Annotated in this window: 41 protein-coding genes (2 of these 41 only partly in view); 12 read left to right on the forward strand and 29 right to left on the reverse strand. The window is 35.9% G+C overall.

What is annotated here, in order from left to right; genetic code table 11:
• The 7 genes from BUE84_RS14690 to BUE84_RS24430 all read right to left on the reverse strand — a co-directional run.
• A protein-coding gene (locus BUE84_RS14690) for an SGNH/GDSL hydrolase family protein (protein WP_079242280.1) crosses the window boundary here: on the reverse strand, positions 1–1277 show its 5' portion. 1006 nt of this gene lie to the left of the window's left edge; only the first 1277 of its 2283 coding nucleotides appear in the window; it begins with the start codon at positions 1275–1277; its stop codon lies off the left edge, out of view.
• Positions 1278–1354: 77 nt separating this feature from the next.
• Entirely contained in the window at positions 1355–2212 is an 858-nt protein-coding gene (locus BUE84_RS14695; protein ID WP_079242281.1) for a hypothetical protein, read from the reverse strand.
• Positions 2213–2563: 351 nt separating this feature from the next.
• Entirely contained in the window at positions 2564–2971 is a 408-nt protein-coding gene (locus BUE84_RS14700; protein WP_079242282.1) for a 5-fold beta-flower protein, read from the reverse strand.
• A 408-nt stretch (positions 2972–3379) separates the two neighbouring features.
• Entirely contained in the window at positions 3380–3847 is a 468-nt protein-coding gene (locus tag BUE84_RS14705) for a hypothetical protein (protein ID WP_079242283.1), read from the reverse strand.
• A 45-nt stretch (positions 3848–3892) separates the two neighbouring features.
• A complete protein-coding gene (locus tag BUE84_RS14710) occupies positions 3893–8185 on the reverse strand; it encodes a hypothetical protein (RefSeq protein ID WP_079242285.1) in 4293 nt (1430 codons plus the stop codon).
• A gap of 307 nt (positions 8186–8492) precedes the next feature.
• Positions 8493–8864 (reverse strand): hypothetical protein, encoded by a 372-nt coding sequence (locus tag BUE84_RS14715; RefSeq protein WP_145953260.1) that lies wholly within the window; start codon positions 8862–8864, stop codon positions 8493–8495.
• A gap of 67 nt (positions 8865–8931) precedes the next feature.
• The gene (locus BUE84_RS24430) at positions 8932–9099 is read right to left on the reverse strand and encodes a hypothetical protein (protein ID WP_156106585.1); all 168 of its coding nucleotides are present in this window, start codon (positions 9097–9099) and stop codon (positions 8932–8934) included.
• 1310 nt (positions 9100–10409) lie between these two features.
• On the opposite strand from BUE84_RS24430, the gene BUE84_RS14720 reads away from it, so the two are divergent.
• Positions 10410–11072, forward strand: a complete 663-nt coding sequence (locus tag BUE84_RS14720) for a S24 family peptidase (protein ID WP_079242288.1) — start codon at positions 10410–10412, stop codon at positions 11070–11072.
• A 76-nt stretch (positions 11073–11148) separates the two neighbouring features.
• On the opposite strand, the gene BUE84_RS14725 is transcribed toward BUE84_RS14720, so the two are convergent.
• The 17 genes from BUE84_RS14725 to BUE84_RS14800 all read right to left on the reverse strand — a co-directional run bounded on the left by BUE84_RS14725 (position 11149) and on the right by BUE84_RS14800 (position 35478).
• Positions 11149–12054: a hypothetical protein gene (locus tag BUE84_RS14725; RefSeq protein WP_145953261.1), complete on the reverse strand. Its 906-nt coding sequence runs from the start codon at positions 12052–12054 to the stop codon at positions 11149–11151.
• A gap of 114 nt (positions 12055–12168) precedes the next feature.
• Positions 12169–15696 (reverse strand): hypothetical protein, encoded by a 3528-nt coding sequence (locus tag BUE84_RS14730; RefSeq protein WP_079242291.1) that lies wholly within the window; start codon positions 15694–15696, stop codon positions 12169–12171.
• Between the two features lie 85 nt (positions 15697–15781).
• On the reverse strand, positions 15782–18784 hold the full coding sequence (locus BUE84_RS14735) for a PKD domain-containing protein (RefSeq protein ID WP_079242299.1): 3003 nt from the start codon (positions 18782–18784) through the stop codon (positions 15782–15784).
• Complete coding sequence (locus BUE84_RS14740) at positions 18774–21638, reverse strand: hypothetical protein (RefSeq protein ID WP_079242300.1); 2865 nt, start codon at positions 21636–21638, stop codon at positions 18774–18776. Before BUE84_RS14740 ends, BUE84_RS14735 begins: the two co-directional genes overlap by 11 nt.
• Positions 21639–21662: 24 nt before the next feature.
• On the reverse strand, positions 21663–24713 hold the full coding sequence (locus tag BUE84_RS14745) for a baseplate J/gp47 family protein (RefSeq protein ID WP_079242302.1): 3051 nt from the start codon (positions 24711–24713) through the stop codon (positions 21663–21665).
• 89 nt (positions 24714–24802) lie between these two features.
• Complete coding sequence (locus BUE84_RS14750) at positions 24803–25213, reverse strand: GPW/gp25 family protein (protein ID WP_034699502.1); 411 nt, start codon at positions 25211–25213, stop codon at positions 24803–24805.
• Between the two features lie 155 nt (positions 25214–25368).
• Positions 25369–25659, reverse strand: coding sequence for a PAAR domain-containing protein (locus BUE84_RS14755; protein WP_034699500.1), 291 nt, complete (start codon positions 25657–25659; stop codon positions 25369–25371).
• A 5-nt stretch (positions 25660–25664) separates the two neighbouring features.
• Positions 25665–27410, reverse strand: a complete 1746-nt coding sequence (gene vgrG, locus BUE84_RS14760) for a type VI secretion system tip protein VgrG (RefSeq protein WP_079242304.1) — start codon at positions 27408–27410, stop codon at positions 25665–25667.
• Between the two features lies 1 nt (position 27411).
• Positions 27412–28146 (reverse strand): CIS tube protein, encoded by a 735-nt coding sequence (locus BUE84_RS14765; RefSeq protein ID WP_079242306.1) that lies wholly within the window; start codon positions 28144–28146, stop codon positions 27412–27414.
• Positions 28146–28307: a DUF5908 family protein gene (locus BUE84_RS24575; protein ID WP_167595394.1), complete on the reverse strand. Its 162-nt coding sequence runs from the start codon at positions 28305–28307 to the stop codon at positions 28146–28148. Before BUE84_RS24575 ends, BUE84_RS14765 begins: the two co-directional genes overlap by 1 nt.
• Positions 28308–28508: 201 nt before the next feature.
• On the reverse strand, positions 28509–28976 hold the full coding sequence (locus tag BUE84_RS14770) for a phage tail protein (protein WP_047388278.1): 468 nt from the start codon (positions 28974–28976) through the stop codon (positions 28509–28511).
• Positions 28977–28978: 2 nt separating this feature from the next.
• The gene (locus BUE84_RS14775; RefSeq protein WP_034699490.1) at positions 28979–29410 is read right to left on the reverse strand and encodes a phage tail protein; all 432 of its coding nucleotides are present in this window, start codon (positions 29408–29410) and stop codon (positions 28979–28981) included.
• A 35-nt stretch (positions 29411–29445) separates the two neighbouring features.
• Positions 29446–30819, reverse strand: coding sequence for a phage tail sheath family protein (locus BUE84_RS14780; protein ID WP_079242307.1), 1374 nt, complete (start codon positions 30817–30819; stop codon positions 29446–29448).
• Positions 30820–30842: 23 nt separating this feature from the next.
• The gene (locus tag BUE84_RS14785; protein ID WP_034699490.1) at positions 30843–31274 is read right to left on the reverse strand and encodes a phage tail protein; all 432 of its coding nucleotides are present in this window, start codon (positions 31272–31274) and stop codon (positions 30843–30845) included.
• A 36-nt stretch (positions 31275–31310) separates the two neighbouring features.
• On the reverse strand, positions 31311–33032 hold the full coding sequence (locus BUE84_RS24860) for a phage tail sheath family protein (protein ID WP_079242309.1): 1722 nt from the start codon (positions 33030–33032) through the stop codon (positions 31311–31313).
• Positions 33033–33118: 86 nt separating this feature from the next.
• Positions 33119–34837, reverse strand: coding sequence for a phage tail sheath family protein (locus BUE84_RS14795; protein ID WP_079242311.1), 1719 nt, complete (start codon positions 34835–34837; stop codon positions 33119–33121).
• A gap of 56 nt (positions 34838–34893) precedes the next feature.
• The gene (locus BUE84_RS14800) at positions 34894–35478 is read right to left on the reverse strand and encodes a DUF4255 domain-containing protein (RefSeq protein WP_079242312.1); all 585 of its coding nucleotides are present in this window, start codon (positions 35476–35478) and stop codon (positions 34894–34896) included.
• Positions 35479–36049: 571 nt separating this feature from the next.
• Between BUE84_RS14800 and BUE84_RS14805 the strand changes: the two genes are divergently transcribed.
• The 8 genes from BUE84_RS14805 to BUE84_RS14840 all read left to right on the forward strand — a co-directional run bounded on the left by BUE84_RS14805 (position 36050) and on the right by BUE84_RS14840 (position 47025).
• Positions 36050–36370 (forward strand): hypothetical protein, encoded by a 321-nt coding sequence (locus BUE84_RS14805; protein WP_079242314.1) that lies wholly within the window; start codon positions 36050–36052, stop codon positions 36368–36370.
• A gap of 46 nt (positions 36371–36416) precedes the next feature.
• Positions 36417–37859 carry a contractile injection system tape measure protein gene (locus BUE84_RS14810; RefSeq protein ID WP_145953262.1) on the forward strand — a complete coding sequence of 481 codons (1443 nt, stop codon included), beginning with the start codon at positions 36417–36419 and terminating at the stop codon, positions 37857–37859.
• Between the two features lie 107 nt (positions 37860–37966).
• Positions 37967–39421, forward strand: a complete 1455-nt coding sequence (locus BUE84_RS14815) for an ATP-binding protein (RefSeq protein ID WP_079242317.1) — start codon at positions 37967–37969, stop codon at positions 39419–39421.
• A gap of 24 nt (positions 39422–39445) precedes the next feature.
• Positions 39446–43171, forward strand: coding sequence for a glycohydrolase toxin TNT-related protein (locus BUE84_RS14820; protein ID WP_079242318.1), 3726 nt, complete (start codon positions 39446–39448; stop codon positions 43169–43171).
• A gap of 11 nt (positions 43172–43182) precedes the next feature.
• Positions 43183–43698 (forward strand): hypothetical protein, encoded by a 516-nt coding sequence (locus tag BUE84_RS14825; protein WP_062671639.1) that lies wholly within the window; start codon positions 43183–43185, stop codon positions 43696–43698.
• 67 nt (positions 43699–43765) lie between these two features.
• Entirely contained in the window at positions 43766–44104 is a 339-nt protein-coding gene (locus BUE84_RS14830; RefSeq protein ID WP_079242320.1) for a hypothetical protein, read from the forward strand.
• 319 nt (positions 44105–44423) lie between these two features.
• A complete protein-coding gene (locus BUE84_RS14835; protein ID WP_079242321.1) occupies positions 44424–45245 on the forward strand; it encodes an alpha/beta fold hydrolase in 822 nt (273 codons plus the stop codon).
• A 268-nt stretch (positions 45246–45513) separates the two neighbouring features.
• A complete protein-coding gene (locus BUE84_RS14840) occupies positions 45514–47025 on the forward strand; it encodes a serine hydrolase domain-containing protein (protein ID WP_079242322.1) in 1512 nt (503 codons plus the stop codon).
• Positions 47026–47128: 103 nt separating this feature from the next.
• Here BUE84_RS14840 and BUE84_RS14845 read toward each other — a convergent pair whose 3' ends face one another.
• The 3 genes from BUE84_RS14845 to BUE84_RS14855 form a co-directional block, all read right to left on the reverse strand.
• Positions 47129–47647, reverse strand: coding sequence for a DUF2911 domain-containing protein (locus BUE84_RS14845; RefSeq protein WP_079242323.1), 519 nt, complete (start codon positions 47645–47647; stop codon positions 47129–47131).
• A gap of 34 nt (positions 47648–47681) precedes the next feature.
• Complete coding sequence (locus BUE84_RS14850; RefSeq protein WP_079242325.1) at positions 47682–49373, reverse strand: sodium:solute symporter; 1692 nt, start codon at positions 49371–49373, stop codon at positions 47682–47684.
• 100 nt (positions 49374–49473) lie between these two features.
• Positions 49474–51978 carry a PIG-L family deacetylase gene (locus tag BUE84_RS14855; RefSeq protein ID WP_079242327.1) on the reverse strand — a complete coding sequence of 835 codons (2505 nt, stop codon included), beginning with the start codon at positions 51976–51978 and terminating at the stop codon, positions 49474–49476.
• Positions 51979–52404: 426 nt separating this feature from the next.
• On the opposite strand from BUE84_RS14855, the gene BUE84_RS14860 reads away from it, so the two are divergent.
• Positions 52405–53622, forward strand: a complete 1218-nt coding sequence (locus BUE84_RS14860) for a hypothetical protein (RefSeq protein WP_079242328.1) — start codon at positions 52405–52407, stop codon at positions 53620–53622.
• A 62-nt stretch (positions 53623–53684) separates the two neighbouring features.
• On the opposite strand, the gene BUE84_RS14865 is transcribed toward BUE84_RS14860, so the two are convergent.
• The gene (locus BUE84_RS14865; protein WP_079242330.1) at positions 53685–54224 is read right to left on the reverse strand and encodes a hypothetical protein; all 540 of its coding nucleotides are present in this window, start codon (positions 54222–54224) and stop codon (positions 53685–53687) included.
• Positions 54225–54312: 88 nt separating this feature from the next.
• Between BUE84_RS14865 and BUE84_RS14870 the strand changes: the two genes are divergently transcribed.
• Together BUE84_RS14870 and BUE84_RS14875 are read left to right on the forward strand one after the other, a co-directional pair.
• Positions 54313–54621: a helix-turn-helix domain-containing protein gene (locus BUE84_RS14870; protein ID WP_079242332.1), complete on the forward strand. Its 309-nt coding sequence runs from the start codon at positions 54313–54315 to the stop codon at positions 54619–54621.
• 298 nt (positions 54622–54919) lie between these two features.
• Positions 54920–56434: an NACHT domain-containing protein gene (locus BUE84_RS14875; protein ID WP_079242334.1), complete on the forward strand. Its 1515-nt coding sequence runs from the start codon at positions 54920–54922 to the stop codon at positions 56432–56434.
• 107 nt (positions 56435–56541) lie between these two features.
• On the opposite strand, the gene BUE84_RS14880 is transcribed toward BUE84_RS14875, so the two are convergent.
• A protein-coding gene (locus tag BUE84_RS14880; protein ID WP_079242335.1) for an SIR2 family protein crosses the window boundary here: on the reverse strand, positions 56542–57671 show its 3' portion. The gene runs 367 nt beyond the window's last position; only the last 1130 of its 1497 coding nucleotides appear in the window; its start codon lies beyond the right edge, outside the window; the stop codon is at positions 56542–56544.

A 57671-nucleotide genomic window follows, 5' to 3' on the forward strand; every position in this document is an offset into this window, starting at 1 on the left:
ACTATTTGATAAGCCCCTGCAGTAACTGTTCTGATTTCAATTTTTTCTAATATATGGGAATTTTCAAGCTCTAATTTATTAATTGCGTATCCTTCTATACCATCAGAATCTACCGAAACACCAGATTCTCCTTTTCCAACCTCAACACCTGTATAGCCATTCTGAGAATAATCTTCTACAATTTTACTAACTGATTTGGAAAGATTGAAAACAGATTCACTTTGCAGAGTAGTTTCATTAATATCCGAAAGCTCAAACCACAGAGCATAATAACTTCCGACACCTGCCTGTACTCCTCCTGAAGTGGTACTATATTGAACAAATCTATTTCCGACAGCACCCGGATCTCCATAAAATATTTGAGCTGATGTAGTTGGTAAACAAAAAACAGCAGCCATTTCTCCGGTATTGATTTTTATTTTCTGGTTCGTAAAATCAAAATTGTTCCAACCGGCAACTCCCGATTTTTCTTCACTTTCCCAACGCATAATAAATTTTGTACCATCATAGCGGCCGATACAAAACTTTAAATTACCTGCTACTGCAAGTCTTATATTTGCTTTTGTTAAAAATTTATTTGAATCTGAAACTGCTGTTGTATTTGATTTAATATTGTATAAGCCAGCTTGTATTCCATCAGGAGAAGTCCCTGCCAATTCAACTCCAATCTTTTTATAAAAGCCGCCTACCTCTTCTACTGATTTTCTTACCTCATCAGATTCTCCTCCTTTTACTTTATTGACCAGCCAACTATTGATTTGTTTACCTCCCTGAGCGTCAATATTATTATCAGAGTCAAATTCTAATGCTACATTTACTCCCGGAACAGCCACAAAGTCTTTTTTCGTAACTCCATTACTAACATTCAGAAATACTAATTGTTCATCCAAGTCTGCAGTTGTAACTTCAATAGGTACACCGGAAATATTTTTAAAATTGATATAAGTACCTACTGTCCTGGCTTCCCATTTTTCGTAAAGATCCGGATCACCCGTTATCCACGCTGTTGGTAAACTGTTTGGAAATGCTTCTCCTTTGACAATTGATTTTGTACTGGCTACTGCATCATTTACGGCTTCTAAAAGAATTTGTTCAACTTCTTTATCCAATTTATTATCTAAAGAAGCTTGTAAGCCTTTTATAGCTTCCAAATCCATCACTTCATCTTTATGCCAGAATGAATCTATCAAATCAGAAAATTGATTTTGGGTGGGATATTCACCGGTTTTAAAATAGGTTTTTAATTCTTCTCTTGGGGTCAGTTTATTTTCTTCCATTATATTTTATTGTTCTTTGGTTTTCATTTCTACGTATGCTCAGTCTGGAGTTCGAAACTCATCTTTTTTAGCTTTCACTATTTTACATTTTCAGAATAGCTGCATTCGATTCTTACATTTCTGATTCCATTAACCTGTCCGCCATTCAACGAAACCTGGTTTTGGCCTGCGGGTAAATAACCGGTTGCCAAAAGGGTATCATTTTCGGCATTATAGACTTCACATTTAATGGATTGACTGGCTTTCGTAAGGTCTGCTCTATAATAGAAACTCAAAGAATCTTCCAGGTCATAATGATCCGTAACTGTATCTTCAGCTCTATATCGATCATTCCATCCGGTGCTTTCTATTCTATACTGGATAGGCACTTCAGTTTTATTAACGAATTTAACACTGGTGTTTAAAATGTTTATTTTTCTTCCAAAACCTCCTTTTGAAAGTTGTATAGGTAGCCCAATACCTTCCAGCTCTCCAAAGTCAAATCCAACAGGGATTGTGTTCAGATTATTCCCGAACAATCTATAAATAGTGTAGGTCTGATCTAATTGATAAGCCAAACTATAATATTCCGTTTCTTTCAAATCACCTTCAAAGATTTCTTTTACTTTTATTGTATAAGGGGCACTCCCTACAAAATAACGTTTATCTAAAAAGCTTTTGAAATCAGCAGATGAGATTACCTGATCCGGTTCATCATTTGTGCTTACCACGATTGAAAATTTTAGATTTCCGACATTATTTGTTGAAAAATTAACGAATAGGTTGTCAATAGCTGCCAAACTATTGGCAAAAATGGCCAGTTCTTTTTTGGTAAGAACATCTTCTCTAAGTCTTAAAGAATCTATCAGATCTGCAAACTGGCTTTGTGTGGGATATTTTCCTGTTTCAAAATAGTTTTTTAACTGGTCTCTGGTTGTTAGTTTATTTTCCGCCATAATACTTCTTTATAATTTATGCTTCCGGGCATTATTACACTTTGGTTTCAATGATAATTTATGTTATGTTTTAAAGTTCTGAACTCATCCTTTTTTTATCCCTGGAAAAGGGTTTTAGTCTCGTTATGCTGTAGTTGCAGCACCGTTTAGTTGTAAGAAGCAGGATGATGACGTCTTACGTTTCATTGCCCAAAATTCATACTTTTTTTGTTCCTGTGAAAGTTTTTTGGCCCCGCTATTCTGTAGTTGCAGTACCCTCTACTTTGCAGGAATAAAAAAGGCCCGGATCTTATAATCCGAGCCTTTTTAGCTTCTATGCTTAACGTTAATTTCTTTTCGCAGAGTTGATGGTTAATCCAGCTTAAAGAAGAAATATACTACCGCCGCCCACTCTTTTCTGATTCCTTTTGCATACCCGATAGTGCTGTGGCTGCTGTTTTCAACCGTTCCATCATCTTTGATGTAACCAATAGTGGAACGACTGCTGTTTTCTACAGTCCCGTCTTTTTTTACATACCCTACCGTAGAACGGCTCTTATTTTCAATAGTTCCGTCACTTTTGATGTAGCCAATAGTGCTTCGGCTTTTATTTTCGATAGTCCCATCATTTTTAATATATCCCACAGTGGAATGACTGCTGTTTTCTATAGTTCCGTCATCTTTAATATATCCTGTGGTACTATGGCTTCCGGATTCTATAGTTTGAGCAACTAAAGAAAGACTGAAGAGAAGGGAACAAAAGAATAGTATTTTTTTCATATTCAATATTTTAATGAGTTATTGACTTTGGTTATTTGATGTATTCAAAAGTATTGATTATTCTTTTATAAAGATAAAAACTTGTAGATAAATGATTGAAAATAAAACCGCACGAAAGGATTCGTGAGGTAGTAGAGAGAATTAAATCTAATAAAGATTAAAAGCTGAATTTCTTTTAGGTACTATGATAACCCTAAACAATGAAATTAGGCCTTAACATTTAATATACAATTATAATTTTTGGCCTAAAGTATATCATTCTTTTGTATGAATTTTATTAAATTAAAAAGACTCTGTAAGAATCATTTAGCTTTGCAGAGTCTTTAATCTTAACACTTTTAATTGGCCAGTTTTAATTTCTACTTAAGATAATTTTTTTATCACGATTTTCTTACTTCAATAATTATGTTATTTTAAATCATCATAACTCAAAGGGTATGAAAAATAAGCATCTCCATCTTCATCAAGAATAAAAAATGTAACTATATTATTTTGAAAATAAACCATACATGGCATATTTGAATGCAAATAATTGTTTTCTCCTTCTGGATGTACAAACTCATTATTTTCATATTTAAAATTCACATACATAGCTGAAGAATAGTCTAATTTAAGAGGTAACATCTTATTTTGTTGCAACTTAATAAAGGTATCTTCGGAAATAACAGTGTAATCACATCTAGTTAATTCTGTGTAAGGAAATTCCTCTTCCGCAAAAAATGGAAGTTCATCATCTATTAGTTCTTTTATTAATGCGCTAATTGTTTCTAAAGAATGATCTCCCAACAGATATTGGTCAATCATTTTTTGTGTATCAAGATAATAATATCCTGATTTAGATTTATGTAAATCTACTTGTGTTATACCTATTGCCATATTATTTTATTATTTAAAATTATTAACCCAAATATATTATTATTCTTATAAAACATCTTTGAGCTTACCGTTAAACTCACCGTTACCTAGAGCAATTACAATATCCCTCGTAGTAGTCTGGCCAGCTGGTTTTATTTGATATACTGTCATTATTCCATCAGTAGCATTAAAAACTACGACAGGACTCTTAGTCTTATAACTTGTATGACTAGGTACATCTTCTCCTAATACATAAGTAGTTTGTTCATAATGCACTTGTACTTTATTTGCTTGTGTAATTTTATGTATTTCCATCATTTTTCTTTTACTTTTTTCTACTTTAGTACTTGCATCATCTTTATTAAATCCTAAAGTTTCTTGCATTGTTACAAATTTGAACAGAATATTCGGATAAGTATTTATTAATTCTCCAGTAGCTTTCATCAATGAAATAACTGAAGTACCTGAAAATAATGGCTCTACAATAGTAAATGTAATAGTTTGATCTTCCTTTCCTTTCATAGCTTCTTTTACATAAATTACTAAATCTTCAGGTTGCTGAATATTATGATCCTTACCGGTCACTTTATCTCTTGGCATTTTTCTTATCTTTTCGTTTTTGATAGAAGTATGTTTAGTTACGGCATCTCCTAAAAACGAACCTCCTGTTTCGGTAGTTATAATATATTCTTGCCCTTTTAACTCTTCGCGCATATTTTGTAATGCTCCATGATATTCTCCTAAAAACGGAGAATATATGGCACCTTGTGCAATATCCCAATTACGAATTGATTTTGAACCTGTAGATACCATTTTTTTTCTTAAGTCAGTATTTCCACCATTTCTTAACTCTGGTATATGTTTAATAAACTCTAGCATTTGTTCTCTTATTCTTTCAGGATATTTGCCTTCTTCTAAGTTTACCTCTCTGTTTTTTGCGAACTCTTTGTTTTCGATAAAAGCCACTTTTTGTATGCTATAATTCAGCGCATTGCCCTCTCCAAATATATTAAATAATTGCTGTAGCGTATTAGAAAGTTGTTCTTCTTTATTCTCTACATTATTATCTAATTTTTCTGCTCTTTTAATTTCATCGCTTGATGCGCCTTGTATTCTTGCTTTATCCAATGCTTTATCGGTTTCTTTTGCATCTTTATCGGTTTCACGATATTGACTTTTAGCTTCAGACAATAAAGTTTTAGCTTTTACTTGTTCTTCTTTTGGTAAATTATGAAGCTCATTCTCCCACTTTCTTAGTCTGTCACCTACATTCATAGGCGTACTTGCTACCATTACTTCAACATTATTACCTTTTTTAGCAATCCAGAGTTTGTGATTCTCTCCTTCAGCAGAAAAATAAATGGTTTCTCCAACTTCATTATCTTCAAGCTTTTTATCATTTCTGGTCATTCCTTTTTTATCCTTTCCATCATCTTTTCCTTTCTTACTAATGCCTAGTTTGTTTAGTAGTTTACCACCTTTTATTTTCACAAAAGTCCAGAACTTAGTAATCGCCTTCACAATACGTTCCCGTATTTTACGTATTACTCCTACCACCTTATCTGCCAATCCACCAATTCCCAGTAATGAAGCTAAGAAACCAATCAGTACCGGAACTGCTTTACCTAATGCATTTTCTATTGATTTGGCCACAGCTCCTACATTTCCGCTGGCAATTGCTTTTATACTATCGGTAAAGGCTTTTACCAGTTCCATAATTTGTGCAGCCCGCTGGATAAAGAATTTCACAACATCTATAATCGCCATTGCCGCTTTTATAAATGCTCCTACCGGAGTCAATAATCCCATTACCCATTTAATACCTGCCTGGATGACCTGTGTCTGGATAATGTCCATAATAGCATCCATTACCGTAGCTTTAAGGTCGGCAAACTGATCTTTCAAATGCTCCCAAAGTCCGGCAACACCTTCTTTTCGAACAATTTGCACCATTTCAAAGCTTGTTTCAAGAACTTTCATTACAGGTTCACCTATCACTTTAGAACCGATGGCTCTGATTCCGCTCCATGTTAAACCAAGCACCTGTGTTGTGATGGAGAAAATTCCTTTTAATGAGAATACATCTTCCGGCATCGTTAAAGAGATTCCTTTCATTGCTCCCGTCAGCCATCCGAAGAAACCGGTTTTAAGGTGAGTCCAGATGTTATTCCCGAAATTGGTAAATCCTTGCGAAACTCCGGCAATAAGATTTTTAAAGAATCCTATCGGATCCATGATAATCGCCTGAATGGCACTGATAACACCGGACAATAAATTGGTAAGGGTATTTTTAATTTCAATAATAATGGCAAACACACTGGTTCTAAGAACATCAAGAGCCTGATTCACCCAGCCGCTATTTTGTGTTTTTAAGTCTGAAATTCTGGCATCAATGCTTGTTATATTATCTGCGTATTTTTTAGCCAACACATCAATTAATGCATCCTTTTTACTGTTTACACTGTCTTCCAATGCATTGAATTTGCTTTGGATCTCTGCAATAGCATCTTTTCCAATTTTTCTTAAACTTGGTGATAAACTGTTGACATAAGTCTGTACCTCTTTTTTGCCTTTAGCAATTCTGGTTTTGGCTGCATTAAGCTGCGTGGTAACATGGGTGGCGATTTGGTCAATAAATTTATCCATGACTTTAATGTACAGGTCCTTACCGCTGTCAAAAAATTTGTTGACCTCTTTAGGTAAGCCTGTAGCTTTGTCCCATAACCATTTTCCTGCTGCCACTAAGGCTCCGTATTTTGCATAGGCATCCCCATAACGTTTCTTTTTATAAGCCTTCATTTCTTTATCGACATGGGCTTCAAATGCTTTTTTAGCTTCTTTGCTGCCATTATCAAATTTTTCGGCCACCGATTTGTCCAGATTATTTAAAATACCATCCACATCAGTTTTGGAGGTAAGGTAAATACCATTAATATGATCGGCAATTTCTTTTCGTTTCTGGCTGTCTTTGCCTGAGGTCTGCTTTTGTTCACCATGTACATTACCTAGTCCGCCTTTTCTCGCACCATGCATGCCGCTAATGTGATGGGCCGCCTGTGTTTGTGCTTCATTACGGGTTTTAGACAGCTCCTTATTTTCGTTGGTTCTGAACTGTTGAGTTGCTGCAGCGCTTTGGGTTTTGGCTTTATTCTTTTGTGCCAAAGCATCTGTAAACGTAGGCTCATTAGATTTTGCCAGCATTGTATCGGTGACTCCATTGGCTTTCATTTCACTGTCGATGCTTGCTGTTTGTTCCTTAATAGGTTGTTCTACGCTTTCTGCATTTCTTTTCACTGGCATCGCTTTCACTACATTAGGTGTTCCCGGAGCAATACCTACATTTTGTGTTGGCATTTTTGCAACGGCACGAACAGGCTGTGCAGCGGTATCAGGTTGTGCAGCTGTTGCAGAAGCAATATCATTAGATGCCAGATTCTTTTCTTTTTTAACATCGCCTACTGCCTTTTGATTAACTTCCTGTATGTTGTTGTGTTTCTCGAACTCATCTGCCTGCTCTTCATTTTTCGGAAGCTTGATGTTATGTATTTTTTCACTCAGCAAAGCTTTAAAATCTTCTTTCTTGAACAGCCCTGGTTTTTGTTCATCCATGGTATTCACCTGACTTGCTTGCGCCATACTCTGGCGTTCATTGGCTGGTGATGGTGCTGCAGCTTGTGCATCTTCAGATGATTTTTTTGCAGGTTCGTGGCGTTTCTGCACTTGAGCTGTAGCGCTGATCCGTCCGCTCAATTCTATAAATCCAGGATTGTCTGTGGCGTTTGCAGAGGTTTTTGTTTCCGCATCAGCCTCTATCGTTTTATCTGCAGTTACGGACTGAAGTTTTTCTACAGCAACAACTTCCGGTTTCCTGGAAACGGCTTTTCCTGACGTCTTTGTATCCGCTTTTGCTTCCTGATTGCTCTTGCTTTCCTGATAAACGACAGCTTGTTCCTGTACTGTTTTGGGCAGGTAGGTTCCCGATTTGAGTTTATGATAATCTTGTATTTGATTGTCATTCAAAGTAGACATATAGCCTTTTTCAATTTTCCTGGTGTCAGGATGGTTGATGTCTCCGGTTTTCGCCAGACTCTCCTGGAGTTTTCCATATTTTTTTTCTGATCCCTGGCCATAAATATCTCGTGAATCATGAACCCTCGCAATGGTACCATTGAGGTGGAGCAGACTGTCATTAGGGCTTCCTGATCCGGCAGCAATGCCTCTATTTCCGGATTTTTGTGTTTGTATACTGACCACATCAACCTCGGGCAGAGGTACAACTACCGGATTTTTCGGCTTTTGCTTTTTGCTCTGGTTTTTATGGGCCTTATTGTCTTTTTCTACAGGTTTTGCTGTTTTCATTGACTTAGTTTTTTAATTTCATATTATTTTAAAAGACCTATAGGCACAACTAAGATATTGTGCCTTATAGGATGCCTGCCGGGTTGGAAAAATCATACCGGTGAGGTAGATTCTTTAAGAACATAAGTAAATAGAAATGGTATTTGACTTTGAGAAACAGGCAACACTGAACCATTTCCTGGTTTCTTCTCTTGCTTTTGAATTTTCAGGTTTTTTTAAGTTTTAAATCCACTCTTTTCCGGGAGAATATCTCCTTTAGAGTGATTGATTCTGTCATTACGGTAAAGACTATTTCAGAATCTTTTTATTATTTCATATCATCTTTCTTTTCTTCTTCCTCATCAAACTGTCTGTCTGTCTTCACTCCATATCGGTTTTCAATAAAAAGATTCACTGCTTTATCAATCCAGTTTGGGAGGTTTGTAGTGATCATTTTCAGGAATTTATCATAACCGTAGCCAAGCACAAATAATATCCCTGTTGAATACCATTTATCATGCAACTCAGCTCTGTTCATTAAATAGCTCATTGTAAAGCCTACGATGACTACGATTACCAATGTGATAAAATGCTCCCATGGTTGTTTTTTCTCTTTATTTTGTATGGAGACCAGTACCCTAAGTAATCCTCCTGAAAAAGCTATTGCAGTTCCGATTAACAGGGCTTTTATACTATCCAAATTCATTCTTTTTCTTCTCTATTATTTATTAAAAATTTTAATTTTCAAACCACTTTCAGATGTTTAATTATTCCTGAGACAGGATATACATATCATCTAAAAACTTTCTGATTTTCATGATATTTTCACTCTCATCCGCATACGCTAACTCGTCAATAATATCACTGATATCTCTACCTGGCTTCTTCAGTTTTTCCTTATCTTTTTTCTTTTTTTTCTTTTCTTTTTTTTTCATGGTTACTAGAATTTTATTAAATGAACAATTGCTTTTTTAGTTTTTTTTAAAATTGATTTCTCTTCCAATACACTAAGGCCAAACGGTTTCCTTTTACAATTCATGTTTTATTTAAAACAACAGAACTACAAAGCAAAAACCGTTTTTTACCTTAATATTTTACCTATAATTTAAATTTGAGAAAGATATTAGAGCAGCCTTTTAATCTGTATGAGGCTGTTGAGGATTTAGCAATAGCTTTGAATCCCTTTTTATCTTTTTAGAATGAATAATTTCAAGAAATGAATTATGAATACACACTATCTACAAACATTATCTTATTGATATTCAAGTTACAACATTATATTAAATGGTAAGGATTGAGCTTTCTTCCGTGACCGTATACTATGGTTGAAGAATGATGTTATATATTGTTCTTTCAGACAAAAACAACATTTCCATCAACTCGTTGACAATCACTTTCATCTGTTTATCCTGATTACGTTTTACATAATCAATGACAAAATCTTTTCTTTTTTCGACTAATTCTTTACTACGTTTCATATTCTATGGTTAAAAGTTTTTGTGGTTAAAAAGTTTTTTTGAATCAGACAGGCTTCCTTCTCTTGCCTGTTGACCGTTTCATTAAGTCATAAGAATCCCTAAAGACGAATATTCCGCCTTCTAAAAAGATGTCTAATTCAATTAATTTTGTTTTTTTAGAAGCCGGTACCAGGTATTTATCAATAAAAATCTTACCCTGACTTCTTTATTTTAAATTTCATTTGCCCTCTCAGGATGTATTAGCAACTTTACTGACAACTATAATTAATCGATATTTTATATGTTGAGCAGTAATGTTATTCTACATGTTGGACTTGTTTTTTTATTTTCAGGAAAAAACAAAGAGCAAAATGATTGCTTTATTTAGATATCTATCAAAAATAAACGCATTTTTATCATTAGAGGAACAATTTAAAAACGAACAAAACACAAATAAAACAATACAATAAAACGCACTTTTTACACCTTAAAGAGTATTTGAAATTTTCCCTATCCCTACTAGCTCCGGATAAAATAAAAAAAGAAAATATCTATATTTTAAATACACTACATATAAAATAAATTTCCAACTCATTTAATTACATACAATTACAAACCAAAAGCAATATTTTAAAATATTAAAAAAATATTAAATTTTAAATATAATTTTGTACATTTGTACTGTTCCATCTTAACGACGAAACAAATATACGAACATTGTTCGTTTTTCAAAACAAAAACGAACAAATTATTCATTTTTTTTTACAAATAACTATAAACATATCAAAATGAACTATTTAGAATTCAAAGAAATTAGAAAGAAACTAAACATGAAGCAGGCTGATATAGCAAAATCTATAGGAGTGGGCACCAGAGCCGTGCAATATTGGGAAAAAGGCGAACGAAAAATACCGGAAACAACCGCTTACTTTGTCACCAATCTACTATTAAAACAACAGGAACTCAATGATGACAGTGCGTCTCCAGTTGTTTTTTCAGATTTAAAGATCATGCATGTTCCATTGGCGAATCAATACGCACAAGCCGGTTATCTGAGTAATTTTGCTGATGAAGAATATATAGATAGTTTACCCACTATTCCTTTTACAGATGATGTAGAGCACAGAGGTGAATACATGTGTTTTGAAGTGAAAGGAGACAGTATGGATAACGGATCATACGAAAGCTATCTGGAAGGTGATATAATCTTATGCAGAAACATCAGACAGGATTACTGGATGAGTAAACTCCATTATGATAAGTGGGATTTTGTAATTGTTCACAAAGAGAAAGGGATTTTGGTAAAGCGAATCATCAACCATGATGTGGAAAGAGGGATCATCACCCTTCATTCTCTGAATGAATATTATGAAGATTTCGAGATCCATTTGAAGGATGTTGCGAAACTTTTCAATATTATAAGTACAAGACGTAAAAACAACAGAAGATAATTGCCTAGGGAAATAAAATCCTCAATTTCTTGAGGATTTTATTGGGGCATTTCAGATCATTATAATGTAAGATATTCTAATAACATTTATCTTCTTCAATTTCCCGTATTTCAGCTGAGTCCGGATCTACCCGATAAATTAAACTTGGGTTAAATTCTGAATCAGACCTTAGGAATCTTATCCATCGTATTCCACTTTTTTTGAAATTCTCAGGTGCATTTTGCTCAAACTCTCTTATATTATCCGGTATTGCAAGCATACCATTAGTCAGGTGAATCAAGCTTCCTATATCTGGTCTAAAGGGGCTTAAAGTTACTTTCACTTTCCATGCAGGAGATGTTCCGAAACAAAGAGAGTCCCGGTTACGATCATCTACACCGGACAAGCAGTAAGCTTCTACTCCCCATATTCCTGAGTCAAATTTCACGAAATCCGACCATTCCGAAATCCCATTGGGCCTGCAATATTTTCTTATTCTTATGTATAAAGGAGTTTTATCTGGAATATTTCCATTTCTCATGTCAATATTTTCAAATTGGGTATAATTTACATCACTAAAACCCACCTTTGAATAAATAATATCTTCCTCTTTAAAAGCAGGATCCTTCGCTATCTGGTATTCCAATGCGGCAAGATTGCTGGTATTAAAAACCACGTAGTTCATTACCAGCTGCCCATCCTCCAGTACTTTTACATCAAGAACCTTCGGAGTTTCACAGAAAGAGCTGCACCCTCCAACGTTCAATGTAGCATTGCTTGTAGCAAGAACACCATTGACCCCCAGTTTAACGTCCAGATTGTAAGTACCCACTTCCTGAATACCAGGTAGTTTTATCGAATTACTATCCTGAAGCACTGCATTCCTTATATCAACGGTTTCTACATTTGCGGATCCTGGTGGATAATTGTATTCCACAGAAGCCTCTGTTATTGTCTCGGAAGATTGATATTGTATTTTAAATGAAACATCACATTTTTCCATTATATTATGTTTATTGTTGTTATTTATTTTTTCTAGTATGTAAGGGATGTTGTAATTATTCCAAAAAATAAAAAACACCCCTTTATATCAGATATAGCACAAAGAATATGTTCTTTAATCCACTCTTATTTCTGCTACATCAACTTCAAATGCATCACTATTAGCATCCTTGACCAAAAGCTGGAATCTATATTTTCCAACTTGTAAATCTTTGATGATCAGAGTTGGTTCGTTAACATTCTCAAGGATTACATCCGGACCTTCTAATTTGCTCCAGAAATACAGAAGCACATCTGCTCCTCTACCCCATCCTTTTAATCCCAATTCCCTAAAACGTAAATTAGACAGAAGAATGTTCTGATTTCCACCGGCACCAGCTAAAATAGTGGGCAGCTCAACAGTACAGCAATTTTTATTAGGAAAGCTAATGCTATTAATCACAACCGTTGGACGATATTCATTTTTATAGGAAAGAATGTTTGAAGTCACAGTATTATTTTCTCCATCTACTACAACTGCTTTATATAGATTTGTACCAACTCCGTTTATAGAATCTGTAAATGTAGTCACCGTAAGATTGCCAATAAACACATTCCATGTAGCACCGTTATTGGTACTTTTATGAATCTGAACGTTGGCAATATCACCATCAGGATCGCTTGCATACACACCAACTGTGTAACTACAAGCAGACTGTGTACATACCCTATCTTCAATTCCGGCTGTATCGTTCCATTTGATTGATACAACAGGTGGATGATTTTCTTTTTTATAAGACAGAATATTTGAAGTTGTTGTATTGTTTTTTCTATCTATAACAATTGCTTTATACAACTGTGTACCAGCTCTGTTTATGATATCGGTAAATGAAGTTCCAGTAAGATTACCAATAAACAAACTCCATGTAGCTCCATTATCAGTACTTTTAAAAATCTGAATAGTTGCAATATCTTCATCCTGATCCGTTGCATAAACGTCAATGGTAAAACTACAAACCGATTGTCTGCATAGCCTGTCCTCAATTCCTGAATTATCCTTCCATCTGATCAACGCAGTAGGTGGATGATTATTCTGATCTTTTTCAATTCCAATATCATCAAATCCCGGAAGATCCACAGTATTTGCTGCTTCTCTACATGAACCCACCAATCCGAATCGAATGTCGTATTTACCTAAAGGCAATTTGATTGATCTTCGCGGACTATATGATCCGGATTCATAATGCCAGCCATTTCCAGGGTCATTTGAATCATAAATATTCAAGCCTGTTATTCCCGTGAGGTCTTTAGGTAAATCCCAATCAAATGTGAATGTCTGGGTACCATCACCATTATCAACAACTGAATATTTAATATTTGAAATCACCGGACACTCTTTGGTCAGTGGCAAATTTACAGCTACAGTCTGAGTACAGCCATTACCAATCACCTTCACTCTTACAGTTGGAATCCTTGATGGATCCAGATTGTAATACTTATAACTTACAAAGCCATTTTCATCAGGATTGAAAGGAGCCCAAACGTCAGTCCCAAGGAAATCCCAGCTATACGCATAATCGGCAAAGTTTGCTCCGGAAACTTTAAAGTTGACTATTGTTGCTGTTGAATCTCCTCCAGGATAAATAACAGGTTCAACGACTTCTACTTTTATATCCGGTTCCGAAATCACTTTAATGCTGCAATCAGTTGGTTTCCCATTGACAGTAAAGGTAATTTCCTGACCATAGAACTGTTCTTCCACAGCCTTCGGATCAAAGACATATTGTCCATTGATAAATTTCACGCCATTACCAATATTTGCTTTCACAACTCCATTCATAGGAGATACTGTAAAAGGTATAGGATTAGATTCAGCACAGATAACAGAAGTTGGCAAACTTAATTTGATGATTGCTTTTGGAGTACAACAGATGTATGGAAGGGAAAAATCTGCAATAACTTTTGGATTTTTTATGGAATCATAAACCAGGATAAAAGTACCTCCACGTTTTACTCCCCGCTTATGCTCCAATCCCGAATTTTTTTCTACATATTCATTGAAATATGCTTTTGACAGGTCTTTATTTCCTTTTAATTCTTCTAAAGACAAGAGCATAATATCAAATCCCAGCTGCTGCTTATCCTTAATTTCTTTTATCTGCTCAAAAGCAATCTGATAATCCATTCCCTGATGACCTTCTATATTATAAAACGAATAGTCATCTATATTGAGGTTTAAAGGGCTTTCTTTTTCAAATTTTCCTATTAACACCCAATCCGTATCAAATGTCAGGTTGCTGTTAGAAGACCTGTTGCTTGTTTTATCAAAATTCCACGCTTTTAAGAAATCTTCTGTAACCGTGTAATAAAAAGGAATTGCTTTATTACTCAGAGGATTTAATTTTTGTGACGGAGTAATTTTAACCCTTTCCTTATTTTTAACAATATTATCAGGATTAAAATATCCCGCTTGCTGATTAAAACGACTAATCAGGGTTTTAACTTTTTGGGTTGCTTTATCATCATCCAGAGCAGGCGAGTTATAAAATTGATGTCTTGAGAAATCCAATTGGAGATCTGATAGTAATTTTCCAAGCATGATGTGCTTAGGAAAAGAAACAAAATCCGGAAGACATTTGGTGAATGCTTTAGGAAGCAATTCTATAATTTCAGAGTAGGTATCCATTAAATCCTTTACAACATCGTAAGCATACTGAAAACCTGACTCCTGATTAAAAATTCTGGTAAAGGATGCTTTAAATGTATCATGGTTGGCTGTTGAAATCCCTACTATTTTACCGATTGCTTCCATTCTTTCAAAAACAACCTTCCCAAAATCAGTTTTATCCAGAGCTTTGATATATATATTCTTTAAATCAGAGGCACTCAACTTTTTTTCTGAAACAAACTGTTCTAAAATAACCCTGTTTTGTTTCACAGGCTCCATGATATCTTCGATAAACAAAGGATGAGGCTGAAGACGATCTTTTCTTTTAAGTTGAACCTCACCTGTTATGGGGTCAGGCAGAGTAAAACCATCTTCTCCAAGAATATGATTGATCCCACTTGCTGTAGTAACTAATACTTTAAGATTTCTGATTTGTTGTATTCCATGATTATCACAGTCAACTCCTCTACAAGGTTTAATTTCTTTTTCATAATCTTCCAAATACAGTAACAGGTATTTATCCTCTAAATTTGTAAGATTATTAATAGGTTGAAAATCTGATATTGCTTCCTGAGCCGTTGCCAATTCCCATAGTTCAATCTGCTCGTTTCCCTCGTAAAACGACGGGTATTTTATTTTAAAATTATCATATGCTTTAAAATGGGTGAAGTCTTTATTTTCAAGATCAACTGTCTTCAGATCACTCATGTACAGATCTTCACTCTTCTTACTCGTATTGTTCAGGGTTAATAAATCGCCATCGGTGGTAAGTGCTACTCCCTGAGAAAGCTGTATGCTGCTGAGCAGCCTGTTTTTATAAATAAGTTTTGGTTTGAGACCGCATACAATACCCACTCCCTGCAGCAATACTCTGGACAAACGGTCCTGGTCTTCGAAAAAATCCAGGAACTCATTGAACTGATCAGGATCTTCTATATACTGCCCTTTACTGAATTTACGGTATTGGACTGCTATATTACTTAATTGATTCTTCATTATTGTTCATTTTTTAATGATTTATTCAAGTCTTTTAATAAACTTCATAGACAATTTATACTGCCTATGAAGTTATTATTGACTATTATTTTGTGACTCCTGTACAAGGGTTTATTCTTAGGAAATTACCATTTGGATAACCAAAATAAATAGGAACTGTAGCATTTGCCAGGAATATTTCGGTATAGGCAACATCCTGGTGGCAACCAGTTGGCGGTCTGTTATTAACCGGTAAAGCACATTCAAGTGAAAACTCTACGAAACCATCTGACGATAATGATGCCATTTGTTTAGCTTCTGCCTGAGTGATAACAATTTCATTATATCTGCTCAGTGCAGGAGTACCTGGTTTATGGTTACCTCTATCCTGGCTGCCTCCTGTATTACTTAAATGGATATTTCCAATAAAGCCAGGGTAAGGATTGTTTCCACCTATCACAATACCATTTCCTTTTAAGTTGAAGGTAGCATCATTACAAACGTGACCTTGGTCTACATCATCTCTATACTGAATAACCACTCTCATACCACTTAAACATGCAATAGTGGATTGTCCTTTTAATTTTAGCGGAGCTAATTTGTAGACCGTACTACAGCCGTTAGCATTGGTTACTGTAAGTGTTGGATTGAAAGTTTTTTCTTGTCCTGCAACCAGCTTATACACATGAACTTTTTTATTAGTTGGAGCCTCATTATGCACGATTGGAGTACCATCATCAAAATTCCAGGTAAATGTAACCCCTGTAAAGTCTCCGGTGACATTAAATTCAACCGTAGCATCCGGATTGTTTGCATTTTCGTCCATCGTAGGAGCATCATAACTCACAGTACCTGTAGTAACAGATACATTTGGTTGTGCATACACTACCATCTGTGCTTCTACTGGATCATCGTTAACAGTAAACGTAATCGTTTGTCCAAAATAAGCTGCGTTAACCAGACCAGGATCGAAGAAACTTTGACCTCCGGATTGTGTAACTGCAGGAATCGGAGCACCATTCACAAATGCTTTTACTTGTCCGTCTAACGGAACAATGGTCATCAATACCGGAGCATCTTTCTGGCATAGTTTGTTTGCCGGTAAAGACAGGAATGCAGGATCCTTTTTAGAACAACACAGATAAGGCAGTGAAAAATCTGCAAGAACCTGATTTTCATCTTCTGAGTAATAAATCAATGCGAAAGTTCCGCCCGGCTCTACTCCTGCCTTATGTTCCAGGCCTGATTTCCTTTCTAAAAACTCGCTTAAAAGCTCACTTACAACATCGTCTTTTTTAGGATCCTGTTTTACTACTGTAACGCCATCTGAAGATCCTTCTTTTGAGAATTCAGCCTGGTTCAGCAATCTCAGCTGTTCATCCAGTTTAGAAATGTTCAGTAAGGTATTCTGTGAATTGAGTGTTCTGTTGCTGACATCGCTTGAAATAGATATCAGCTGCTTTCTGAGCTCATCAATAGATACTGTTTTTTCCCGGATTGGAGGCTCGCTACCAGGCTTTCCTCCTTTTTCCAAAACCAATGCAATGACATCAAAAGCTAATCCGTATTGTGTCTTAAGATCATTGATGTTTTGTAATGCTGTTTTATAAGGCATTCCCAGGTGACCTTCAATTCTATAAAAATCATTATTGTCAATGTTATAATTCAGTGGATTCTGAATAAAATCTTCTCCTGCTAAATTGGCTGTATGATAGCTTAAATTGTAAGCTGCCCTATCGGTTTTTGTTTTTTCAAAGTTCCATTGGGCTAATAAGGATTTGTCTACATTATAGTAATACGGTATGGCCTTATTACCCAATCTTACATTCATATTTGAAGGTGTAATTTTAATTCGTCCGATATAGGTTTGAAAACCATTGACCTTCTGCACAAAACGATTGGCAAGCATTACAACTCTTTCATAATTCTCGTCATCATTGGTAGTAATGGGTGAATTATAAAAACTATGACGTAAAGGGATATATTTCCCTAATTCCTGCTTTGCTCCAACTGGTCCTAACATGAGGTGCTTAGGGAATGAAGCAATATCCGGACAGCATTCAGCATTCAGATGCAGGATCAGCCCTTTTATTTCATTATAGGTATCAATCAAATCCTTTAATAAATCATATCGGTATTGATAATCTTCTAAGCCTGGAGAAGTGCTTGTCAGCAAAGGGTTCAGTTTATCAAAAAGCGTCTGCCCACCCAGATTCATATTTACATTAAAAGCTCCTGCAATAGAGGTAAAACCATCACTTAATTCTGCGACAGTACTGATAGCACCGTGAAATTTTGTTTTTAACTGCGGTGCTGTCTTTACAAGAGCATCCAGAATAACTCTTTTCGCCTCTATATTAGGTAAACTGTCAAAAAGCTTTTCATAGGTATTGTGCTGTTTATAGATAGCGTCTTTTGCGTCACCTTTCGTGATAAGCTCTGAAACAGATGCTGAATCTGCCAGAAGCACTTTAAGATTAGCAACCTGCTCTGCTCCGTTATTGTCACAATCTGCATCCTGACATGGGGTTTCATCATTAGAATAACTTTCCAGATACAGAATTACAATTTTATCATTTAATGAATTATAAATCTCTCTTACCTGTTTAAAATCTGCAGCATTAGCTCCTTCATTCACTAACTGTGTATACTCTTGTGTGGTAAACAATTCTAAAAGAGGGATTTGCTGTCCTCCGATACGAAAATGCTCATACCCCAGAACATCAACATAATTTCTATAGTATCTGTAATTTTTAGCATCGAAGTCTATAACAGCCACTGATTTTTTGCCTTCTATCTGACGCAGTGTTATCAAGTCTCCATCAGTAGTAACCCCGGCTCCCTGTGTAATCATAATAGTATCAAGAGGAATCTCAATATCTATATCTCCGGGTCTGGACATTTTTTCTGTCAGAGAAGGTGAGATTTCAAGCTCTACGTATTCCGATTTAAAACCACATACTACCCCTACGCCGCTCAGGCGGGTTCTTGATAATCTGTCCTGATCTTCGAAATAGTCTATAAATTCGTTTAATTGCCCTTCTGTTAACGCCTGATTGTCGTTGAACTTTCTATATTGGGTTGTTACATTGTCTAATTTAGTGTTCATTATTTTTCATTTTTTTTGATAAGTTCGATTGTCCTAATATGATTTTTCCGTCCAGAGTGTCATTATCATTAGCATCGCAGTCTAAAAGCCTTCCTGGTCGATAGATATTATTTAAATGGCTGAGAGCAGTCAGTAAATCTGTAATGCTGTTTCCAAGATTCAAAATATTATTCCTCGCTTTATCTGAGAGGTATTTTTTAAATGCTACTTCAAATTCGGCCAAATCGTTCTGAGCGGTTTGTTTTTCGCTCAAACGGTCTCCCACCCAGCAAATTTTTGCTAAAACATGAGCAGGAATTTCCTGTCTGATCACGGTTTCCGCATAACGTCTGAAATCCGGATCCTGGAAACGGTAAGCAAACCCCGGAAGGACAACACTTACCCTGTAAGAATAAGGATCAAATACTTCCACATCTGTTTCACAACCTTCTTCACACGAAGACATAAAAGCTTCCGAATATTCTATTGGATCTGTTGTAGGATTTTCATCCTCCAGGTCATACATGATTCTGAAAGTACCTCCGATAGACATACAGCCAATACCTCCCATGAGCTTATAATCCTTAGTGGTTGGCTTTAATAATAAATGCTCAACAAGGAAAATACCCTCTTCTGTAAATTCATACTTGAAATACTTCACCGTTGCCTTAATTCCGTCTTTCAGTTCTTTCAAACCTGAATAAGGATTGGTTTTTTTGTGAACAGCAATTACATTTTGTTCATCAGTATCATCTACAATTTCAAAATAGTAGTTACCTCCCGATGAAACACGGATTTTTATATTTCCAATGAAACAATACCTCTTTTCACATGTTTTTAATTTTTCTAATGTAACTTCAGGGTTTTTCTCATCTAAGGTGTCTAATGCATTCTGAAGATCTTCCTCATCAATCTGAATGGTTTGATAAATGGCATCATTCAGGTTTTTTATAGCAATATGCTCAGTCGTATAGCTGTTGACAGATGATAAGATGATATTGCTACCGGCATCTTTTATTTTCCAGGTATAAGTGTTTTTACCGGCATTGTCTGTTGTTTCAATAATGGATACCGGCGTTTGAGATAAGTTTCTCTGGGTATAATCTTTAATCCCCAGCAGACGGGCGATTCTTTTCTGAACACCGGAAATATTACTGGTATTCCAAAGATCTGAATCTCCAATTAAGGTATAATTATATCCCAACCCTCTGTCTTTACTTAATGATGAATATTCTTTCAAGAAATTTTCTTTGTTTCTTAAGACAATTTCATCGGTAGATTTCCCATACAATGATTTCATTAAGAAGGTATAGTCACTAAATGTTTCCGCAAAACGGGAGATCAAATGATCCAAAACTTCGTTTCGACGTTCCACACTGTTATCAAGCTCTTCATATAACGAATCGGTAAGTTGATCATCACTTTCAGTATCATAGTCAGAAACCAGCTCATCAAAGCCTTTAATATTCTTAAGAGCCTGGGTAAAAAAGGTTCTTTTTAACTTACCATTAATGCTTAATACTTCTTTTACTTTTTCAAGATGTTTGAAATAGCCGGCAAGGATCTGATCAAAAAATAACAAATACCCTTTCATTTGTTTGGCCAGTGCTTCTCTCTCCGGGGATTGATTTCCAATAATTCCAGATTCTCCTACTCCATAGGTGTCCGGAAATTCATTCAGAATAGTAGCATAGTTGGCGATATCATATGAAGTTCCTTTTGGCAATACCAATTCTTTATTCTGTCTTGCATCTTCTCTAAGTACTTCTTCTTCTCTTTTAAGAATTTCTAAGTAATCCTGAACTTTTTTATCATTGATATTTAACGGAAGAGATCCTTTACTGTAACTGAATGAACTCAGCTCGCACAGTTCCGGTTTTCTGCCTTTTTCAATACAGATCAGCCAATCATTATTTTGTTTGATCACACTGTCACAACCCGCAATAGACACGTCATGAATTTCTTTAACCCCATCAATTTTCATGATTTCACTGATGATATCGGAAAGGCGAACTTCTGTTCTTAACTGGCTGTTTTTAAGCTCTTCCGTATCGATAAAGCCATTCTCAAGAAGCGGGCCTTCAAAAATCTGATCTGTAGCCAGACCCTTGTCCAGCATTTGTTTCAGTGAATAAAAATGAACCTCCGGAGACAGATAATTATTGATTGTTCTGATGACTTTAGCATGCACCAACTCTTCATCTGCTTTGCTGACAAGTCCGATACGGGCACATACCGCCACTTTCTGGATTTCAACTTCTTTAATTTCTGCCAGGTCTTCGCAAAGTCCTCTATTAGCATGGTAACTGTCTAATATTTTGATATTGACATTGGATTTTTCACATCCGATACCATCCGCATCAATATCTTCGGCATAATCTACATAAAGGTCATACAATCCTTTTACGTTAAAACTTTTTGTTTTTTCTCCGATAGGTTTAAAGTCTAAATCCCCGGTTTTACAATCGACATATAATTTTTCATTTTTAGGAATCAGCCAACAGTTACGGATTGGTCTTTTAAGACTTCCAGCTGTGTTGATATCGATAAACAACTTTCTGTAGTCCAGTTCGTTTAAAGGTCTTGAAGGTAAAATTTCTGCAGCCTTTAAAAACTGGGTATGAATGTCTTTATTTGCATCATCAGATGCCAGGATATCTTCCATGTTCAGGTTCATCCTCATCCCAAGATCCGTTATGGCATAGCTTAAAACTTCCAGAGTGGTGATACCAGGATCATGAGAGTTATAATCGGTCCAGAGTTTTCCTCCTAACTTTTCTATGTATTCAATTCCTGTTTTGCGTAGAAAATGAAAATCTGTCTGATCCCCGGTTTCTATATTTTTTGATATACTAATATGTTTATTTTCTGACATGATTATGTTTCTTCTTGTTTATTATTAAATACATACCTGTTCTGTAATAGTGACATTGTGCTGCTTGGCAGATACCAGAATTGATTTTGGATCTACTTCAATTAAAGATTGTCTTTGCAGGACATTATTCACAAATATTTTAATCTCATCAATGTAATCCACATAATACAACTGCTCCAGATAATTAACCAATTGATTAATATTCAGTTCTACATTAAAATCAATATTTTCAGAGTCTGTAAAAGCCCATGGCGATATATATTTTTTAATATCTTCGTCCAGCTGTTTGAGGTAAAATGTTTCGTCATACTGCTCAAAGAACCTGACCTTTGTTTCTACTTTTGCTTCTTTATAATTGGGATTAATTACCTGCGCTTTCACGTGCATTGTATTTAATTCATTTACATAATTCTGAATTTTATTCAAAGAGGCTCTGCTTACTCTCGGCTGATAGACATCAAAAGCATTTTTATTTTTAATATTCGGAACCACCATCAGGGTTACATGGCCCGGCGCCATATATGAATTTTCGGAAGTATGATTTAAACATTTTACCTTAAAGACTTCCGGGAATTCCTGTAATACCAAATGTTCATAATCCCATTGGGTAATAGCTCTGTGCTTATGTCTTAATCGTTCACTTACACGCCTGTAAAACTCCGTATCTGTTTCTTTGTATTTACCATCAAACGAGTTATAAGGCTGGCTGACGGATTTTACCTGAGGAACTCTGGTGATAAGCTTAGTAATGGTTTTCGCTTCCAATCCGTTATTGAGGTGAGCCAGGTCATTATCCTGATTCTGGAATGTTGCTAAAACAGCCTGAGTATAGATTCCCTGGATTTTGCATACGGCATCATAACTTCTTTGTGATCTGGCTCTGATCCAGACTAATCCGTCGGTAAATCTTGTATGACTTTTATCGATATCCTTAGGTACTTTAAACTTGACAATCCCTGATTCCAGGAACTTTCTGGTCTCGTTTTGCAGCATATAATCCGACAAACTTGTCCATGTATTGTTTGAAAGGATATTCCATTCTATAAATTCTTTTTCCAGAAAAGTATCCACTAAAGGATTTTCACTTCCTTCCAGCATTTGAATTAATAGCGATACAGTAGTCTGAGGCATTGCTTCCAGACCGATGTATAATTCACCTCCATTTTGGTGTACCGGTACAATGCTGTTGGTTTCAACTTCTTTTTCGTATTGACCGAACACGTCTTCGTGATACAGCTGTACTTCTTTATTTTTTGAAGCTTCTCCTGCAGATTCTTTTTCCAGGTACGAATACACATTTTCTTTCGCGCTGTAATTCAACTCTATATCTTCCGCAAAAGGAATGTATGGCTCGTTGGGAATAAGTTTTTTAAAGGTCGGATTACTTGATAATGCCAATGTATATAGTTTAGGATATACATCCTGTAATGACGACTGGTTCAGTGTTACTCTGATCGTCTCACTTGTTCCTGCTTTATTACTTGCATTATTTACGGAAAACTGGATTTTATAAGCGTCTTTTACTTTTGTGAATACATCAATGTCATTAGCCTTTTCATACCAGATTTCCTTATCAAGCAAGGCAACATCCGCTTTAAAATAGCCATCAGAACCTACGATTGAGGAGCTTTTTAAGGCCTCAAAATCAGTTAAACTGATGTTTTGATTTGGTTGAATAACATATCCGCTGTATAAATCTTTTATAGAATCCGGAGCATTTTTCCAATTGATCGTGATGTCTGCATTCTGCCATTTTTTGGAAAACAGTTCAGGACATTTGATATAGAAATTAGATCCTTTAACAGGTTGTGCGGTGAAAGGATAATAAGGTTTTTCTGAATTTAATGCCCCATTGTCATTTTCCAGCTGAATAGATTTTACTCCTTTTACATCAACCGCTATTTCGATGTTCTTTATTGATTTTTCTGAAAGAGCTTCATATAGATCATAGTATTTTTCTCCTTCAATCATCAATCTTACCACAGGAAAGCTGGTTTGAAATGTTTCTGCCAGCACTTCTTTATTGTATTTTACAACGGCCGGGAACTCTTTTTGTAATGTAATAGAAAGTTCTAATCTTTCTTCTTCGTTTTTAATACATGTTAAATCAGCACCTGATAACCACTCATTCTCCCCGCTGCAAAGCACTTTGATATTATTTTTAATCTCTGTTTTTGAAAGGCTCTGTAATTTCTGGGTTGAGTTCTTATTAAAATCAATCTTAAGGGTAATGGTACGTTCTCCTTCTTTTAAATCAAGTAATGAGGATGCTATGGAAAACCCTAGTTTGGCTTTTGGAAGTTCCTTATAAATCGACTTATTGGAAACGGTTTCATCAGAATTATATCCAAACGGCCACCAATAGTTGTTGTTTTCCGGCAATTTATCACCCAATCCGTCAGCAGAGTTGGCTACGGGAGCCATTTTCAGTTCTCTGTTTTCGACGTCATTTAAGAAACTTTTGATCTCAACTACTTTTGCCTGATTGGCTACAAGTTCATCACCTGTTTTGTAGATTCGTTTTTTACCATTAGCATCTTTATTTCCATCCAGCAATGTACCGGCCGGAATTTTTTCCTGAATCGCTTTTTTAGCGAGTTCAAAAATCACATAGACTTTATCTGATTTAGCATCATTTTTCTCAATTTGAAGAATTTCGTTATAATAGAAATCCAGGTGTCTTTTCGTCAGATTATTGAAGGCTTTTTTTGAGAAATCCAATAATTTTAAAAAGCAAACGAATAATGTCAGGTGAGGTGTCAGGCTGCTATCCTGTTCAAACTGGGACATAAGATCTGTAACCTGTTTTTTCATACTTTTATACTCAACGCTTTCTCTACGTGGGATAGCGCCGGCATCATCACCCAGGAAGAAGTTTCCCCACTTTCCTTTTGGTTTTGTATTATCATCTTTGTCAAAATAGTTTACACGTTGAGCAAAATTGTTTGCGAATAATAGCCAGTCAAACAAATCGAAATCGTGTAACTCAAGATTCCCAGGATCTAGTTCTGCTAAAAAGCGCTGCATTTGTGATTTTCCTTCACGATAATGTGAAAATGTATCTGTTTTTTTCATTTGTTTATATTTATCTTTCTATGGTCAGATGCAATACTTATTGTAGTGTTTGGTAGTATTCAAAATGGCTACAGACATCCCGTAATTCATTATATTTCGGTAGCTTCTCCTTTGTAAAAAGGGAAAACCATATTGCTTCTTGTATTAGTATTTCTTACTTCGTAGTCAACTTGTATTAAAACTTCACCCTGAAGCTCTTCCTGAGTATCAATTTCAATACTTAGAATATTGATTCTGGGCTCATGATATAAAATAGCACGCTCCACGATTCCTTTCATTTGGGTAATCAGCGTTAAGTCCAGAGGTTTAAAGAGCATTTCCTGCAAGTCACACCCGTAGTTTGGGAACATGACACGTTCACCAGGGCGTGTTGACAATAAAATCTTAAGGCTGTTATTGATGTCTTCTACATCTGTGGTCATGACCAGTTTTCCTTCAGTCTCATTAAACTCAGGCGGAAAACTCCAGCCTGTTCCTAAAAAATCTGTATTTATTTTCATACGTTATTTGTTATATTGAATGTTCACATCTTGCATCTGTAGCATAGAGTTTTTGGTTATTCTAACCGTTTTTATTATTGATGTTTTACATTTTTATGTTTAGTCAGATTCTATGTATATGGGAGCTTATGATGGTATTAAAGCTGCCTTCCCTATTATCCGCCTATTAAAACAGTAGCATCACCTGCGGTTATTACCCCTCCATGAGCGGTAGAATCTCCCATTCTTGCGGCAGGTTTTCCGCCTATCAAAACACTTGAAGATCCTGACGCAATGGTGTCCGGTGGCCCTGTACATACTGCTTTATCTCCTTGTCTTGCTGCAGGCATTCCGCCAATAAGTACCGTGGGTTCTCCTGCCGGAATGATAGGACCTCCTACATGGGGAACCGTTCCCGTTACCATAGGACACGTATGCATATCTGTAATTCTTGCTGCCGGTTTCATGATTATTAATTAATTTTAACTTGAGATCCTTTTACTACGGTTACTGCTCCTGATTTAAGTTCTGAACCAGAACTTCCTTCTGCTTTGAACTGAGCGCTTGCTTTTACATTGATATTCTTTCCTTCCATATTGATATCACCCTTTGCTTTGATCTTGATGTCTTTCCCGCTTTCCATACTAATACCATCTTTGTTAAGGGTAAGAATATTAGAATGTTCGTCTTCTATTTTAATAACATCTGCATCTTCATCTACGATCACTTTTTTGCCTTTTGGTGTTTCAAGCGTATAGGAAATTTTGTCATCATTAAAGATCATTTTCATTTCGCTTCGGGTCACAAATCCTTTTTCATGGTTATCATCAGAAGCTACAATAGGAGCCGGTTTTGCACTGCTGTTCAGCATTCCAAGTACCACGGCATCATTGGGATCATCATTAATGAATCCGATAATGACTTCGTCTCCGATTTCCGGTCTGAAGAATGATCCTCTGTTTTCTCCGGCATCAAGGGTGGCTATTCTTGCCCAAATCCCTTCTTCTTCGTTATTGATGATCGGAATTTGTACTAAAATTCTATCTTCTCCGTCCGGATCTGATTCCAATTGAGACACTACTCCTACATGTAATCCGCTTATGGCAGGAATAATTCCTGAACCTGGCATTTCACTTACATCATAGGTTTCTGAGAACCATGTTGGAGAAAGTCCGAACTGAGCATCTACCAGCCAATTTCCTTCAGCAATTTCATGACGGACACCTGTTACGTATATTTTCCCGTTGAATCGGTTTCCAACGCCTTGAAGGGTCAATGAAACTCCCGGTTTTACAGAGGGAATTCCCTGGAATTTTACTCTTCCTCTTGTTTTGGCTAATTGCTGGAAAGTTGCTTTCGCATCACCCCATTCCTGCAATTCTCCCTTAGTGAGATTTCCACCGTGTTTAAGCTGCAGGTCTTCGATTCCGAAAACATCTGCCAAATCACCTGATGAAAGATTTCCGTTGAGGTTGATGGCAGGATCCTGAGCTTCCACTTCTGTCAGTTCCTGATCGGTATAGCTCCATGTTTTGGCTGTAATTTTGTTAAATTGGTCTCTGGCGTCAATTTCTCCATCAAATTCATGTACAGATGATCCGTAAACCACTGTTTCTACGGCTTCACCACTAAAATCAGGTTTAGCGATTTTGATGGTTCCGTCTTCAACGGAGCAAAGTTTACCGTTCGCCTGTGCTCTGGTGAGCATAAAATCCCAATCGGAAGCCTGGTACTGAACCAATTCCTTATGTGAATTGGAAGTCGTTTCAACATCGGCAGTAAGTCCGTTATTGCCAACCAATTCTTCAATAACATCACTGTCTGTACTTTCGTAGAAATATTTGCTTTTTCTTCCTAAGGTCATTTTTACAGCCTTATCTCTGCATTCTACAATCAGATAAGAAGAACCGTTTCTGATTTTGATATTGTGCTTTACGACAACTCCTTTAAAAATGGTTTCCTCTTCAGAATGGTATCCAGCGGTGATCTCAATTTCTTTTCCTGGAATTAACAGATCTTCATTACTGAGCTTGAAATCCTGCTCCGGTACACTTCCGTCTAAAATAACAATGCGCGCATAAGGAATTCTGTTGAATTCTTTTTCCACGATAATGCTTTTCACCCCGTACTTCCCCGGCAGTTCTGTGCCTCCAGACATCACCTTATAGGTAACTAAATCTGGATTTTTTGCTGTTTGTATGTATCCGCTATTATTCATGTTATGAAACTTTTTCTAATGGCGGAAAGAATAATTCCTGCCCTGGTTTTAGCTGTCTGAAATCGACAAGATTATTTACTTTAGCTACCTCCAGATAGTATTTGGAATCTCCGTAAATTCTTTCGGTCATTAAGGGTAATGTATCCCCGGCTTGTACTATTCTTTTATGGGTAAGATCAGGAGAAGAAGTTTTTACAGTTCTTGCTGCAAGTTCCTTACTCACTGCTCCTGCAAATGTTGCTTTTCCTACAGCTCTCAGAGGAGTTCCATCATTATTAAATAATTTGTAATCTATTGTAAATTCAGTCAAAACCCCTTTAAATTCAAACTCTCCCCAGATAATTATAACATTGTACGGTTTATGAATCGAGCCATTATAATTTCCGGTAGCTACATAAAATTCAGCTAATTGATCTTCTACTGCTTTTTTACTGAAAGGATTTCTTTTTCCTAAGCCTTCCTTTATTTTATTGATAAGCTTATTACCAGAATTGGCTTCTGTTACGCCTGTACCGTCAAATAAAAATTCCAGTTGTAAGGATTGAGGGGCTGCATTGATGTATTTTGGGTCTGTAGCACTGGTTCCAGGTTCCTGTGTCGTATTATATTCATTTTTACGTGTAAAAGAGAAACCTGTCGGATTAATAAGAGCCACAAAAGCAGTACTACTAATCATTCTTCCATATGTAGAATCTTCGTATGTTCCTATCTTTATTTTTTTTATTTCGCCTCTCATTATCTTTCTTTTTTACGGTGTTCTATCTTTGCTGCCTGTTCTACACTTTCGTTGATGGCGCGCATGAGCTGTGCTTCATCTACCGATGTGGCAGTTGTAGTTACTGCTGCTTTTTCGTCCACATTTATTTTAATGTGAAGCTCTTTTATTTCTATTGGCATTTCGTTTGTTTTTTAATGATCATTAATATTCAAAACACTAATAACCAATGATTTAACATGTTTGTTTAAAAAAATCCAAGCACATGAAGGGTGTGTTCAGTCTCTGTTATAGACCAATCTGTTGTTTTTTATGAAAAAAGATTTGGGTAAAATTTATCTTTAAACTAACACACGTTCAGGTGCTTAGATTTGATTTAGAAATTACAAGCCTAAGCTTGCTAACGATGAGGGTATTGTGAAATATCTATATTTCAGTTCTATTGTTTCAATAGCAAGTTTGCTTTCTTCTGCGTTGAATTCGGATACTTCCCATCTTACAGGGTATGCTCCCACTACATTCCAAACCATTAAGGGGGCTGTAGACTGAATTCCTCCTGAAAGAGTAATGATCAGGTCTCTAGGTTCAAACTGGAAGTTTTCCATCGCATTTCTACACCAGCTTATCAATCCTGAACTTACGATTAACCCACGCTTAAGAACTAAATTAGGATATTTGGGTCTCAAAGGAAGTTGGTGTGTAAACCTGTTTTCGCCTCCCTCGGCATATTCTTCAGTTCCAATTTCTGTTGATAAACCAGATATAGATTGAAATCTGGAGTCAATACCCTCTGTTGTTGAAATCCCGTTAACAATAAAAGAGAAACTGGTTGGAGGATATAAAACTGCCATGATTAGTTATTTTCAATAGTTAATCCTTCGTGTGCAATTTCTAAGGTTTCGATAGCCACCTCATTCCCTTCAGCTTTCAGATCTGTTGATTGTAATTTAAGCGGGAATGCATTTTTCACTTTCCACGTTACTGCAGGAGCTCCTGTTTCATCTAAAAGGGAAATCGTGATAGATCTGCGTTCTACTGTACTTAGCTGAATACTTTGGAACCAATCGAAATATTCGTTATCAGTTTTAAAAGTTCCTCTTTTTAAAGTGATGTTACTGAAAGTTTTCATTCCAGGCATTTTAATCTTACTAAAGTCAGGGCTTGCACCATGTCTGTATTCAATTAAAGCTGCTTCAACATTTAAACCACTTACTTCCTGAAATCCTACTTTTGTTCCTCCCCAATCTACTTCAAAGGCAAACTTTACTAATGGATATGTACTCATAATATTTTTATATTTAATTGTTATTTAATTGTATTTTATGCTTCCTGTAATTTGTGTGAAAAACGTAACACGATAAATTCAGCAGGACGTACTGCAGCCATACCGATTTCGATGTTCATTCTTCCTTCTAAAATATCCTGGGCAGACATTGTTTTGTGCAGACCAACGCTTACATAATACGCTTCTTCAGGCTTGCTTCCTGCTAATGCACCATCTCTCCACTGCTGATCAAGGAAATTCTCGATCATAGCCTGTACACGAACCCATGTATTGGCAGTATTCGGTTCAAAAACGAAACGTTCTGTAGCTTTCTTCACAGACTCTTCTACCATGTTGAAGAATCTACGTACAGGTACATATTTCCACTCATTACTGTTTCCGTCTAGTGTTCTAGCCCCCCAGACTAATGTTCCTTTTCCTGTAAAAGTTCTGATCGCGTTGATTGATTTTCCTGCTACCGCATCTACGTTCAATCCTTCTTGTTCTTCATGAGAAATTTTCGCTACAGGTGCCAGTACATTGCTGATTGCTAAGTTGGCAGGTGCTTTCCATACTCCGGAAGTACTGTCTACTTTAGCATAAATTCCTGCCATTGATGATGATGGAGTCAATACTACTCTTTTAGATGCAATGACTGCCTGAGCCTGATTGTACAATGCTGAACTTTTTGATTTCAACCATGCTAAATTATTTTCATTCTGAGGCATTGTAACGTCTACAAGTGCTCCTGAAGCATTGATTTCTTTATAGCTATCGATTTTAACGTCTTTATCATCAAAGCTATAGCTTAACACTGTTTCTAACTTTGGATAATATGCGGCTCCATATTTTAATCCTGTAGCGTTTACTCCGGCTCTAAAAGCAGCAGCATCTTCAAAAACATCCATAATAACGAATCTGTCTTTCAAGTCTTCTGCCTGATCCAACGCTTTATTGTAAAGTTTATAAGCATCTGCTCCTAGAACTTCAGCATCCGGGAAAACAATAAGCGTTGGTTCGTCTTCTTTTTCTAATGATTTTAATCCGAACCATAAACCGCCGGCAAGTGTTTCTGTTCCTAAGGCAGGAGTTTTATCATAATCTGCCACTGAAACGACATAACATGGTCCTCCACCATTGGCAAAGTACATTTGCATCGCATAATGCATTTTATAAGGACTTAGTTTGGCGTTGTCTACTTTTGCTGTTACCACAGTATCTTCAATCGAAATAGAGATCGCTGTTTTTTCATTTTTTGCTCCTCCAAAAATGGTTTCATATTCCAACATAGAAGAGATTCTTGTCGGTTCATTTCTTGGTCCTTTATCCGTATGTCCGATAAAAGCAGGGATAGCCGTTTCTACTTGTGCTACAGAGGGTGGGAATTTCGCAATTTCTTCTACGTAAACTCCAGGTGTTTTGTAATTCATTTGTTAAAAATTTAAAGTTAATATTAGTTATTTTCAATAGTTAATCCTTCGTGGGCAATTTCCAGTGTTTCAATAGCCACCTCATTACCTTCAGCTTTCAGATCTGTTGATTGTAATTTAAGCGGGAATGCATTTTTCACTTTCCACGTTACTGCAGGAGCTCCTGTTTCATCTAAAAGGGAAATCGTGATAGATCTGCGTTCTACTGTACTTAGCTGAATACTTTGGAACCAGTCGAAATATTCATTATCAGTTTTAAAAGTTCCTCTTTTTAAAGTGATGTTACTGAAAGTTTTCATTCCAGGCATCTTAATCTTACTGAAATCAGGACTTGCGCCATGTCTGTATTCAATTAAAGCTGCTTCAACATTTAAACCGCTGACTTCCTGAAATCCTACTTTTGTTCCGCCCCAATCTACTTCAAAGGCAAACTTTACTAATGGATATGTACTCATAATTTATTTTTAATTTTAATTGTTATTTAATTGATTTTATGCTTCCTGTAATTTGTGTGAAAAATTGAGTACGATAAATTCAGCAGGACGAACTGCAGCCATACCGATTTCGATGTTCATTCTTCCTTCTAAAATATCCTGAGCCGACATTGTTTTGTGCAGACCAACGCTTACGTAATACGCTTCTTCCGGCTTGCTTCCTGCTAAGGCACCGTCTCTCCACTGCTGATCAAGGAAATTCTCGATCATAGCCTGTACACGAGTCCATGTATTGGCAGTATTCGGTTCAAAGACAAAACGTTCTGTAGCTTTCTTCACAGATTCTTCTACCATGTTGAAGAATCTACGTACAGATACATATCTCCATTCGTTGCTGTTTCCGTCTAATGTTCTTGCTCCCCAAACTAATGTTCCTTTTCCTGCAAAAGTTCTGATCGCGTTGATTGATTTTCCTGAGGTAGCATCTACATTAAGCAGATCCTGTTCTTTATTGGAAATTTTTACAGCCGGTACATCTACCAGACTAAGCCCTACATTAGCGGGTGATTTCCATACTCCCGAATTACTGTCTGCTTTGGCGTAAACTCCGGCAATTGCTGATGACGGTGCCAGTACTACTGATGCAGACTCGATTGCTTGTTTAGCCTGATTATACATTTCAGAATTAGCAATCTTCAATGCGGCTAAAGTTGTGATACCAGATGCACCGGTAACTAAAACATCGGCATCTTTGAAATCATAGCTTAAAACAGTCTTCAGTTTTGGATAATAAGCCGCACCATATTTCAGACCTGTAGAAGTTACTTTATCTCTAAAAGCAGCAGCGTCTTGAAGAATATCCATAATGACGAACCTGTCTTTTAATAATTCTGCCTGATCTAAAGCTTTATTGTACAAAGCATAGATTTTGCCGATAGCAACAGAATTACCAGCTCTGGAAGTAACAAGACTGCTGGCAGCAAGAGCATCAGTCTCCATAGTAGAAGCTGTAGTAAAATCTGTTTCAAGAGCAGTAGCAACAGCCTGAGCAGCAGCCTTAACAGTAGCAACCGTAGCATTAGCAACAGCAGCAGCCACCTTAACTGCGGCGACAACAGCCTGACCTCCCTTAGCACCAGCAACCTGTAAGTCGTTAGGATTAGCAACATTAAACTCAGCTGCCTTAGCAACGGCAGCAGCAACAGCAGCATCTACATTAGCGCCTGCAACAGCGTCTGCAACAACACCTGCAATTCCTTTAGCAGCAGAAGCAACATTCTTAGCATATACTGCAGTTGTAACAACAGCAGAAGCAGCAGCAATATCAGCAGCAGAAGGAGCTAAACTTTGAAGATCCGGAAAAACGATCAGAGTAGGTTCGTCTTCTTTTTTTAATAATTCAAGACCGGATAAAAAAGCTTCTGCCGGTGTAGGAGCACCTACAGCCTCTGGACTTTTATAATCTCCTACAGAAACAATATAACAAGGACCACCACCATTGGCAAAATACATCTGCATGGCATAATACATTTTAAAGTCGCTTACCTTGGTTGGAATTGCTGTTGCAACACCATCTTTGAAAGCTACAGCGAAGATTTCCGGATTTGCTTTTCCAAAAATTTCTTCATACTCCAACATCGAAGCAATTCTTGTTGGTTTATTTTTCGGTCCATCCGCTGTATACCCAATAAAAGCAGGGATAGCCGTTTCAACTTGCGCTACGGAAGGGGGAAATTTTCCTTGTTCCTCCACGTAAACTCCAGGGGTTTTGTAATTCATTTTAAAAAATTTTACGTTAATATTAATTATTCCTCGAAGTAAAACTTCGGGTATTTATTCGTGATTGATTTATTGATTTTATCTTTCTAGAACTGTTGCAATTTGTGCGAAAAATTGAGTACAATAAACTCTGCAGGACGCACTAATGCTATTTTAAGGTCTACATTCATTATAGTAGTTCCTTCTACTCCTTTCACGGTTACTTCATAAGCTTCTTTCGGTGTACTTCCTGCCAATGCACCCTCCATCCATTGCTGATTAAGAAAATTTTCCAGCATTGTTTTTGCCCGTAACCATGTGTGAGGAATATTGGGCTCATTCATAAACTTATTGAGGGCATCGTTGACCGATTGTCTGATCATATTATAATAGCGGCGTACATGTACATACTTCCATTCGTTATCTTTCCCTTCATCATTTTTATCTTTTCCTTCAAGGGTTCTGGCTCCCCAGATTAAAGTACCTTTTCCTGTAAAAGTTCTGATCGCATTGATTGATTTCCCTAAAGCATCTATGTTTAAAGTAGCCTGTTCCTGATCTGAAATTTTTTCTGTCGGGGTAATGACATGGCTGATATTGATATTTGCCGGAGCTTTCCACACTCCTCTTGTACTGTCTATTCTGCCGTATGCTCCTGCTATTGCTGATGATGGCGGTAAAACAACTTTTAACGACTGCATTTCTTTTTTCACCTGATTGTATAATGCCGAATTGGATGATTCCAGATTTTTAAGTGTAATCCCGTCTGCATCTCCTTTTTCGTCTTTTACCTCGAGAATTGCCGTTTTTAAATCAGTAAACTCTTCAGTGAAACCAGGTGCATTTTCATCTGAGCCATCAGGGATCATAAAATCATCTATTGTTCCGTCATAAATGGCTTCTAATACAATCTGTGCTTCAGAAATTGCTACGGTTAAAGCATTTTTTTTATCACCCGCATCAGCATTTTCATTCACTTCTTCTGCTATCGCAATAGCCTGACCTAATAAATCGGCAAGGACGTAAGCATCCGCAGACCCGGTTGAGATTTCGGCACTCGCCAAACTTTTTAATTCATCTAAAGCAGCAGTCTCCCCAGCATAAAAAAGAGCACTTCCTTGTCCTGCTTTTTGTAAACCGGCATGTACTATAGGTGTTTTAGTCTCATCAAAAGTATAATTCAAAATGGTTTTTAAGTGAGGAAAGTAAGCTGCAGCATGATTAGTCGGGTTTACTTCACTTCTAAAAGATTCAATCGTGGTAAAATTGTTTGATTGAATAACAGAATTTCCGTAATAGGTATCCAGTATAACAAATCTGTTTTTAGTCTCATCTTTAGCTTTATCAATAGCCTGATTGTAAATACTATAAAATTCAGATTCATTGGTAAGCGAAATAGCATCAGGGAAAATAATAAGAATCGGTTCTTTAATTTTTTTATGATCGATTTTAGCCAGTCCCGTTTCCAATGAGGATAATTGTACTTGTGCTGATGTATAATCCCCTACAGAAATGATATAACACGGTCCACCGCCATTGGCAAAATACATTTGCAGTGAATAATACATTAAAAATTGTACCTGAGGTGCTACAATAGTTGCTCCTTTGCCTTCTACATCCTGTAGCTGGATATTTTCTTCTTTTGCTTTTCCAAAATATTGCTCATATTCTAAAAGAGAACGGATGATGAAGGGCTCATTATACCCAACAGGGAGTAGTTCGGTATACCCGATAAATGCTGGCATAGCCGTTTCTATGTAGGCAACTGAGTATGGAAGTTTCGTAATTTCTTCAACAGAAACACCTGGTGTTGCTGGATTTAACATGTTTAAAAGTTTAAAGGGTTATTAGTTTTTAGTTTTTTAGTTTTTTGCTTTTATGATTAATCAACTTTAATACTCTGTATATTAATATCATTAATTAATTTAACAGGAACTACTTCCTTAGCTGCAATTTTTATCACACTTATTTTATATAAAGCAGAAGGCATTATTTTTCCGCCTAATAAACCCCAGACGTAACTTAGCTGTTCAAAAGGAATGGAATGCAGTTCAATTCTGAAACTGAAATTATTTTCAGGCTCAAGGTCAACATACTCCAGAACATTCTTGGCTTGAAATACTTCAATAACTTTTGAAATACTCAGTAAAGATTTACTGTACGTACTTCTGTTGGCAGCGATCATTACATATAGATTTAAGTAAGCAGGAGTACTTTCCTTATCATATCGGACCGGATTATTTTCCACCACAACCGGCTGATACCTTGATCTGTTTTTCAATGTTGATTCTTCCTCAATATTGAGCAGACTAATTACTACTTTATTACTAAGTCCTTCAGTGTTGTCATCATGTTTTGCAATGTCATCAACAACAGCAATTTCAATTTCGTTAGGAACGTTAGGATCCCACAAACCATCCGGAGCATTTAGCTGATTTTTTAAAACTGTTAATACTTTATTAATCATAATTTCTGTTCTTAATTATTATGGTGCAAACATACAATCACACCTCCTCAAAAGACAAATATTTTGGGCGCTCAATACAGTCTTTGCAGTAAATAGGATTTTAATTCTTATCAAAGAAAACTAAAAACAACACCATTAATACACTGAAGATAAATACGTTAAAAACGATATTAAAAAATCAAATTTTAACCTGAAGATTTTTCGCCTCCCATGATGATCAAATTTTCAGTCTGCCAACTGAGCTTTATTCTGAAAAAAAATCATTGTATTTCAACTTATGATTATTCCTCAATCAAATGGCTGTTTTTAGTGGTCCTAAATTTTTTGAATGGTACATCACCGAATAGGTTGGTTGATTGTCTAAAGCATAAGTTCTCAAAAAAAACATAGGCTTTCCTGATGAAAAAGATAAGCTTTTTTACATCCGGTAATTTCAAGAAAATATAAATCTGCATCCTTAGGATATGATTTTGTCTTTTACTGCAAAGACAGAATAGAGCGGCCTTATAATTCGAAAAATAGGATCTCTTCTTTCTAATTTTGACCCAATAATTTTAAAAACATTAATCATATGAACATTAAAAATCTTTTCAGTAAACGCAATGAAATCATTGGCGGTCATTTTAATGAACTACGTTCAAAATTGGGTGTAGCCGATCAAAACGAAGAAGCTATTTTCTCTTTAAGGGAAGAAATTTGTAATGCATGTCCTTTAAAAAACGGCAACAATTGCAACGCAATGAAATGGCTCAATCCAGAGACTCTGGAAGTGACAGATGGCCCAAAAGATGGATTTGTAAGAGGCTGCGGATGCAGATTGAGTGCCAAGCAGAGATCAAGATTCAGCCTTTGTCCTGCAGGTTTCTGGGGCGGAGAATTTGACAAAAAGTAGAACAGTTTGACGATTCCCAATATTGTATCATTTAAACCTATTTAATGTGAAACAAAATCATATCATTCAGAAAGTTTTTCTTGAAATTACCGTCAACAACAAGGAAAAGGCACTTCGTATAAAAGACGATATTAACAGCTTTTTGTCTATTGATGTTTTCCCGGAAATAGAAAAGCATATCAAGGCTTTAGAATATAAGTTGGCTGGTCATACCCTGCAGATTCCCCGTTTAGCATTAAGTGTGGAAGTAAAAAGCAGCGCATTAAATACGGAGTTAAAGGATCAAATAGCCGAACTCTTTAAAGATGAATTGTCAGAAATTACTAAACCCGTTAAAACTTCCCATCAGGAAACAGAAAGTGATATTAAATCCTATCTGATGGATAATCAGGAAAAAATGCTCAAAACATTGATCTATTTTTTAGAAAAAGGAACTATGCCCTGGTGGAGTTCGGAGAGCAATACGATGTCTATTTTGGAACCAGCCGTTTTTGATCGCCTTATTTCGGCCACTGGCTTTCAGAAAAGGATCATCTCTGCTTTGTCAAAAGAAAATGTCCGAAACCGGCTTATCAATCAGTTTTCCAATGAACAAATTGCACAATTATGCATGGCAGTTTTGAAAAATAAGAAACTGATCATCAACCTGAAGACTGATACAATACATCATTTATCGAAACTGAGTCATACAGATCGAATTGCAATATGGCATTTGGTTTTCAATGTCATATCAGAGTATCTGAATACATCCAATAATCATCCCCGGGAGTATCTTTTACAAGAAATTTCAACAATAGAACAGATTGGTTTATCAATAACAAAAAACAATCATCAGAACAGGAAAACAATAGTTAAGATATTCCCCTTTATTACAGAAAATGAAATTTCTGAAAACATCAGAACGAATGCAGCAGATCAACCTGAAAATGCAGAAACCTCAATAGAACCTATTCAGGAAAAAAATGTAATCATTCAGGAGGATGTAAACCCGAACGAGGGACAATACATTCAAAATGCAGGGCTTATTTTGATCCATCCATTCATCAAACCTCTGTTCGAACATTGTGAACTCATTGATCCCAAAACCCAACAGCTCATTGATCCGGAATTGTGTGCCCATCTACTGCATTATATCGCCACCGGAAAAACAAATGCTCCTGAATATGACATGATTTTTGAAAAATTCCTGTGCAATATTCCAATGCATCAAACCATTAACAGGCATATTAAACTTTCACGCAAGCATAAATCGCAGGCTAAAAATGTCATAGAAAGTGTACAGTACAACTGGGCTCCCATGAAAAAATCATCTGCTGCATTACTACAAAATGAGTTTTTCCAGCGCCCGGGGAAATTAACTATCACTGATTCTGATAATACCCTTATTGTAGAACGAAAGACACAGGATATTCTTCTTGAAAAACTTTCCTGGGGAATTGGCCTCGTAAAACTCCCCTGGCAGAAAAAATTCATATTCGTAAACTGGTAATAACAGGTTACATTTTCTAAATATTCTACAACTTTCAAAATACTCTGAAGTTGCTGATTTTACATCAGCAATACCTCACTGCAACCCTATTAATTCAAAATAAGATTATGAAATCTCCTAATAACCATGAACACTCACCATTAATAAAAACAAATATTAATGAAAAAACAGAAGTAATCAATCCTTTATTTCAAGCCAATCCTGTCAATCATAACTCTTTAAATGAAGAAATGAAATGGTTGCAATCGCTTATTGAAAAACGATGTAAAGAATTATTTCTGGAAGATGAGAAAGAGTTGAATATTGGCTATGAAATACCTGAAACTCCGGAATCAGATGATCAATCTCCTTATTCTATTACAATAAATGCCCACCAGCTTACTGTTCTGGACAGAATCATCTTAGCGCTGGGCATTGCTTCGGCTCATTATCCATCCATCCTGAAAACATTTGTGCAGATAGAAGAAAACAGCAATGCATTTGCCATTGAAGCAGGTGGTGAATATGATAGAATCAGCCGCAGTTTTAAGCCCACTTTTCAAACCGCACTTTTTTTGTTGGCAGGTAAAGATTTATCACTATGGTCACAGTATGGTGCACAACTCGTCAATGGCAGTGTACTATTGAAAAATGATATTATTTACAATCGTTCTTCAACAGAATTTATTCATGGAAAAATTGAATTGGATACCGCTTATCTCAATTATTTCTTATCAGGGCAGAAACCACAGCTGGATCATGGTTCTTACTTTCCCGGCAGGCTTTACAAATCTGATCTCACCATGCAAGATATTATTTTGGAAGATAATGTGAGAGATCAGATAAAACCCATAGGACATTATATCAGTGCATTGGAAAACGGCTTTTTCAAAACCAATGAGCATAGTTTCAAACCAGGCTTCATTGCTTTATTCTACGGTGCACCGGGAACGGGGAAAACGATGCTTGCAGGAATTCTTGCCAACACCTATGGTATTGATATGTATCATGTAGATCTCTCACAGGTTGTGAGCAAATACATTGGTGAAACGGAGAAAAATCTTGAAGTGCTGTTCAACAGACTGCAGGGTAAAAACTGTATGCTGTTTTTTGATGAAGCTGACGCTTTGTTTGGAAAACGTTCTGACGTAAAAGATGCCCATGACCGCTACGCCAACCAGGAGGTCTCCTATCTATTGCAGCGAATAGAAAAATTTGACGGATTAACAATCCTTGCTTCCAATTTTGAAAACAATATGGATGATGCTTTCAAGCGCCGTATAGATGTTTCCGTGAATGTAATACGTCCTACAGAGACTACCAGAAAAGCCCTTTGGGAGCATTATTTGCCTAAAAACATAACTTTTGAAAGTAATGATCTTTTACAATATTTAACCAAAGAATATAACTATACGGGAGCGAATATCCGAAACATTATGAAAAATGCAGCGATGGCATTACATGACCGTAATGAAACCAGCATTACTTACTCATTAATAAGCACTTATTTAATGATAGAAAACGAAAAGGCCTTTGGAAAAAATCAATCCCGTCTCAGCCCATTTGTACAAAAACAAGAATAAAAAACTCATCTAATAACCAATAACATGAGCAGACATAAAAAAACATTTGCACCCAGGGCTGGCAGGTCCGGGAAGCAAAATATCAATAGTAAAGAGGATAAAGATAAGCACGAGCAAATCACTGATCAGGACAGCAAAATATCTCTCGCAAAAGCAGAAACTACCCAAATAACATACGACCCATTTAAAAACAGGGCATTCAATAAAATAGAAAAAAATGTATCTGTTATTCAATTATTTGACAAAGGGCAGCATGTTTCAACCCTTCATAACGCCCTAAATAAATTAGGGCATAAAACCCCTGAAAATAAGAATCTTTTCTGGAACGAAACAAAGACCGGAATCATCAATTTTCAACGTAAGAATAATATCAATACTTCCGGTACTCTTAATAGGGAAACCTTGCTGAAAATGAATGAAGCATTGAATTTCTTAAACAGTCGGAAAGAAGTTGGTCTTCCTGTTTCTGAACGCGCAAAAATGCTGTACGAAGCCTTTGAGCACAGAACACTGGGAATTTTTTCAGGAACTGATGAAGATAAAGTTTTTATGGCTTTAGAAAAACTTTCCTATGAAGAAAGATACGAGCTTATTCAGTATTATGATGTAACATACAAACCTAAACGAAAAGTAGGATTAGTACAGGATTTATATGAAGAATTAGGCAACAAAGACTTATTTAAAGCGATACGGTTATTATATGCAAACTATGAGGAGCCGCAATCACAGCTGGTGCCAGAGCCAGCAAATCCCGAAGGTGAGCTGTTGCAGGAAGTTGTGGTCACAGGTAAAGGATCATGGATTAAGCCTAAAACAAAGTATGCCATAGAAGGACAGCCTATAGAGTTTGATTGTACGTATCAATATGAAACACCTGTTATAACCACCGAAGGAAGTAAAAAACCAGAAGTTGTACGAAAAGTATTGATCCGGAATGGCGGAAGAGTGTACAACCTGTTTGAATACCCTTTTAGAAAGGACACTAAAACATTCAGACAGGATGGAACAGCAATCAGTCAGTTTTCTATTAATACCCATCAATCAGGGAACTTTACATTTGTCTTCATCATAGAAAATACTCTAACAAAAGAATTCAGAGCTCATACCAAAGAATATCAGGTTAAGACCCTTGAAGAGGCGGCAGCTGGTGATTTGAAAAAGAATAAAATTCAAAATTATTCAGATTTCAGACAACAGGCAGCCTTTATTGAGTTCAATCTTTCAAAAGGAGCATTCAAGGAACAGAAAAGCGATCCGAATTTCTATATTGAATCTGCAACCTATAGTGAAAATCCTGCAAGAGTAAGTTCTGCAGATATTAATCATATTCCGCAGTCTTATTATTCAATTAAAGGAAAGCCTATCCCTAAGGATCATCATTATTTTTGGTTTGCAGAGATCAATACCCCTAAAGAAATGTTTGATGGTGCAAGTGCATTACTAGGTGTGGAATATGCTAAAAATGCCAATGTACATGGTTATAAAAGAGGAGAATATTTCGGTAGAGATGGCTGGAATATGAATTCTTCTCAGGCAACAGCTGCTTTTTTAGGGTCACTTACAGGAGTGTATACCATTCATTGTCTTGTATTAGACAAAAATAATAATCATACAGGCCAGGAAGCATCTTACCGACAGGTTATCTTACCCAAGGATGATTATCAGGCTCTAAAAAACATACGGGAATATAAGAAAACCATTGACAAAAGCTTTAATACCATTGCTCCCCAAACAGCATTAGCTATTAATGCCGTAGCCATCAACGAGGAAACTACAGAAACCCTTTCACTCAATGTATTTATAGGAAAAAGCAAAAAGAATCCAAGCAATTATGTATTAACAGATCTTACTCCAGGTGTACAGCATCAGCGTACTTATGAAGGAAATAATTTAAAAGATTTATTTGAAGAATTTGACAGCAAAAATACCTATCCGGATGGTATTCTGGCTTATGAAATTCCATCCAATACATTAGGCTATCCTACTCTGAAAGGGAATTTCACTACTGATGGAGCATCATTTTGGGAATCGCTATCCACCGGAACGGGTTGGGCTTCTTTAGGTTTTGCAGTAGCAGGATTGGTAGCCACATTTACGCCGATGGCACCTATTGCTCCTTACTTATTTATAGCTGCAGGTACCACAGGTGCTACTTCCGGAACCGCCAGCATTATTGATAAAGTACAAAAAGGAACATTAACCAGCGAAACCCTGACTTTAGATGTTATTATGATAGCTTCAAGCTTTTTAGGGATGGCAGGCACATTATCCAGCATCGCTAAGGCATCCTCTGTTATAAAAATATCATCAACAGGGATTCAGTATATCATTTTAACTGATTTTGCCCTTAATGGTACTGCTGCAGTGATGATTACCTCTAAAGGTTTAGAAAGCATACAAGATATTCATGATAATAAAAACCTGACTACAGCGGAAAAAATAGAGGCTATAGTTAAAATTTTAGGCCAGTTGACATTAACTGCAGGATTGGTAATGCTAAGCAGTAAAAACTTAAAAGGAGGAGAATTGGAGAAACTGCCAAAGGTAAAAAGACAAACCTCAAAAAAACCTTACAATCCGGAGCAGCATAGTGAATTTATTGATACGCCTGAGAATTTAACGGGCGGGAAAATTCCTAAAAATACGATCAGTAATAAACCAGCAGTACACGCTCTGGAGAATACTTACAAACAACCCGATTTTAATCAGTTCCTAAAATCAGTTGAAACCGGCTTCCCATCTGATGAAATTGCAAAACAGGCTTATGATTTGTTTAAAAATAAAAACTGGAAACAACTAGAGCAATTGTTTACAGATAAAAATCTCAATGGAAACTGGCCTCCGAACCGTGGGGCAACAGGTACCATAGAGGTTACCTTAAAAGAAGGAAGCATTTTTGACAGATACGGCGGATGGATTGATGAAAATGGAGTTTTCCAGGATAAAGGAACCTTTGCAGGAAAAGATGGTACTCCTTATACAGACAGAGCTTTATCTAAAGGGACAGATAGTAAACCCTATACAAGGTATAAAGTTTTGAAAGACATACCTCTAGTCAGTGAAGGAGAAATCATTCCTTGGTTTGGAGAAAAAGGTGGAGGTATTCAGTATGAACTTCCGGTATCTATCAATGATTTAATAAAAGAAGGATATATAAAACCTATCGCTAAAACATCAAAAAACACTACTTTAGCTGAGTCAAAAGTTATTACAGAAGGTGAAAATACATCAGGAATTAAAGACTTAGGAGAAGAAAATACACCAATCAATAGCAAGGAAGAGGTAGTTCAGGTTGAAAAAGTAAAAACCACAGGATATCCAGAGGACCAATTGACTTCAACGGGAAAAAACAAGCCTCCTCTTACTCCCGAAGAACTGCAAAGATTAATTGATTGGCAGAACTATAGAAATAATTTCTTAAAGAAATGGAGGGATTTGGATTTTTCTCATCATTTACAGGATTTAAAGAGAAAGCTTGAAAAAGCTCGGAACAGTATTAAAAAAAATCTAACACCAGATGATTTAGCTGCTGTAATTAAGGAGAAAAGAGGAGAGCAAATTTTAGATTCAAATGGAATTCCTTATGATCATCTGGCTGAAAATGAACAAGCAATGAACAGTATTATAAATGCTACGAAAGCTTTAAAAAGCCAAATGTCTAAAAATCCATTAAACTATCAAGAATTTGAAGATTTACTAAAAGATTTAAGTAAATTAAAAGAAGAAATAAATAAAACAATAAAAAATTAATTACAAATATCATGAATGTAAAAGAAATGCAGCAATTACTTGAAAATGAATCAGACGGAAACGAATTATATGATTTGTTAATAGATTGCGGAAAAAAATATTCTTGGACACCTCAGGAAAAAAATCAGTTAAAGAATACTATTGTAAAAATATGTGACGATCCCAACGAACAAGCACGCAGTGCATCCATCAGAGTTTTGTGCTTTTATTGGGGAATGGATGAATTTAGAGATAAAGCATGGGAAATGTTTTCTTATGATAAAGATGACGACGTACGATCAGATGCCCTGATAAGTTGGGCAAACACATATCGTAAACAGAATAAAGCATCAGTTATGAAAACACTTTATTCAATTCTCGAAAATAAAAATACTGAAGTTAATATTAGGGAAACTGCTTACCGATGTATATTTTATGTATCTCCTTTACCCCCTGAAAACAGACCAAACCAAATTTCAGATTGGGATCATTTTGATGAAAATGTAGATTGGAAGTTAATAGAAAAATTGATTTCAGAAGCACAATAATTTTAAAATCAAGCTTAAAGAACATATCCTTTAGTAAATTAATATATTAGATCTAAACTAAAAAAATATGATCAGAAAAAACGAAATAACCAGGCAAAAATTATTTGATGGCGATGAACAAGAATGCCTAAAAGAAATCTTTGAAATTGAAAATCAAAAAATTAAATTGATTGATTTTTATAACAGTCCGTTAAGAGATTTAAAAAAAGAAATAGATGATGAAAGCTTTGAAAGCATCGTCAGAGAAAGTCAGTTCAATGTAAAAAATACTTTTATTGAAAAATATGTATCTGAAGAGGGATTAGAAGTTCATTATCTGAAAAAGAATGGTGTGATCTATCTGTTTTCATATGGAGAATTTCAGCCCGGAAGGTATATGCTGTTTTTAGAAGGCATTTATCAGTAAGTAAAAAATACAATCAGAGCAGATCATTTCTGCTCTGATTTTTTATTTAATCAGCAACTATTTATTTTCAGAAGCCGTTTTGATTTATTGGAAAACAGCATCTCTTTTTAAGAGAAGGTCGATACGGATTTTGAAAGCAGCATTATAAGTGTAGCGAATGGAAGATAGAAATAGCTATCAAAATAAAAAAAACTTTATCAAAATGTACGAAATTAAACTAGATTAATTTCTACCTGCTTTATCCACCCTACATTTGCTGAAGAAATAAGAAAACAAATACTTATCAAATAAATTAACCAAACATTAAAAATTCAAAACAATGAGCACATTACAATTAAAAGACGGAACAGAGATTTTTTATAAAGACCAGGGAGAAGGACCTGTATTAATGTTTCATCACGGATGGCCATTATCGTCAGACGATTGGGATGCACAGGTAATTTTCTTCCTTCAGAGAGGCTACAGAGTGATTTCACATGACAGAAGAGGCCACGGTCGTTCCAGCCAGAATATTTACAATCACACCATCGAGCAATATGCATCTGACGCTGCAGAATTGGTTGAATTCCTTGACTTGAAAGATGTCGTTCACATTGGTCACTCTACAGGAGGTGGTGAAGTGATCCGTTACGTTCACAAATATTCTAACGGAAGAGCAAAAAAAGCAGTTTTAATTAGTGCCGTTCCACCGATAATGGTAAAAAGTGAAAACAATCCTGACGGTGTTCCGATGGAAGTTTTTGATGGAATCAGAGAACAGACTTTGAATAACAGAAACCAGTTTTATTTTGATTTGACTTTCCCTTTCTACGGATACAACAGAGAAGGAGCTAATGTAAAAGACGGGATACAGAGAAACTGGTGGAGACAAGGAATGATGGGTGGAATTGTGGCACATTATGACGGAATCAAAGCGTTTTCCGAGACTGACTTTACTGAAGATTTAAAAGCTGTAGAGATTCCTGTTTTGGTTCTTCACGGAGAAGATGACCAAATTGTTCCCATCGAAAACTCTGCCATTAAATCCGCAAAACTATTGAAAAACGGAAAACTGATTACGTATCCGGGTTTCCCTCACGGAATGCCTACTACAGAGCATGAAACCATTAATAAAGATCTTTTGGAATTTATTGAGGCTTAATATATAATATAAAAAAGGGGAATCGAAAATGATTCCCCTTTTTTATACGAGACAAAATAATCTATTGGATAGTCTGGGAGAACTTTACTATACCAATCAGAATATGATTTAGCATTATATAATTATAAAAAAGCAATAAGTCTTGGTGGAACTAAAAAATGATAGAGAAAAAATGGAGAAGGAAACGGGAAGTAAAACAGGTACAAAATGTAATAACATACTCTTTTGAATTGTCTTATTACATACACAATCAATTAAATATTTCTAAATGAAAAAAATACACCTCATCCTACTGCTTTCTTTATCGTTGAATGTTTTCGCGCAAAGTGTGAAGGATAAAATAAAATCATTCGAAGACAATCTGCTCAGCTGGGATACATCGAAAACAAAAAAATGGACGCTCAAAGAAAGAATGGCTTTCTACAATATGAATGCAGTAAGCATTGCGGTCATAAAAGATTATAAGATAGAATGGACAAAAGCTTATGGCTATGCAGACGTTGCTGAAAACCGAAAAACAACCCAGCAAACACTGTTTCAGGCCGCATCTATCAGCAAGTCTATCAACAGTCTCGGTCTTTTAAAATTGGTTGAACAAGGAAAATTAGGCTTGGACAATGACATCAATAATTACTTAAAAACCTGGAAATTTCCATACGATTCGGTTTCAAAAGGTAAAAAAATTTCTCTTGCCAATCTGTTGAGCCATAAAGCGGGTTTATCTGTTCATGGTTTCGGAGGGTATCAAAAAGGGAAAGAATTACCTTCTCTACTACAAATTCTCGATGGACAAAAACCAGCCAATTCTCCTGCGGTGCGGTCTGCGTTTGAGCCCGACCTTAAATTTCAATATTCAGGAGGGGGAACAACCATTTCACAATTAATTCTTGAAAATACTACAGGAGAAAAATATGAAGATTATATGTTGAAAAATGTTTTGACTCCGTTAGGGATGAACGAAAGTTCTTACAATCAACCGCCTTCTTCAGATAAAGAAAAATTACTTGCAACAGCTTATAATAACGGAAAGGAGGTAAAAGGTAAATATCATATTTATCCTGAAAAAGCAGTAGCCGGTTTATGGACAAACCCCAATGATCTGGCAAAATATATCATCGAAACACAATTGTCATTAGCAGGCAAATCGAATAAAGTTTTATCAAAGCAAATGTCTGTAAAGAGAATTGAAAATAATTACGGTGTGTTTCTGAATGATTTCAAAGGCACAAAATATTTCGGACACAGTGGTGGGAATGAAGGTTTTGTGTGTTATTATATTGGAAGTGTTGAAGACGGAAACGGTCTGGTTGTAATGACCAACGGTAATAATTTTAAACTCATCGATGAAATTCTTTTAAGTATTGCCAGTTTGAACCAATGGAAAAATTATCCCATAGAGCCTCAAAAAGAATCCATTGCCTTAACCATCAGAAAGGAATGTTTAAAAAATATTGACAAAGGAATTGCGTTGTACCACGAACTAAAAAAGAAAAATCCCAATGCCTACAACTTCTCCAATGAAAACGAACTCAACGAGCTTGGCTATGAATTTCTAAGAGACAACCAATCAGAGGCAGCTCTTAAGATTTTTAACTTAAATGTCAATGAGTTTCCAACGTCAGGAAATGTGTATGACAGCCGTGGTGAAGCTTATTTTAACAAAAAAGAATATACCTTATCAAAAAGCGATTATCAGAAATCATTGGAACTTGATCCTACCAATCAGAATGCAAAGGAAATGATTTTGAAAATCAACCAACTTTTGACTATCCAAAAATGAATTACACTTTTTACGATGTAATGACAGTAATCTTTGATACAATATCAAAATGACAAACAAAAAATCCCGGATTAACCGGGATTTTCATTTCTTATATTTACATTTATTTGATCTCTACAGGAACTGAGATTTTATCCCAATCCATTGTAAATCCATTATTATTTACTTTATAAACTAAAGCTTCCTGTGTTGCTGGTAAAGCCTTTGTTTTTACATCCACACGTAAAGCATCTTTAGCTTGTTCATATTTATAAGCACCCCATTGTTTTGGCTCTTTGTTAAAAATCGCTGTCCAGATTCCGCTTTGTTTAGGGATTAAGAAAAAGCTGTATTTACCTGCAGGCAGTTTTTTACCCTGAACGGTAATATCTTTATCCGTTTCGAAAGTAGTAGCTTCATTAGCACCTGCACGCCAAACTTTATCATAAGCTTCCAAACCACCCCAGATTGTACGTCCTTTTACAGAAGGACTGCTATAGGCAATTGTAATATTTGCATCTTTCACTTTTCCTGTAGCAGTTGCCGGAGGGCTTGCAGGTTTTTTAGTTTCCTGTGCAAAGGCGTTTACTGAAAGCGTCACTGCTGCAAAAAGTACAGTAGCAGATTTAATCATTGTTTTCATAATATTTTATTTGTTTGTTTTTGTTATTATTTGCTTACGAATTTACTGTTTTCTGCTTATAAAACAGCAATCCGATTGCTGAAAATACAATCACCGCTGCTGCCCCGATTACATTAAGCCAAAGAAAAGAAACAATATCAAACTGATAAACGGTAATCACAGCAATTTCCGATAAAATGGCAGCAATAAATACATTCGGGCCATTGATCTTTTTGTAATAAAATGCAACCAGGAAAATTCCCAATATCGGACCGTAGAAAAGAGAGCCCAATACATTAACCGCTTCAATAAGTGAACCCATCTGCGTAGCAAACATAGCTACACCGATGGAGAAAATACCCCAGGCTAAAGTGTGCAGGCGGCTGTACTTCAATTCGGTTTTTTCATCAGGAAGTTCTTTTTTAAATAGTAAATGAACATCTTTTAATGAGCAGGCAGCAAGGGAATTCAGTGCGGCCGAAATGGAACCCCAGCTGGCCAGAAAAATGACAGCAAACAGTAAACCGATCATTCCTACAGGCAAAGTATTTTTTACGAAATAAAGGAAAATGTAATTCGTATCCGTTTTCTCTGTAGTATAGTTTGAATGATTGATAGCTTCCTCTACCCTGCCGTGAAGTTCTTTTACTTGGGTTTGAGTATTTTTAAAATCCTGAATTGTTTTTTGAAGTTGTGGAGAATGAGTTTCTTTCAGCTTTAGAATTTCTTTCGATTCTGCATTAAATTTTATTTGTAAATCCTGATGCTCTTTTTCAAAAATGGCAGCCTGTTCAGGTTTTGCCTCCTTTAGATGTTGATAAGAACGTTCATTAAAATAAATCGGAGCAGGTTTTAGAGAAAAGAAAGCGAAAAGCAAAGCACCAATCAAAAGAATAGCAAACTGCATCGGAATTTTGACCAATCCGTTCAATAGCAGACCCATTTTTGCATTGGTATTATCTTTGGCGGTAATATACCTCCCGACCTGGCTTTGGTCTGTACCGAAGTAAGAAAGCGCCAGAAAAAAACCACCAATTATTCCACTCCAGATATTGTATTTATCTTTCCAGTCGAATTCTGTTGTGATCACATTAAGCTTCCCTGATTTCCCTGCCAGATAGAGGGCATCATTAAAGCCAATTCCATTTGGCATATTTTGAATAAGTAAATACCCTGCAAAAGCCATTGTTCCAAGAATAATAAGAAACTGTAATTTCTGGGTATGAGCGATCGCTTTTGCTCCTCCAATATAAGTGTAAATCAACAGAATACCGCCTGTTAAAACATTCGTTAAATAAATATTCCAGTTTAAAACGCTTGATAAGATGATACTCGGGGCGTAAATACTAATTCCCGTTGATAAACCTCTGGAAAAAAGAAAAAGTAGTGAAGTGAGTACCCTTGTTTTTTTATCAAAACGGTTCTCTAAATATTCATAAGCAGTATAAACATTTAAGCGCTGAAAAATCGGGATGAAGGTGATACAGATCACAATCATCGCCAAAGGCAAACCAAAATAATACTGAACGAAACGCATACCATCCGTATACGCCTGGCCTGGTGCTGAAAGAAATGTAATGGCACTTGCCTGCGTGGCCATAATCCCTAAAAGGACAATATACCAGGGCATTTTGTTATCTGCTTTCAGGTATGATTCGTTGCTTTTTTGGCCACGGCCGATGAATACGCCGTAAACGACCACCGCCACAAGTGTAACAATAAGAACGGTCCAATCTATATTACTCATGCCCAGAATTTAGTAAACCCATAATAAAATACAATCTGTACTACTAATGCAACTGCTAATAATATGTACCAGATATTCCAGTTTTTAAGTTGTTTGTTCATCAGTTTTTCTGTGCAGATAAAAAGTTTAAAAATAAACGTGCAGCTCCCACATTTCCTGCAGGCAACTGTCTGAAAAATGCCAACGGTGTATAAATAAAATTACCTTTCCCGTATTGGGCATATAAAGTTGATCCCTGAAGAGGCTCTTCATCCGTATCATGCATTTCAAAAAGCGGTTCATACGCTGCATCCCATTGAGCAGGAAAATAGGCACCCCTTTCCTGTACCCAGCCTTTAAAATCATCCGCAGTAATTTTATTTGGAAAGTTCAGTAATTTATGATTGGGATTTAAAAACGTAACTGCAGCATTTTCTTCTGTAACACGCTTATTGGCAATATTGAAATTGTACATTCCCAATTTGTCAACAGTGGTATCCTGGTTGGTATTATACTGCATCACCAGATTACCTCCGGCTTTGGTATAGGACCATAAAAAAGGCATCCAGCGGCCCAGCTTTTTCTCAGTGTTATTAGCACGAACACCCAATACGATGGCATCATATTGTGATAGTTTGTTTTGATTACTGCTTCCATCGGATTCATCTATGTTTCCATAAAAATCTTCGTCTTTCAGAACATCTACCTGAATACCGGCAATGCGCAGAAACTCAGGAATGAAATCACCAGCTCCTTCTATGTAACCAATTTTTTTAATCTTCGTCTGAATATCAGCTTTCATTACGATTGCAGTTGCAGGCGCAAAATATTGTAAAGAAGGTAAATGCGGATACTGAATTAATACTTGCTTTTTATTGTAAACTACTCCATCTGCAACAAAACTGGCATCCAATGGCAAACGAGATGAATATATTGAGGCAAGCTTCGTTTTAGGAATAAGGTAATCGACGATAAAATCTTTCCCATTGAGCGAATTTACATCAGCGCTCCCTAATCGTTCTCCGCTATACATAAGATTCAAAACACCTTTATTGAACGGTTTGTTGGAATTCACTTTAAAATTTAAACTCAAATGTAAATCTTCATTTTCTTTAACCCAGTAAAGCGACTGTGTAAATTTCAGTTCCAATGCAGGAACAATGCGCAAGGCTTCAACTACATCACCACGCACCGGATCTAATTTCTTGAAAGATAAAGGAAGTTTAACCTGAAACTTTTCCGAACCGATTTTTAAACCCAGTAAAACATTCAGCGGTGATTCTGCCTCCGGTAAACCGATTAAAGTATCATTGGGAACGGAAAAAGTGGCTGCATTCACGGGAGGTTTTGCCAACCAGTAAGGTTCTGTGAGTGCTGCATCTGCAGGAATCTGAATATCATGCTGAATGGTAATTAAAGAATCTTTTGAGAGTTTTCTATTGAAATTTTCTGATTGAGTTAACCATTGTACATCTTCTAAAATAACAGGATTTGCAGCTCTTGATATCAGATTTAACCTGAAATTGTAATGATCTCCGGCAACCGCTTCAGCCTGATTGGTAACAACCTCACCCATAAACCCGGCACAGCTTAAAATGATATGGTCAAGAGATTTAATTTTATCGTTTTTCAGATCTCCATCTTTGAGTGCCATGACCTTTTTTCGTAAAGCAAGCAAAGCAGGTAAGCTGAGGTCTGGATTATTGAAATTGAAAGCAGAAATAATCTGATCTAATGATTGGTCAATATCAGCGTTTCCTTGTGAAGTCCAGGTTTTAACTACACCATCGAAAAGTGTTGTTTTTGCGGGCTCACCGATCACATGGGAAAAATATTCTGTTCTGATCCCGGCTACAGACTGCGTTCCTGCACCCTGGCTTTTATGCAAACTTCTGCTTAATCCGGCCAATTCACCATAGCCCATTCCCAGTTGTGCATCATATTGCCCAACGGTCACTTTCAGTTGATTTTCAGCGGTTGTATTCACCCCACCAAAGCGGAAAGTATTCCACAATACACGTTTTGGCTGCCACGCATTGACATATTTCAATTGATCCGGAAAAGCCGTTTTATTGCCTGCCAGCTTAAAAGCTTTTTCCGCCACCACAGCCGAAGCCGCATGTTGTCCGTGCCCTGCCGCAGCAGTAGGAGGAAAACGACAAATGATAACGTCCGGACGAAATTTACGGATTACCCAGACTACATCCGCTATGATGCTATTTTCATCCCATTGTTTAAAAGTGTCGGTAGTATTTTTAGAAAACCCGAAATCAATTGCACGGGTAAAAAACTGTTGAGCGCCGTCTAACTTTCTTGCCTCTAAAAGCTCATGTGTCCTGATTAAACCCAATGCAGCACCCTGCTCTGTGCCTAATAAGTTCTGCCCGCCATCTCCTCTGGTTAAAGACAGATAGCCCGTTTCTACATTTTGATCGTTGATCAGCCAGGAAAGTAATCCTGTATTTTCATCATCGGGATGGGCCGCAAGGTATAAAACTTTAGGCAGGTGTTTAAGGGTTTTGAGTTCACGGTAAATTTCAGATGATTTTGAAGGCCGAACCTGTTGAGCCGAACAAAAAACCGTATAAAAGCTAAGGACACATACAGTAATTACTTTTTTGAACATATGAATTTGCTTTGCGGGGCAAATATAAGTAAATCATCTTTCTTTCAACATTAAAAGAAAAACAACCTAAAAATTTCAAACAATGTATTAAATTTTTCTCAAAATAACAGAATAAATATAAAAACAACCAATACAAAACTCATTAATAATTCCACTTTAATGCAAGCTGGCTTCTACTCTAAATAACGGGTTCAAAAATGAAAGGTTTACATCATAAAAATCATAATCAACATCGCATCTTTTTCAATCAAATAATGTGATACAGCCCAAAAACAGAATTTGACATCAATAGTTCCAACCTCGTATTTACCATTTAAATCAAATAGAATATTACAAATTGGTTAATTTTTCACAATCACAAAGGTATTTTATTTTATTTTTCATAAAAAAGAGTTATATTTGACATGCAACATAAATCACTTTAATATGAAAACAAAATTTACACAAGTCTGTGCTCTCTTCATTTCCGGATTCTCATTTGCCCAAGTAGGGTTCAATACCACTTCACCCAAAACAACGGTGGATGTATCTGCTAAAAGAGATACTTCAGGGCTGATTACGGATAATACCCAAACATACGGATTACAGGCTCCGAGGCTTACAAGAGCAGAGCTTACAGCCAATACGGCCACGTATGGCAGCAACCAGAGCGGAGCATTAATTTATATTACAGACGTTACCGGTGGAGATACGGCAGGACAACGTGTAAATGTTACTGCAATGGGCTATTATTATTTTGACGGATCTGTTTGGCAAAGACTTACGCAGGCAACCAATGCTGTGGCTCCGGCTATTTCTGCATTACAATGTACTACAGCGTACTTAAATCCTTCTACTTATACTGCCGGTACTCCGTACAGCGGAAACCTGAGAATGACTTACAGTGGAGGAAACGGAGGTTCATATAATTCAGGAACTCCTTTTACAGTAAACGGGTTAACCTTCCAGCTAAGACCCGGAACTTTGGAGTTTGGGGATGGCGAACTGGTATTCTCGGTAAGCGGAACTCCTACCACGGCTAATGATATGACTCTTCCTATGACCAGTGCTACCGTCCCTTTCTTAACAGCAGCACAAAACTGTACTGCTACCGTGGGAAATACCAGCCGTGCAGATATTGCATCGGTAGCTGTGATGGGCTATCCTACCCTAACCACCGATCCCAACGGGAAACAAGCCTATACTTTCCCTCTTGCTACCCCGGATGGTAAATATTCGATCAGGGTAATATTTGATACGACAAGTGGTACAACCGCTGCAGTTCCTAATGTGCAATTATTTAATAATACTGGTGCTACCGTTAATCTATACTGGAATTATAATACCGAATATGGTGGTTATATCGGCTCTGCGGTAACCACCAACAATATTACTTCAGGAGTATGGGGCGGTATGGCAGACTCATCTGCTACCTGGTTTCCTCAAGGCACAGGAGCAGTTGGAAATGCTTACTGGGGGAATGTAGGAATTATAGATGGAGCCGGCGGCGGACCTGAGCATAGAAGATATACCTGGATAGACAGTAATTCTTCTTCAAAAACCGCTTATACCGCAACCATTATGGCAGGAGCGCCCACTAACGGCAGTGCCCAGCCCAACCTTTCTAAAATATTCATCAAGCTGGAGCAGGTAAAAGCTCAATAATATAATGCCCCTGAATAGACTGCCCCCAAAAAGTCAGACACTTTTTAGGGGCATTTTTTATTTTAATGGGTTTCAGCGATCTTCTTTTCTCTTTTTCTCTGAAGAATAAGGTGTGCGGCATCCAGCATTTTCACCGTATGGATGTACGGCATTACAATATTTCTTTCCGGTAGATTTTCATAGACACCCATTGAAAAATAGACGATTCCGGACATAAAATAATCAAATTCTTTGAGGGTGTAGGCGCTGAAGGCTTTTTTGAAAACCAGCAGAGGATTCCGGTATTCCTTCTCCGAAAGCAGACCAAGAACCCACGGGGAAATCTTTTCCGGCTGCGTATCGACCGTCCATTTCTTTTCCTTCAGCATCATGAGATAGCCTGCCCGGATCAACGACTTCATCGACTGGTGAAACTCAAAAATCACCGCCGGATCTTCATTGATCCAGCTATTTCTTTTTACCGCATAATTCATAATGTTACTAAGCCTTTCCTTGGAAACATCCAGCTCATTGAACTGAAAGAAAGTTTCCATCAGCTGTAGCCCAGAGTGTTTTTTATCTGCCCGAAATTGGGGATCAAAATCCTTTTTTGTCTTTTTCATTGTTGTATTTTTTATAAAAGTAATAAAAAAACAAATAAAACACATATATGTGTTTATGAGAAATTATAGAAAGTCCAACATTTACTAAATGTATAAATGGGAAATAGAAGAATTAAAATTTCAAATTGGAAAGCTTATTCAGTTATATAGGCTTAAAAAGAGACTTTCACAGTTTCAACTTGGAAATGAACTTAATATCTCAAGTAACCATGTTGGTAGGATTGAAAGAGCTGAAACAAATCCAACCATTGAAAGTCTTGTCACATTCTGTAATTTTCTTGAAATTGATCTATTACATTTATTTACAAAACTCAATGAAAAAGAGGTAAAGAAGATTGAAAGTGAGATCGCTCAGCTACAAAAAGAGTTTAAAAATCAAAATAAGAGAAAATCCTGACGAAAGTTGGGATTTTTTTTGTGATGAAATTTTCATAATATTTAAAAATTTCCGTGAAAATACTGATTGAAAATTTTAAGGGGCTTTTTATTTTTAGTGTTTACGGAAAGCCGTAAGAAACTTAATTTATTGATTTATACATTTGAAAAGTTAGATCAAGCTTTAACTAAGATTAAGTCTTAAAATAAATGCCCAAACTTTAAGAAAAAATCTAACAGAATTGCAATAGGAGATTATGATGAGTTAGGATTTATCGTTATCATTAAATGCAAAGGATTTACCATATAAAACATTAACAATGAATGAATTAATTGAAATTTTTTTCAATCACTTTTTTACACATAAAATATCTAAAATATTAGCTGAAATTATAAATGTTGGTGCCATTTGTACTGCAATCACCTTTATTACTAAATATTTTTATAATTTATTTTTAAAAAGAAAAAACAATCTTAGTCTTAAACCTTACTATACCAATACAGTTCTACAATCTGCTAAGAAAAAATATATCCGTTCAAAATGCCAAAATATTGACCCATCAAACGAAATTGAATACAATAACAATTTTGCTTTTGCGGTCCGTGAGGACTTACTGAATTTTTTTTTAAAGAATGTTTTTAGAATTAAAGATCCTGAACAGAAATACTATTTAATTTTAGGAGATGCAGGTATGGGGAAAACTACTTTCCTTCTAAACCTATTTAGACTTTATAACAAAAACATTAGACAGCTTATTTTTTCAAATGAAAAAATGAAGCTTTTACCTCTAGGAGAAAGTTTTGATGAATTAAAAAAAATAATTTCTGAAATTCCTGAGCCAGAACAAACTATATTGCTATTGGATGCACTTGACGAATCAAATCTTTTTTTTCACGAACAGACAAATAACTACTCCTTATTTCTGGATAAATTAATAAATTCAGTCTCTCATTTTAAACAGGTAATAATCACTTGTAGAACTAATTTTTTTATAAATGAAAAAGATGAACCATTTGAACTAAAAATAAAAAAATACAATACAGAAGGCAATGGTTTTCACATCATTAAAAAGGTTTACCTTTCACCATTTAATCAAGCCGATGTTAATAAATATCTAAATAATACGTTCCCTTTATGGGAAATTGAAAAGAAAGAAAAGGCAAAAAAAATTATTCTGAGTACAAAAGATATTTTCTTCCGCCCTATGTTATTATCCTATATTGATGATTTGGTAAAATTAAATAGAAATGACTTTTTAAAATTTGAAGTATATGAAACATTAATAGAAGCTTGGATTAATAGAGAATCTAATAAATATCTTGAAACTGAAAGATATATTTTTAAAAATAATTTGTATCTATTTACATATGAGTTAGCAATATCTATTTATAATAACTATAAAGAAAATGGGTATTTTATTAGTTTTGAGGAATCACAAGCAATTGCATTAAAAAATAATATCAATTTAAATGAATTAGAAATTCGCAGCAGAACACTTTTAAACAGAAATTCAAATGGCGATTACAAATTTTCACATAAAACAATACTCGAATGTATTTTATCTTATTTTTCTTTTCTATCAAGAAAAAATATTGGCTTAGATGAATATGAAATCTTTTATGATTTAGAAAATTTTGATTTTGCAAAGGGTTTAGTTGAAGAATTACATCTTAATTATAAGTACAATTTCAAGCTTCCAAATTTTTACGATAGTGATATGATTGCAAATGAACATATTTCTAAAGTAATTAAAGAAAGATACAAAAATAATAAACCTACAATAGTCTGGCAAAATGGATTAAAATATAGAGTTCATTTGCAAGATATTGGATAACTTGCTACCTGCTCACTAGATCTCTAAAGTCTCCTGACTTTGGAGCAAGTTTAGAAAATGATCTCATTTACTAACTCAAAATCAGGAGGCTTTGTACAGCAGATAACCTATGACTTTAGTTCATCTAATAATTCAGGTATATCCTCATGAGTTTCATACCAAATTACTGTAATACCCAACTCACGCATTAAATCCTCATTTAATTTATGATGATCTTCTAAGAAATTTTTAGCTGCTTCTAAATTTTGGACCATCTGCACTTTATCTTCTCCATCCTTTTTATCATAACAAAAGCTATTATGAGAAATCCTTCTTATAATTGCAAAATGCCTGGGCTTATCCAAATTCTTTGCTGATATGTCTAATAACCTTCGAAGATTAGGATCCGCCATTGAAAGACCGATCATTAAACAGTTATTATCTCTAAGATTACTTAATTGCACAAGATTAGACCAATGATAAGCATCAGTATAAATAGTATGATACCCCTCTTCTGAAAATACGAGGGTACTATTCTCTAGATTAGGATATTTCTTTCTATCTTCAGGTAAAAAACCATGAACATGATATATAGGTAGATCCTCGGGATCACAGAAATCATTGTCCATATATATACTATGATGTCTTATTTTTTTTTCCTTCAAATTTCTTTCCAATAAATCATCAAAATTGTAGGTAACTACTGACTTCACTTTTGCTCCAGTTCGAGTAGGCATACATAAATTACTAATCGACTGAATCAAAGCTGAATCAAGCTGTTTTGTTGTATCTCTTAACTTATAAAGATTTTCAGTAATGGCTGTAATGAAATTTGAATCTATCTTAGGGTTTTTAATTAAGGCCTTTCTCAAATACCTAGCAGCTCTCAGCGCAGAGGTTTCATCTACTTGATTAAGTCTTAAAACTATTTCCTTAATATCAGTTTCTTCAATTTTTTTATCGCTTTGAAATTCATTCGATAAATATGAAACAAATAACGAATTTAATAGAGTATTCCAATCTGCCATCCCTGCACTACTCGAAACACCAGCCCCCAAAAACATACTAAATTGACCTTTTGTATATAATTCCCTCAATTCATCCAAACGTTCTTGTCTTTCCTCCTTCCAATCTTTGGAAGTAACATTTATAGCATTTTCTAGTCTTTTTTCAAAAATATTGTTCGCAATAATATTGGCATCCTTCCGATGTTGATAAATCACATTATTAATTTTTTCGGTACCCCATAAAGATATCT

Source organism: Chryseobacterium indologenes, from assembly GCF_002025665.1.
GTDB lineage: Bacteria > Bacteroidota > Bacteroidia > Flavobacteriales > Weeksellaceae > Chryseobacterium > Chryseobacterium metallicongregator.

Coding starts and splice junctions, on each gene's coding strand:
- BUE84_RS14695 (WP_079242281.1), bottom strand. CDS start 2,212: ATGGCGGAAAATAAACTAACAACCAGAGACCAGTTAAAAAACTATTTT.
- BUE84_RS14700 (WP_079242282.1), bottom strand. CDS start 2,971: ATGAAAAAAATACTATTCTTTTGTTCCCTTCTCTTCAGTCTTTCTTTA.
- BUE84_RS14705 (WP_079242283.1), bottom strand. CDS start 3,847: ATGGCAATAGGTATAACACAAGTAGATTTACATAAATCTAAATCAGGA.
- BUE84_RS14710 (WP_079242285.1), bottom strand. CDS start 8,185: ATGAAAACAGCAAAACCTGTAGAAAAAGACAATAAGGCCCATAAAAAC.
- BUE84_RS24430 (WP_156106585.1), bottom strand. CDS start 9,099: ATGAAAAAAAAAGAAAAGAAAAAAAAGAAAAAAGATAAGGAAAAACTG.
- BUE84_RS14720 (WP_079242288.1), top strand. CDS start 10,410: ATGAACTATTTAGAATTCAAAGAAATTAGAAAGAAACTAAACATGAAG.
- BUE84_RS14725 (WP_145953261.1), bottom strand. CDS start 12,054: ATGGAAAAATGTGATGTTTCATTTAAAATACAATATCAATCTTCCGAG.
- BUE84_RS14730 (WP_079242291.1), bottom strand. CDS start 15,696: ATGAAGAATCAATTAAGTAATATAGCAGTCCAATACCGTAAATTCAGT.
- BUE84_RS14735 (WP_079242299.1), bottom strand. CDS start 18,784: ATGAACACTAAATTAGACAATGTAACAACCCAATATAGAAAGTTCAAC.
- BUE84_RS14740 (WP_079242300.1), bottom strand. CDS start 21,638: ATGTCAGAAAATAAACATATTAGTATATCAAAAAATATAGAAACCGGG.
- BUE84_RS14745 (WP_079242302.1), bottom strand. CDS start 24,713: ATGAAAAAAACAGATACATTTTCACATTATCGTGAAGGAAAATCACAA.
- BUE84_RS14750 (WP_034699502.1), bottom strand. CDS start 25,213: ATGAAAATAAATACAGATTTTTTAGGAACAGGCTGGAGTTTTCCGCCT.
- BUE84_RS14755 (WP_034699500.1), bottom strand. CDS start 25,659: ATGAAACCGGCAGCAAGAATTACAGATATGCATACGTGTCCTATGGTA.
- vgrG (WP_079242304.1), bottom strand. CDS start 27,410: ATGAATAATAGCGGATACATACAAACAGCAAAAAATCCAGATTTAGTT.
- BUE84_RS14765 (WP_079242306.1), bottom strand. CDS start 28,146: ATGAGAGGCGAAATAAAAAAAATAAAGATAGGAACATACGAAGATTCT.
- BUE84_RS24575 (WP_167595394.1), bottom strand. CDS start 28,307: ATGCCAATAGAAATAAAAGAGCTTCACATTAAAATAAATGTGGACGAA.
- BUE84_RS14770 (WP_047388278.1), bottom strand. CDS start 28,976: ATGGCAGTTTTATATCCTCCAACCAGTTTCTCTTTTATTGTTAACGGG.
- BUE84_RS14775 (WP_034699490.1), bottom strand. CDS start 29,410: ATGAGTACATATCCATTAGTAAAGTTTGCCTTTGAAGTAGATTGGGGA.
- BUE84_RS14780 (WP_079242307.1), bottom strand. CDS start 30,819: ATGAATTACAAAACACCTGGAGTTTACGTAGAAGAAATTGCGAAATTC.
- BUE84_RS14785 (WP_034699490.1), bottom strand. CDS start 31,274: ATGAGTACATATCCATTAGTAAAGTTTGCCTTTGAAGTAGATTGGGGC.
- BUE84_RS24860 (WP_079242309.1), bottom strand. CDS start 33,032: ATGAATTACAAAACCCCTGGAGTTTACGTGGAGGAACAAGGAAAATTT.
- BUE84_RS14795 (WP_079242311.1), bottom strand. CDS start 34,837: ATGTTAAATCCAGCAACACCAGGTGTTTCTGTTGAAGAAATTACGAAA.
- BUE84_RS14800 (WP_079242312.1), bottom strand. CDS start 35,478: ATGATTAATAAAGTATTAACAGTTTTAAAAAATCAGCTAAATGCTCCG.
- BUE84_RS14805 (WP_079242314.1), top strand. CDS start 36,050: ATGAACATTAAAAATCTTTTCAGTAAACGCAATGAAATCATTGGCGGT.
- BUE84_RS14815 (WP_079242317.1), top strand. CDS start 37,967: ATGAAATCTCCTAATAACCATGAACACTCACCATTAATAAAAACAAAT.
- BUE84_RS14820 (WP_079242318.1), top strand. CDS start 39,446: ATGAGCAGACATAAAAAAACATTTGCACCCAGGGCTGGCAGGTCCGGG.
- BUE84_RS14825 (WP_062671639.1), top strand. CDS start 43,183: ATGAATGTAAAAGAAATGCAGCAATTACTTGAAAATGAATCAGACGGA.
- BUE84_RS14830 (WP_079242320.1), top strand. CDS start 43,766: ATGATCAGAAAAAACGAAATAACCAGGCAAAAATTATTTGATGGCGAT.
- BUE84_RS14835 (WP_079242321.1), top strand. CDS start 44,424: ATGAGCACATTACAATTAAAAGACGGAACAGAGATTTTTTATAAAGAC.
- BUE84_RS14840 (WP_079242322.1), top strand. CDS start 45,514: ATGAAAAAAATACACCTCATCCTACTGCTTTCTTTATCGTTGAATGTT.
- BUE84_RS14845 (WP_079242323.1), bottom strand. CDS start 47,647: ATGAAAACAATGATTAAATCTGCTACTGTACTTTTTGCAGCAGTGACG.
- BUE84_RS14850 (WP_079242325.1), bottom strand. CDS start 49,373: ATGAGTAATATAGATTGGACCGTTCTTATTGTTACACTTGTGGCGGTG.
- BUE84_RS14855 (WP_079242327.1), bottom strand. CDS start 51,978: ATGTTCAAAAAAGTAATTACTGTATGTGTCCTTAGCTTTTATACGGTT.
- BUE84_RS14860 (WP_079242328.1), top strand. CDS start 52,405: ATGAAAACAAAATTTACACAAGTCTGTGCTCTCTTCATTTCCGGATTC.
- BUE84_RS14865 (WP_079242330.1), bottom strand. CDS start 54,224: ATGAAAAAGACAAAAAAGGATTTTGATCCCCAATTTCGGGCAGATAAA.
- BUE84_RS14870 (WP_079242332.1), top strand. CDS start 54,313: ATGTATAAATGGGAAATAGAAGAATTAAAATTTCAAATTGGAAAGCTT.
- BUE84_RS14875 (WP_079242334.1), top strand. CDS start 54,920: ATGAATGAATTAATTGAAATTTTTTTCAATCACTTTTTTACACATAAA.